The organism is Specibacter sp. RAF43 (genome assembly GCF_052114065.1).
Taxonomy (GTDB): domain Bacteria; phylum Actinomycetota; class Actinomycetes; order Actinomycetales; family Micrococcaceae; genus Specibacter.
The window spans coordinates 108,918-151,766 of record NZ_JBFREA010000012.1; the positions used below are offsets into that span (position 1 = coordinate 108,918).

39 protein-coding genes and 1 tRNA gene (1 of these 40 cut by a window edge) are annotated in these 42,849 nt (G+C 68.7%); 13 read left to right on the forward strand and 27 right to left on the reverse strand.

Features of this window, described 5'->3' with window-relative positions:
• From AB4Y80_RS08660 to AB4Y80_RS08680, 5 genes are all read right to left on the reverse strand, one after another.
• Nucleotides 1-299 carry the start of a Re/Si-specific NAD(P)(+) transhydrogenase subunit alpha gene (locus AB4Y80_RS08660; RefSeq protein WP_442213647.1) on the reverse strand. It extends 1,261 nt beyond the left edge of the window, so only the first 299 of its 1,560 coding nucleotides appear in the window; its start codon is at nucleotides 297-299; the stop codon falls past the left edge of the window.
• 110 nt (nucleotides 300-409) lie between these two features.
• Entirely contained in the window at nucleotides 410-1,531 is a 1,122-nt protein-coding gene (locus tag AB4Y80_RS08665) for a cytochrome b/b6 domain-containing protein (RefSeq protein ID WP_442213648.1), read from the reverse strand.
• Nucleotides 1,532-1,944: 413 nt separating this feature from the next.
• Entirely contained in the window at nucleotides 1,945-2,928 is a 984-nt protein-coding gene (locus AB4Y80_RS08670; protein ID WP_442213649.1) for an electron transfer flavoprotein subunit alpha/FixB family protein, read from the reverse strand.
• 11 nt (nucleotides 2,929-2,939) lie between these two features.
• The gene (locus tag AB4Y80_RS08675) at nucleotides 2,940-3,716 is read right to left on the reverse strand and encodes an electron transfer flavoprotein subunit beta/FixA family protein (protein WP_442213651.1); all 777 of its coding nucleotides are present in this window, start codon (nucleotides 3,714-3,716) and stop codon (nucleotides 2,940-2,942) included.
• A gap of 154 nt (nucleotides 3,717-3,870) precedes the next feature.
• The gene (locus tag AB4Y80_RS08680) at nucleotides 3,871-4,515 is read right to left on the reverse strand and encodes a TetR/AcrR family transcriptional regulator (RefSeq protein ID WP_442213652.1); all 645 of its coding nucleotides are present in this window, start codon (nucleotides 4,513-4,515) and stop codon (nucleotides 3,871-3,873) included.
• 127 nt (nucleotides 4,516-4,642) lie between these two features.
• Between AB4Y80_RS08680 and AB4Y80_RS08685 the strand changes: the two genes are divergently transcribed.
• The 3 genes from AB4Y80_RS08685 to AB4Y80_RS08695 are packed head-to-tail and all read left to right on the forward strand — an operon-like array spanning nucleotide 4,643 to nucleotide 7,706.
• Entirely contained in the window at nucleotides 4,643-5,422 is a 780-nt protein-coding gene (locus tag AB4Y80_RS08685) for an SDR family oxidoreductase (protein ID WP_442213692.1), read from the forward strand.
• 2 nt (nucleotides 5,423-5,424) lie between these two features.
• The gene (locus tag AB4Y80_RS08690) at nucleotides 5,425-6,630 is read left to right on the forward strand and encodes an acyl-CoA dehydrogenase family protein (protein ID WP_442213653.1); all 1,206 of its coding nucleotides are present in this window, start codon (nucleotides 5,425-5,427) and stop codon (nucleotides 6,628-6,630) included.
• Nucleotides 6,627-7,706, forward strand: a complete 1,080-nt coding sequence (locus AB4Y80_RS08695; RefSeq protein ID WP_442213654.1) for a phosphotransferase family protein — start codon at nucleotides 6,627-6,629, stop codon at nucleotides 7,704-7,706. Before AB4Y80_RS08690 ends, AB4Y80_RS08695 begins: the two co-directional genes overlap by 4 nt.
• Before the next feature lie 100 nt (nucleotides 7,707-7,806).
• On the opposite strand, the gene AB4Y80_RS08700 is transcribed toward AB4Y80_RS08695, so the two are convergent.
• Nucleotides 7,807-7,882 (reverse strand) — tRNA-Ala (locus AB4Y80_RS08700).
• Nucleotides 7,883-7,956: 74 nt separating this feature from the next.
• On the opposite strand from AB4Y80_RS08700, the gene AB4Y80_RS08705 reads away from it, so the two are divergent.
• Nucleotides 7,957-8,454, forward strand: a complete 498-nt coding sequence (locus tag AB4Y80_RS08705) for a VOC family protein (RefSeq protein ID WP_442213655.1) — start codon at nucleotides 7,957-7,959, stop codon at nucleotides 8,452-8,454.
• A gap of 30 nt (nucleotides 8,455-8,484) precedes the next feature.
• On the opposite strand, the gene AB4Y80_RS08710 is transcribed toward AB4Y80_RS08705, so the two are convergent.
• From AB4Y80_RS08710 to galU, 4 genes are all read right to left on the reverse strand, one after another.
• Complete coding sequence (locus AB4Y80_RS08710; RefSeq protein WP_442213656.1) at nucleotides 8,485-9,279, reverse strand: SDR family oxidoreductase; 795 nt, start codon at nucleotides 9,277-9,279, stop codon at nucleotides 8,485-8,487.
• Nucleotides 9,280-9,380: 101 nt separating this feature from the next.
• A complete protein-coding gene (locus tag AB4Y80_RS08715) occupies nucleotides 9,381-10,223 on the reverse strand; it encodes a hypothetical protein (RefSeq protein ID WP_442213657.1) in 843 nt (280 codons plus the stop codon).
• 169 nt (nucleotides 10,224-10,392) lie between these two features.
• A complete protein-coding gene (locus AB4Y80_RS08720; protein ID WP_442213658.1) occupies nucleotides 10,393-11,007 on the reverse strand; it encodes a GNAT family N-acetyltransferase in 615 nt (204 codons plus the stop codon).
• Nucleotides 11,008-11,011: 4 nt separating this feature from the next.
• Nucleotides 11,012-11,914 (reverse strand): UTP--glucose-1-phosphate uridylyltransferase GalU, encoded by a 903-nt coding sequence (gene galU / locus AB4Y80_RS08725; RefSeq protein WP_442213659.1) that lies wholly within the window; start codon nucleotides 11,912-11,914, stop codon nucleotides 11,012-11,014.
• Nucleotides 11,915-11,998: 84 nt separating this feature from the next.
• Here galU and AB4Y80_RS08730 point away from each other — a divergent pair, with 84 nt between their 5' ends.
• The 3 genes from AB4Y80_RS08730 (at nucleotide 11,999) to AB4Y80_RS08740 (ending at nucleotide 13,904) form a co-directional block, all read left to right on the forward strand.
• Nucleotides 11,999-12,601, forward strand: coding sequence for a 5-formyltetrahydrofolate cyclo-ligase (locus AB4Y80_RS08730; RefSeq protein ID WP_442213660.1), 603 nt, complete (start codon nucleotides 11,999-12,001; stop codon nucleotides 12,599-12,601).
• 116 nt (nucleotides 12,602-12,717) lie between these two features.
• Nucleotides 12,718-13,041 carry an FmdB family zinc ribbon protein gene (locus AB4Y80_RS08735; RefSeq protein WP_442213661.1) on the forward strand — a complete coding sequence of 108 codons (324 nt, stop codon included), beginning with the start codon at nucleotides 12,718-12,720 and terminating at the stop codon, nucleotides 13,039-13,041.
• A gap of 110 nt (nucleotides 13,042-13,151) precedes the next feature.
• The gene (locus tag AB4Y80_RS08740) at nucleotides 13,152-13,904 is read left to right on the forward strand and encodes an SAF domain-containing protein (protein WP_442213662.1); all 753 of its coding nucleotides are present in this window, start codon (nucleotides 13,152-13,154) and stop codon (nucleotides 13,902-13,904) included.
• Nucleotides 13,905-13,944: 40 nt separating this feature from the next.
• On the opposite strand, the gene AB4Y80_RS08745 is transcribed toward AB4Y80_RS08740, so the two are convergent.
• From AB4Y80_RS08745 to groES, 11 genes are all read right to left on the reverse strand, one after another.
• Entirely contained in the window at nucleotides 13,945-18,078 is a 4,134-nt protein-coding gene (locus AB4Y80_RS08745) for an AAA family ATPase (RefSeq protein WP_442213663.1), read from the reverse strand.
• 112 nt (nucleotides 18,079-18,190) lie between these two features.
• Nucleotides 18,191-19,780, reverse strand: coding sequence for a glutamine-hydrolyzing GMP synthase (gene guaA, locus AB4Y80_RS08750; protein WP_442213664.1), 1,590 nt, complete (start codon nucleotides 19,778-19,780; stop codon nucleotides 18,191-18,193).
• A 113-nt stretch (nucleotides 19,781-19,893) separates the two neighbouring features.
• Complete coding sequence (locus AB4Y80_RS08755; protein ID WP_442213665.1) at nucleotides 19,894-20,415, reverse strand: DUF3817 domain-containing protein; 522 nt, start codon at nucleotides 20,413-20,415, stop codon at nucleotides 19,894-19,896.
• Complete coding sequence (locus AB4Y80_RS08760; protein ID WP_442213667.1) at nucleotides 20,412-21,338, reverse strand: SURF1 family protein; 927 nt, start codon at nucleotides 21,336-21,338, stop codon at nucleotides 20,412-20,414. Before AB4Y80_RS08760 ends, AB4Y80_RS08755 begins: the two co-directional genes overlap by 4 nt.
• Nucleotides 21,339-21,389: 51 nt before the next feature.
• On the reverse strand, nucleotides 21,390-21,881 hold the full coding sequence (locus AB4Y80_RS08765) for a PTS sugar transporter subunit IIA (RefSeq protein ID WP_442213668.1): 492 nt from the start codon (nucleotides 21,879-21,881) through the stop codon (nucleotides 21,390-21,392).
• A gap of 50 nt (nucleotides 21,882-21,931) precedes the next feature.
• Nucleotides 21,932-23,671, reverse strand: coding sequence for a glycerol-3-phosphate dehydrogenase/oxidase (locus AB4Y80_RS08770; protein ID WP_442213669.1), 1,740 nt, complete (start codon nucleotides 23,669-23,671; stop codon nucleotides 21,932-21,934).
• A 181-nt stretch (nucleotides 23,672-23,852) separates the two neighbouring features.
• On the reverse strand, nucleotides 23,853-24,977 hold the full coding sequence (locus tag AB4Y80_RS08775; protein ID WP_442213671.1) for a GuaB3 family IMP dehydrogenase-related protein: 1,125 nt from the start codon (nucleotides 24,975-24,977) through the stop codon (nucleotides 23,853-23,855).
• 53 nt (nucleotides 24,978-25,030) lie between these two features.
• Nucleotides 25,031-26,104 (reverse strand): BtrH N-terminal domain-containing protein, encoded by a 1,074-nt coding sequence (locus tag AB4Y80_RS08780; protein ID WP_442213672.1) that lies wholly within the window; start codon nucleotides 26,102-26,104, stop codon nucleotides 25,031-25,033.
• An 83-nt stretch (nucleotides 26,105-26,187) separates the two neighbouring features.
• Nucleotides 26,188-27,702 (reverse strand): IMP dehydrogenase, encoded by a 1,515-nt coding sequence (gene guaB / locus AB4Y80_RS08785; protein ID WP_442213673.1) that lies wholly within the window; start codon nucleotides 27,700-27,702, stop codon nucleotides 26,188-26,190.
• Between the two features lie 282 nt (nucleotides 27,703-27,984).
• The gene (gene groL, locus AB4Y80_RS08790; RefSeq protein WP_442213674.1) at nucleotides 27,985-29,595 is read right to left on the reverse strand and encodes a chaperonin GroEL; all 1,611 of its coding nucleotides are present in this window, start codon (nucleotides 29,593-29,595) and stop codon (nucleotides 27,985-27,987) included.
• 73 nt (nucleotides 29,596-29,668) lie between these two features.
• Nucleotides 29,669-29,965, reverse strand: coding sequence for a co-chaperone GroES (gene groES / locus AB4Y80_RS08795; protein WP_442213675.1), 297 nt, complete (start codon nucleotides 29,963-29,965; stop codon nucleotides 29,669-29,671).
• 296 nt (nucleotides 29,966-30,261) lie between these two features.
• Between groES and AB4Y80_RS08800 the strand changes: the two genes are divergently transcribed.
• From AB4Y80_RS08800 to AB4Y80_RS08810, 3 genes are read left to right on the forward strand one after another with little or no spacing between them, the layout of a single operon-like run.
• Nucleotides 30,262-31,161, forward strand: coding sequence for an ABC transporter ATP-binding protein (locus AB4Y80_RS08800; protein WP_442213676.1), 900 nt, complete (start codon nucleotides 30,262-30,264; stop codon nucleotides 31,159-31,161).
• Nucleotides 31,158-31,970, forward strand: coding sequence for an ABC transporter permease (locus tag AB4Y80_RS08805; RefSeq protein WP_442213677.1), 813 nt, complete (start codon nucleotides 31,158-31,160; stop codon nucleotides 31,968-31,970). The genes AB4Y80_RS08800 and AB4Y80_RS08805 overlap by 4 nt, the downstream gene beginning before the upstream one ends.
• A 49-nt stretch (nucleotides 31,971-32,019) precedes the next feature.
• Complete coding sequence (locus tag AB4Y80_RS08810; RefSeq protein WP_442213678.1) at nucleotides 32,020-33,255, forward strand: THUMP-like domain-containing protein; 1,236 nt, start codon at nucleotides 32,020-32,022, stop codon at nucleotides 33,253-33,255.
• A gap of 18 nt (nucleotides 33,256-33,273) precedes the next feature.
• Here AB4Y80_RS08810 and AB4Y80_RS08815 read toward each other — a convergent pair whose 3' ends face one another.
• A complete protein-coding gene (locus tag AB4Y80_RS08815; protein WP_442213679.1) occupies nucleotides 33,274-34,086 on the reverse strand; it encodes a shikimate 5-dehydrogenase in 813 nt (270 codons plus the stop codon).
• Nucleotides 34,087-34,182: 96 nt separating this feature from the next.
• Between AB4Y80_RS08815 and AB4Y80_RS08820 the strand changes: the two genes are divergently transcribed.
• Nucleotides 34,183-35,325: a glutamate--cysteine ligase gene (locus AB4Y80_RS08820; protein WP_442213681.1), complete on the forward strand. Its 1,143-nt coding sequence runs from the start codon at nucleotides 34,183-34,185 to the stop codon at nucleotides 35,323-35,325.
• 26 nt (nucleotides 35,326-35,351) lie between these two features.
• Here the strand turns inward: AB4Y80_RS08820 and tsaD are convergent, their stop codons facing one another.
• The 5 genes from tsaD to alr form a co-directional block, all read right to left on the reverse strand.
• The gene (gene tsaD, locus AB4Y80_RS08825; protein WP_442213682.1) at nucleotides 35,352-36,443 is read right to left on the reverse strand and encodes a tRNA (adenosine(37)-N6)-threonylcarbamoyltransferase complex transferase subunit TsaD; all 1,092 of its coding nucleotides are present in this window, start codon (nucleotides 36,441-36,443) and stop codon (nucleotides 35,352-35,354) included.
• A complete protein-coding gene (gene rimI, locus AB4Y80_RS08830) occupies nucleotides 36,440-36,916 on the reverse strand; it encodes a ribosomal protein S18-alanine N-acetyltransferase (RefSeq protein ID WP_442213693.1) in 477 nt (158 codons plus the stop codon). Before rimI ends, tsaD begins: the two co-directional genes overlap by 4 nt.
• A gap of 71 nt (nucleotides 36,917-36,987) precedes the next feature.
• Entirely contained in the window at nucleotides 36,988-37,701 is a 714-nt protein-coding gene (tsaB, locus tag AB4Y80_RS08835) for a tRNA (adenosine(37)-N6)-threonylcarbamoyltransferase complex dimerization subunit type 1 TsaB (RefSeq protein WP_442213684.1), read from the reverse strand.
• A gap of 9 nt (nucleotides 37,702-37,710) precedes the next feature.
• On the reverse strand, nucleotides 37,711-38,349 hold the full coding sequence (gene tsaE / locus AB4Y80_RS08840) for a tRNA (adenosine(37)-N6)-threonylcarbamoyltransferase complex ATPase subunit type 1 TsaE (RefSeq protein WP_442213685.1): 639 nt from the start codon (nucleotides 38,347-38,349) through the stop codon (nucleotides 37,711-37,713).
• On the reverse strand, nucleotides 38,346-39,551 hold the full coding sequence (gene alr / locus AB4Y80_RS08845; protein WP_442213686.1) for an alanine racemase: 1,206 nt from the start codon (nucleotides 39,549-39,551) through the stop codon (nucleotides 38,346-38,348). The genes tsaE and alr overlap by 4 nt, the downstream gene beginning before the upstream one ends.
• A gap of 135 nt (nucleotides 39,552-39,686) precedes the next feature.
• Between alr and mshA the strand changes: the two genes are divergently transcribed.
• Both mshA and AB4Y80_RS08855 read left to right on the forward strand, forming a co-directional pair.
• Entirely contained in the window at nucleotides 39,687-40,949 is a 1,263-nt protein-coding gene (mshA, locus tag AB4Y80_RS08850; protein ID WP_442213687.1) for a D-inositol-3-phosphate glycosyltransferase, read from the forward strand.
• Nucleotides 40,950-41,015: 66 nt separating this feature from the next.
• A complete protein-coding gene (locus tag AB4Y80_RS08855; protein WP_442213688.1) occupies nucleotides 41,016-42,695 on the forward strand; it encodes a glycoside hydrolase family 13 protein in 1,680 nt (559 codons plus the stop codon).
• Nucleotides 42,696-42,849 lie beyond the last annotated feature (154 nt).

Consider the following 42,849-nt stretch of genomic DNA (forward strand, 5'->3'; position numbering starts at 1 on the left):
TCCGGCCGCAGGCCAGGGCTAAGCGACCCGATCAGCGTCGCCCCCTCGGCCAAGCGGCCGATCTCATCCTCCGTGGGCGGATTCACCCGCAGCACCACCTCAGAACCCCACGCCTCATCGGCACCCACAATCAGTGCACCGGCCTCGGCATAGGCCTCATCGCGGAACGACGCGGACTCCCCCGCCCCCTTCTCCACCACAACCTCATAACCCAGGCCCAACAGCTGCCCCACGGTGGCAGGCGTCGCCGCCACCCGCGTCTCGCGACCCAACTCGGCCACAATGCCAATACGTGTCACATTCACTCTCTTTCATTTAGGAACCGGTCCGGAAGTTCTTTAAACTCATAGTTCGAAGACGCTGGCGTCAACTTAAATCCTGGAGGCCACTCATGGCCTGAGAGGGACGATCAACGTCCCGTAACCTTGCCGGAGAGTCTTGCGATCGGGGCGAGCACCAAGGGGCGGGCTGCGATCCAGCCGCCGACGATGACGAGCAGCGAGACGACGAAGATCAAGAACCCGGCCCAGTTGACGACGTCCGTGCCGGCGTATATGTGGTTCAGGTTCCGCAGCGCACCGGTTGCGAACACCAATGACACATGCACCACAATGAACGCCGTGAAATACAGCATCACCGGGAAGTGGAGCGCCCTCGCCAACTCGACGGGGTAAACCTTGTTCAGTGTCTTCGCCCCCTTTGGCCACAGCTCCGACATCCGCACCCCCGTGATGGCAGCGAGCGGCGCAGCGACGAAGACCGTGAGGAAGTACATGAGCTGCTGTAGGCTGTTGTAATTTACCCAACCGTTTTCGGTGGGCCAGTCCAGCGACATGTACTGCACCACTGCCGAGAAGGCGTTGGGAAAAACGTCCCAGCTTGTCGGCACGATTCGCATCCAATGCCCCGTCATGAACAGCAACACAACGAAGATGACGCCATTGGCCAGCCACAGGATGTCCAGCCCCTGATGGAACCAGAGCGTCAGGCTGATCTTGCCCTTACCGTCCTTTGACCACTTCGGTGTCCAGAACGCGCCCGGCCGTTTCTCGTTGCGCACCTGCAGCCCCGAGCGGATGATCAGCACCATCAGGAACACGTTGAAGAAGTGCTGCCACTGTACCCAGGCAGGGAACCCAGCGATCGCCCCCGCGGGCAGGGGGTATTCGCCGGGGTAGGTGGCGAGGAAGTCCTGCATGAACGGCAGGTTCCGGAACCATGTTGCGGCGACCACCACGACCGTAGCGGCCCCCAGCACGGCGAACCCGCCGATGACGGCGAAGCCCAGCAACTGCTTGCGGGTGTAGGCGCCGAAACGCCCGGGTCCCTTGGCTGGGACAGGTGTCGGCGCGGGGCGGGCCTGCGCCGGAGGGGCCGCCGACGTGGTCGGGCGGGCGGACGTGCTGGGGCTTGCCGGCTTGGTGAGAACCGCTTGTGCCGCGCCATCGATGGCCGTGGGGGCGGTTGCCGTCACGGCCTGTGCCGTTTCGTCACCCGCCGCCGGCGCCGCACCCCCTGCTTCGGGAACCATGCCTGCGGGCTCGGCCGCCGCAGCCGACGTCGATTCGGCCGGGCCCCCGGGAACGACCGGCATATCCGCGGTGGGACTCTGACCGGCCGTATTCGCCCTGGCGCCCGGAGTTGAGGTGGCCGCGTGCGGCGGCGCGGCGGGGACCGATGCAGTGACGGGTACGTCCACGGCGCCGGCCGGCGGCCACGGCTCACCACCTGGAACCCGCGGCAACCCGCGACGAATCGATCGAGCCCCCTGGCCGGGTGCGGCGGTCGCAACCGGCTCCGCCCTGGACGATTGCTCAGGTGGGCCCGCGTCGGTGCCGGACGCACCCATGGCCACCCGCGCATCCCGAATGGGCGGCCAGGGTTCACCGCCGGGCCGGCGCGGGAGGCCCTGGCGTGTCGACCTCGCATACGTCGCCATCGTCCCTACACTTTCTTCGCGTCGAGGGCAGCCATCAACTGCGGCACAACAGTAAACAGGTCGCCGACGACACCGAAGTCCGCGATCTCGAAGATCGGGGCATCCGCGTCCTTGTTGATCGCCACGATTGTCTTCGCCGTCTGCATGCCGGCACGGTGTTGGATCGCCCCCGAAATTCCCAGCGCGACGTAGAGCTGCGGTGCCACGGAAACCCCGGTCTGCCCAACCTGATGTGACTGGGGGATATAACCCGCGTCAACCGCAGCGCGTGACGCGCCGACGGCCGCACCGAGGACGTCCGCGAGCTGCTCGACGAGCACGAACTTCTCCTCGGAACCGAGGCCGCGCCCGCCGGAGACGACCTTCGCCGCTCCGCGCAGCTCGGGACGGCTCGATGCCTGGACTACCTCGTCAAACGACAGGATGGATGCCGCGGGCTTGCCCGATGCCGTCACCGGCAGTGTCGTGACCGTGGGCACGCGCGCCCCCGCGCGCGCGTCGATGGAACCCTGTCGCACCGTGATCACGGGTGCACCCTGGGTCACTGCGGAGTCAACGTTGTAGGCGCCGCCGTAGACCGAGTGGTGGGCTACGATGCCTTCTGCATCCCGCGAGACGCCGATCGCGTCGACCGCAAGGCCGGATCGGGTACGGGCAGCAAACACGCCCGCGGCATCCCGGCCCGCGATCGAGTTCGAGATCAGCACTGCGTCGGGACGCACGGTGCTTGCGGCGGCGACCAGCGCATCGACCACAGGCATTGTGAGGATGCCCGGGTCAGCCGTCTCGGCAACGACCACGTGGGCGGCGCCCAGGGCGCCCGCGGCGTCCGCCGCAGCGGCCCCAGCGCCGGGCGTGGTCACCACCAGTGCGACGGGAGTGCCGACCTGGGCGGCGGCGCCGAGCAGGCCTGCCGCGCTGCCCGCGAGTCCGCCGGAAGGCGTGAGCTCGACAAGGACAAGGATGGAATCCGCTTCATATTCGGCCATGATTGTGCTCCTTACACCAGTCGGTTCTGCAAGAGGAAGTCGGCGAGCTTCTCGCCTGCATCGCCCTCGTCAACGATCTTCACGCCCGCGTCGCGGGCCTGCTTCTTTGCGATCCCAATGACGATCGAGCGCCCAGCCTCCGGGGCATCGGGATCGACGGCGAGTTCTGCCAGGGACAGAATCTCAATCGGCTTCTTCTTCGCCGCCATGATTCCCTTGAAGTTCGGGAACCGCGCCTCCGGCAGCGCCTCAGTGACCGACACCACGGCAGGCAGGGAAGCCCTTACCTGCATCGTGCCGTTCTCAGTTGCCCGGACGCCGGTTACGGCGTCCGGGGCGATCTCGATGGATGACAGCGACGTCGCGTGCGGCACACCGAGGAATTCGGCGACCATCGCCGCAAGTACGCCGCCGGTGCCGTCCGTAGACAAGTTTCCCGCGATCACAAGGTCGAACCCGGTGCGCTGGATCGCCGCGGCAAGTACCTCTGCGGTCAGCCCAAGGTCGGCTCCCCGGAGTGCCTCGTCGGCAACCTGCACAGCCGACGCCGCTCCCATGGCAAGGCCCTTGCGTAACGTCGCTACTGCGCTTTCCGGTGCCATCGAAAGCACTATGACCTCGGTGTCGGCGTTCCCATCTGCGAACGAGAGCGCCACTTCGAGCGAGCGTTCCCCGATCTCGTCGAAAACGACCTCACCCGCCGCGCGATCTGCGAGCCCGGTCTCGAGGTCGAGCGCGCGGTCCCCATAGGTGTCGGGGACCTCCTTCACCAGCACGATGATCTTCATTGACATCTCTTCTCGCCCCTTCTTCTTCGCGACCCCTGTCGCAATGTATCGACGCGGAGCCGGACGGACTCCTGGACTAGTTTGTTCTTGGTCAAATGTGTGCAGACTGCCGGAAGGCGCGGCGTGACCGGCCGGGGATGTCTGCGACGAATGGCTACGCCGATTGGGAGCCCTCCCGGCCGAGGGCCCGCTGCGTCAGAAGCACATACTCTTCGGCGAGAACGGCGGGTGACAGCTGGCCCCCAGGGCGGTACCACTGGGACACACCCGTGCACATGGTGATGACGGCGCGGCTGGCATCACGTGGGCTCTCCGTACGAAAGTATCCAACGCGAACACCTTCCTCGACGATCTCCTCGAGAACCCTTTGCTGACGGTCACGGGAGGCAATGTGTCGCGCGCGGGCTTCCGGCTCCAGCGCGCGTATCTCGCTCGCCGAAATGAACGCAAGTTCTCCGCGATACGCGTGGAACAGCACAAAGCACTCGATGATCGACCTGAATCTGGCCTCCACCGATTCGCCTGCCTCCTCGAGCGCGGCCATGCTCCGGCGATACAGATCCGCCATCGCGATCTCCATGAGGCTCACAAGCATTGCTTGCTTCGACGCGAAGTGGTGATACAGGCCGGGTACCGACAGCCCCGCCGCGGCGGCAAGCTGACGCGTTGTGGTCCCGTGGTACCCGTTTTCCACAAAGCAGGTCAGGGCCGTCTGCAGGATGGGCGGCACAAGTGAGTCGCCGTATTCCTTCCAGTGGGCCATGGTCCCCACTTCGTTGCCGGCCTTATCCATCACCATTGCGCGCTACTTCCATTCGTTCATTGCCCAGGGCCGGTTCAGATGCTGTCTTGACATCCGCCCCGGTTCGAACCAAGCTTACATTACCGAGCGCTCGCTCGGCTAGCCTCAATGAGGAAGGGCGATGATGCTCGGAGAACTAACCGCGCAGCGACTGTCGGGCAAAAATGCAATCGTGACCGGTGCCAGCCGCGGAATTGGGCTCGCGGTCACCGAGCGCCTGGTGGCGGAGGGGGCCAGGGTTGTGATCACCGCCCGTGAGCCGGACGCTCTCGCACAGGTGGCAGCGTCCTTCCCCGAGGGAACCGTGGTCGCAGTATCAGGCAAGGCCGACGATCCGCAACACCGTGCAGACGTGTTCGAGACCGTCGCCCGCGAGTTTGGCGGGCTTGACATCCTGGTCAACAATGCCGGCATCAACCCGACGTACGGACGCCTGATGGACCTCGAGCTGGGCAGCGCACGCAAGATTCTCGAGGTCAATCTGCTGGGCACCCTCGCCTGGGTGCAGGGCGCATTCCACCACCCAGAACTCCGGTTTGCAAACCGCCACGGTTCGGTTGTCAACCTCTCCTCCGTCACCGGACAGGTGCCGTCCGAAGGCATAGGCTGGTACGGGGTGAGCAAGGCGGCGATCGCCCACTTGACGCGAACGCTCAGCGTGGAACTCGGACCAGACATCAGGGTAAATGCAGTGGCTCCCGCAGTGGTCAAAACCAAATTCGCCAGAGCGCTCTATGAGGGTAAGGAAGACGAGGTCGCCGCGGACTACCCGCTCGCGCGGCTGGGAACCCCGGAGGACGTCGCCGCGGCGGTCGCCTTCCTCGCCTCCCCGGACGCATCATGGATCACGGGGCAGGTTCTTAATCTCGACGGCGGGCTGCTCAACGCAGGAGGGACGGCATGACAATGACCGAAATTGACGAGCTTCGACTGCGCACCCGTGCCTTCATCCGCGACGTCGTCATCCCCGCCGAACCGGCTCCCGGCGAACGGCTGGATCCGGCCGTCCGCGCGCGACTTCAAGCGGCAGCCAAGACCGCCGGCGTCTTCGCACCCCACGTCGACCGCAGGTTTGGCGGGCAGGGGCTGCCTATCGACCAGTGGTCCCCGATCTTCCAGGAGGCCGGCTACTCGCCGATCGGACCGAGCGCCCTCAATTGCATGGCACCGGATGAAGGCAACATGCACATGCTCGAGCTCATCGCCACGCCGGAACAGCAGGAGAGATACCTCGTGCCGCTCGCCGCGGGCGACATCCGTTCGTGCTTCGCGATGACCGAGCCACACCCCGGCGCCGGATCGGACCCTTCCGCCCTCATGACGGAAGCCCGGCGGGTTGACGGCGGATGGCGGATCTCAGGTCACAAGCGTTTCATCAGCGGCGCGGACGGTGCGGCGTTCACGATTGTGATGGCACGCAATGCGGCATCGGCCGGCGTTCCTGAAGGAGCGACCATGTTCCTCGTCGATTCCGCCAACCCCGGCGTGCGCATGGGGGAGCACATTCATACCATGGACCGGGCCATCGACGGCGGACACCCGCATGTCTACTTCGAGGACTGCCTGGTGGAAGACGCGGCCGTCCTCGGCCAGCCGGGCGAAGGCTTCCGCTACGCGCAGGTTCGCCTCGCACCGGCACGCTTGACCCATTGCATGCGGTGGCTGGGGCTCGCCCGCAGGGCACTGGACATCGCTCTGGACCGCGCCAATACCCGGGAACTTTTCGGCTCGGCCATGAAGGACCTGGGACTCGTGCAGGAACTGATCGCGCAGTCCGTCATCGACCTCGAAACATCCGACGCGATCATCACAAAAACCGCCAACCTCCTCGCCACGGATCCGAGAGCCGGATCGGCCATGTCCTCCATCGCGAAGGTGCACTGCTCCGATGCGATCTACCGAGTGATTGACCGCGCAATCCAAATCTGCGGCGGCGACGGCGTGTCCGACGGCCTTCCGCTCGCCCAGTATCTTAACGAGGTGCGGCCGTTCCGGATCTACGACGGCTCGAACGAGGCCCACAAGTGGGCCATCTCCCGTCGCGCGTCAAAAGGCAGGGCCAAGGCCGTGGCCGACGGCACCCCTCGTCTCGATCAAGCGGTGATTCGATGAGCACCGTCGCCGACGGCGTCGAGGTTGTGGAGTCACGCAAGGACGCCGCCGGACTTGCCTTGCCGCCACTTCTCGTCCTCGACGCAGTCCGCGAGTTCTTTGACGCGCACAGGCTCGGCCGGGGGCCACTGGAGGTCGAGCGCATCGGGGATGGCCAGTCGAATGTTACCTACCGCATCACTCGCGGCGACAAAACTTTCGTCCTGCGACGCGGACCCCGCCCGCCGCATCCCAAGTCCGCCCACAACATGGTGCGGGAAGCCCGGATACAGCGCCTGGTGCGCGCCGCCGGTGTCCCCGTGCCACGCATTGTCGCCGTCTGCGAGGACGATTCGACGCTCGACGTGCCGTTCTACGTTATGGAGTTCGTCGGCGGCGAGGTGATCACCAACCGAATTCCGCCACAGTTCGACGGCGCAGATCAGCGGCGCGCCACCGCGTTCGCCGCGATAGATGCGATGGTCGCCCTGCACCGGGTCGACGTGCGGTCTGGGGAGCTGGCAACCCTTGGCCGACCAGATGGTTACTTGGAGCGGCAGGTCAGGCTTTTTTCGTCTTTGTGGGACGGGAACACCCGGCGGGAACTGCCGGAAGTGGCCGTGATCGGGGCTTGGCTCGCCGCAAACAGACCAGAGAGTCAGATGGTTTCAGTCGTCCACGGCGATTTCCGCTTGGGCAACCTGATGTTCAACAGCAGCCCTCCCGTAACAGTTGCCGCGATCCTCGACTGGGAGATGGCCACCATCGGCGACCCTCTCGCGGATCTGGGCTACTTCGCCGCAACCTATGCGGAGCCCGGCACGGAACCTACTCCGATGGATCTGACGCCGGTCACCCGGGAACCGGGATATCCCTCGCGCGAGGAACTCCTCGCCCGATACGCGCGCCAGCTGCCGCTGGACCTGAGCCAGTTGCACTGGTATCAGGCACTCGCCCTGTGGAAGGCAGCGATCTTCTGCGAAGCCATGTACACGCGTTGGCACAACGGCGAACGCCCAGGCGATGACTTTGGGCCGACCCTCGAGGAGGGTGTGCCGGCCCTGCTTCGGGCCGCGTCCTCCTTCGCGCGAAACTGAGTGTCCGCGGAGGTGACCTCGCCCAATGGTGTGTTGATCCATCCCGGGGCAAACAAAAAGCCCTCCAAGCTGCGGGAAACCGCAGCCTGGAGGGCTTTCATGGTGGAGCTAAGGAGATTCGAACTCCTGACCTCTTCGATGCGAACGAAGCGCGCTACCAACTGCGCCATAGCCCCGTGATCATGGTGAGATGATCAGCTTTTCTAGGTTAACCCCATTGGCGCCCCGTGTCCAAACGGACACGGAACGGGTGGACGGCCAACGCGCCACCCGCCGGACCGTGGGCCTCTTTCTGGCGGCGAGCACCGCAACGTGGGACGATGCAAACATGCCCATCAATACCAGCGCCATCAACCACATCCGACTCACCGTGACCGACATCGACCGCTCCCGGGCCTTCTACGACGATCTCTTCGGCTGGCCCGTCGCCCTTGAAACACCCGCCGACGCCGACCCGGCAACCCGGGCGCACTATGCCTTCCTCTACGGTGGCATCATCTACAACATGGGCCACTCGCTCCTGGGCCTGCGCCCCGTCGCCACGGACACCTTTGATGAAAACCGAACCGGCCTGGACCACCTCTCCCTGACGCTGGCATCGCGGGCGGACCTCGACGCCGCCGTGACGCTCCTGGATGACCGCGGCATCGCCCACGGGGGCCTGAAGGACATTGGGAACGGCTTCATCGTCGAGTTCCGCGACCCGGACAACATCGCCCTGGAGCTGTTCGCACCCAAAGCCCGCTAGGGCAGGGCTCGACAGGGGCGATCCCCGCTCCTACCGGCTGGCCAGCCAGTCGCTGAACTCGATCGACCCGGCCACGTCATCAGGGACCAGGTTCTTCCCGGCGCGCAGGAACGTGCCAAAGGACCCCGGCAGCGGCATGGGCGTCACCACCCCGTGCCGGCCCGTCGCCGACTTCCACTGCTCCGCCAACGCCTTCATGGACCACACGGACGGCCCGCCGGCCCGCACGGCCACATGCCGGGGCGCATCCGGGGCCAGCCCGGCCGCGGCCTCGGACACCAACACGCGCGCCACGTCAACGGCGGCAATCGGCTGGAAGGAAACGCCCGTAAAGGCCGGAATCAGGCCCACCCTGGCCCCGGCGGAAAACACTCCGGCCACCAAATTGTGAAATTGCGTGGCATAGACGACGGTGGTCGGCATCGCCGAACTTTCATAACTGCGCGCCCGCGCCGCCTGCACCTGGTAGTACCCCATGGAGCACTCCGCGGCATTCACAATGGTCAGCAACACGCAGCGTGCAACGTCCGCCCGCCCGGCCGCGGCCAGCAACGCAACGGACGTGCTGGGCAGCGACTTCAGCGCCGCCCCGGTCCGGGCGTCCAGCGTCTCGATGACGGCGTCCACGCCGGCCAACGCGGCCGCCACCCCGTGGCCCGTGCGGAAATCAGCTTCACGATAGTCGGCGCCGTCCACCCGCCGGGGATCCTCGGCGGGCGGCACCTTCCGGCTGATGGAGCGCACGGAGTACCCCCGCTGCACGGCGTCCGCCACGACGGCTCTGCCTGCGATACCGGTTCCGCCGGCAACGGCAATCACGACCATCCCTAGACCCTACTCGGCTCTGCCGGACATGAAAACAATGGACACTACTACGGACGGGCATGGCAATGGCCGGCTCCCGGAGGACCCGGCCATCAACAAACCTACGCGCGACGACGCTGCAACACGTCGTCCAGGTTGCTCAGCGCATGCGGGGCCTTCCCCGCGCCCCTGGCGACACCGCCCGCCCGGTCCGGGCCGGGCCCGGCGGCCGCCGCGGCCGACGGGGACGCTGCGGAGGTCTCGGAATCCTCCACCGGGGCCGCGCCGGCCGGGGCCGCGCCGATGCCGGCCTGGTCGGCCCGAATGGAGGTGCCGGCGGATTTGGGCACCGCCGGGATCGCCAGGGGCGCGGCCGCGGCCGCGGCGGCCTTCGCGGCCGTCACGTACCCGGGCCGGGGCACCTCCACGGGCTCCCAGGTCTCGCCGTCAAGCTCGCCTTCGGCCAACGTCTGCGTGTGTGCCAGCTTGGCATCCGCGGTGCCCTTCGCGGCCACCCGCAAGGCGGCGTTGCGCAGCTCCTCGGCCGTCAGCGGCTTGGGCACCGGCGCGGGCTCGGCCCCCACGGCACCGTCAAACAATGTCGTCTCCCGGCGCGCCCCGGCGGATTGTGCGGCGGCCGCGGCGTTCGCCGCCGCCGTCGCGGCGGCAGCCGCCGCTCGACGGGCAGCGGTAAGGCGCAGGTTTTGGTCGCGCACGGCCAGCGACCGCAGCCCCGCCAGGACCGCGGCGAAGAGAACCAGCCCGGCCCAGGACAATGCGGTGGAGCCCATATGGAATACGGTCAGCGCGCCGGATATGGCCGCCGTGAGCAAGGCCAGCAGGCCCACGACCGCGAAAAAGGTGCGACCCCAGTGGACATGCAGCGGTGCAGGGCGGGTCACGGGCATGACGGACGGCGGTCCCGGCTCCACATGGGTGTGGGCGTCGGAAGTGATGCTTTCCATTGACGACTCCTGCAACTGCTGGATCTGGCGTGCCGGCTGCGGCGTGGCAGTCGTGACAACCACCGGTTGTGCGTCGGCGCTGCTGGGCGCTTCCACGATTCAACCCTAAAGGGGAAATATGTCCCTTCCGGCATTACTGCCGGTGTGTCGCAAGGTGATGACGGAATTGCTACCGTCCGGCCAGCCATCGGTTCAACAGCCCGCCCGGCACTTCCTCGGCCGTCAGTGCGAAACTGCGGTGGTCGGCCCACGCGCCGTTGATGTGCAGGTAACGCGGGCGCAGGCCCTCGTCCCGGAACTTCAGCTTTTCCACCACGCGCAGGCTGGGCGCGTTTTCCGGGCGGATGTTGATCTCCATCCGGTGCAACCCCAGGGTGCGGAAGCAGTGGTCGGTGGCCATGGCCACCGCCGTCGGGGCGATGCCGCGCCCGGCCCGGTCCTGGTCCACCCAATAGCCCAGCGTGGCCATCATGGCCGAACCCCACATGATGGAGGAAACGGTCAGTTGCCCCACGATGACGGGCCGGGACTGTGCGGGCACGCGCTCGGTGATGACAAACGGCAGCGCCGCGGCGGCCCGCGCCTGTTCCGTCAGTCCGCGGACCATGCCCCCGAAGCTGGGCAGCTCACCCTGCCCGACCGGGTTGCTCGCCTCCCACGGCTGCAGCCAGGCGGCATTGCGGGCGCGTACGCGCGTCCATTCGGTCTTGTCCCGCAGCCGGATGGGACGCAGGATCAGATCGCCGCACTCCAATGTCACCGGCCAGATGGCCTGGCCCCACACGGGGCTATTTCGACAATGTGGCGGCGAAGCCAGCAAGCCATTCGCGCAGGTCCGGACCGAGGTCCTCGCTTTCGCACGCGAGGGTCACCACGGCCTTCAGATAGCTGAGTTTGTCCCCGGTGTCATAACGGCGGCCGCGGAACACCACCCCGTACACGCCGCCGCCTTCCCCTTCCCGGGTGGCCAGCGTCTGCAGGGCATCCGTGAGCTGGATTTCATCGCCGCGGCCCGGCGGCGTGTTTTCCAGGACCTCAAATACGGCCGGGTGCAGCACGTAGCGGCCAATGACCGCAAGGTTGGACGGCGCGTCCGCCGCGTCCGGCTTTTCCACCAGGTGATTGACCCGGACGTAGTCCTCGCCCTCCACGACCGTCATGTCGGCGCAGCCGTAGGCGGAAATCTTGGACGGCTCAACCTCGATCAGCGCCACCACGGAACCCCCGGTGCGGGCCTGGACGTCGATCATGGTGGTCAGCAGTTCATCGCGTTCGTCAATGAGGTCATCACCGAGCAGCACGGCAAAGGGCTCATTGCCCACATGGGTCTTGGCGCGCAGCACCGCGTGTCCCAGCCCCTTGGGGTCGCCCTGGCGGACGTAGTGGATCTCGCCGAGGTCGGTGGCGTGCTGGATGGCCGCCAGCCGGTCAAGGTCGCCCTTGGCCTCGAGCAGCTGCTCGGTGACCGGGACGCGGTCAAAGTGGTCCTCCAGGGCGCGCTTGTTGCGCCCGGTAATCATCAGCACGTCCGTCAACCCGGCGCTGACCGCTTCCTGCACCACATACTGGATGGCAGGCTTGTCAACTACGGGCAGCATCTCCTTGGGCATGGCCTTGGTGGCCGGCAGGAAACGGGTCCCCAAGCCGGCCGCGGGAATTACGGCTTTACGTACGCGTGAAACTTCAGTCATGGTCCTAGGCTAACGGAGAACGCAAGGGTTAACCGGACACAGTTGCTAAATTGGGGCCACCAAAGGTCAAGGAACGGGTAGTCGATGAGTGAGTGCACCAAGGCGGAGTGGCGGGCCCGGCTGCGTGCCGCCCGCCTGTTGATTGACGACGCCGGCCGTCACCTGGCGGCCGCGGGGCTCGCCTCCGCGGGCCTCGCCTGGCTGCGGGAAATGAGCGGCGGAATGCCGGCAACCACCATCTGCGCCTACGTTTCCGGCCGCGCCGAACCGCCCACCGCGCCGCTTTTGGGCGCCCTGGCAGGGGCCGGGCACACCGTCCTTGTCCCCGTCTGCGAACCCGGCCACCAGCTCAGCTGGACTCCCTGGACCCCGGGGGTGGCCATGGCGCGCAGCGCGCTGGCTCCCGTGCAGGAACCGGTGGGGCCCCGGTACCGGTTCGCCGAGCTGGGCGCCGTCCACGGACTGATCTTGCCCGCCCTGGCGATTGATGCTGCGGGTGTCCGGCTGGGGCAGGGTGGCGGGTACTACGACCGCTTCCTCGCGGCGGTGGGTGAAGGCGCCGTCCCGACGGCCGGCGTCGTCTATGAGGCCGAGGCCGTGCCCGCCGGCGAGCTGCCGCACGATGTACTGGATCGGCGCGTCCAGTACATCCTCACCCCCGGCGGATACCGGCCGGCGGCGGAATAAGTTCCGTACCGGGGGCGTTATGCGCACCGGTGATAGAATTAGCACTCGGGACCCTGGACTGCTAAGCATTTGGGGGGCAGTCGCGGTCCTGACGCATGTATCCAGGAGGAGATTCAGTGCCCACTTACGCTTATGCCTGCAAGGACTGCGGCCACGCTTTCGACATCCAGCAGTCGTTCAGTGACGATTCCCTGACGACCTGTCCCGAGTGCCGGGGCGCATTGCGCAAGAAGTTCAACTCCGTGGGCGTGGTGTTCAAGGGTTCCGGTTTCTACCGCACCGATTCCCGGTCGGCGAGCAGCTCCGTGCCTGCGGTCCCGTCGGGGTCCGGCAAGGACGCCACAGGCTCGACCAACTCCACGAGTTCCGCGACCGAGACGGCCAAGAAGCCGGCCGGCACCGCCAGCCCCAGCAAGTCCCCGGCCAGCGTCGCCGGCTAAGCACTCCGCGGGCGGCATTCGCCCCTGCACAGGGCTCCCCCGGCATGACACCGTCCCCAATCCGCTGCCACCCCCGCTAGGGGCCCGGGCCGCCGCCGTACGCTGGCAGCATGAGAGCCTCCCGCACCCCGCCCCCGGCAGCGCCGTGGCGTGCCCCGAACTGGTCCGGCCGCCCGGCGCGGGACACCTCGGCGGGCAGGACCCGGCGCTGGCTGCTGCGTCGTCGCCGGCTCGTTGCCTCATTGCTGCTCTGCGCGGCTGCCGCACTGGCCGTCCAACAGCTCACACCCGCCAGCCCTGTCACCCGGACGGTGCTGGTGGCCGCGCGCGACCTCCCGGCCGGGGCCGCCCTCTCCGCCGCGGATCTTGTCCCCGCAGCCGTCAGCCCCACCATGGTCCCGGACGGCGCCCTGGCCCCCGAATCAGCGGCTGACGAATCAGCGGCCTACCCCGGCACCGCATCGTCGTGGCGTGGCCGGCAGGTCTCGGGCCCCGTGCGGCGCGGGGAGGTCGTGACGGACGCGTCCCTGCTGGGCGACGGCCTGCTGGTGGGCGCGCCGCCCGGCAGCCAGGCCGTTCCGCTGCGGCTGGCGGACCCCACCACCGTCCGCCTGCTGCATCAGGGACAGCTGGTCACGGTGGTGTTGGGCACCGGTGACGGCCTGGACGGGCCCACCGCCAGCCAAGTGCTGGCCACGGCCGTCCCGGTCCTGTGGACGCCGGCGCTGGCCGGGGCCTCGGCCGGGTTGCTTCCCAGCCAGGAAACGGATGGCCTGGTGGTCGTGGCCGCCGCGCCGGCGGCGGCCGTGCTGCTTGCCGGCGCCTCGGTGCGCGGCAAGGTCTTCCTGATCCTGGTCGGCTGAAGGCGAGCGGGCCAGGAAGGGGCCGCCCCAGCCGCGCCGTTTAGCCCCAGTGCGGCGGCTTGTTCTCGCGCAGCCAGGCGTCGTGGCCGCGGTCGTTGCGGTTGTCGCCCCAGGTGTGGGCGTCGTCGTGCGGTGCCACCTTGGGCAGCACGGCCGCGTCCTCCAATGCCGTTGCGGGCTTGTCCGCCCCGGCCGGCCGGCCGCTGCGGGTCTCCTGCGCGTTGTCGTCTTCCGGCTTGCTCACCGTCGTCACACTTTCTTCATTGCTTGATCTTGTTCTCACGGGCTCCGCAGCCCCGTCCGGCCCGTCCGGACCCTGCTGGGTGGAGTTGTGCCGGGGGTGGTGGGGATCCACCACGGTCTCCGAGGTATCCAGGGGCGTGCCCATCAGGGACGGCAGCTCGGGGTCGCCCGCCGAGGAGGGAAGGCCGAGATACCGGCCGATCTGGTCGGCGCAGCTGGAGGGGTCGGTGAAGACCTCGATGGTCCACAACGGGACGTAGCGCCAGCCCAGCCGCTCGAGCATCTGCGGGCGGAGCCGGCTGCGTTCGCGCACGCTCATCGCCTGGTACTTGGCGGTGCCGTCGGATTCGACCGCCACGGGGACGGGGATTTCGTGGTCCTCGCGCCCCAGCCAGGTCACGGGGTCGGGGGCGGCCACAATGTCCAGCGCCCCGTCGTAGTAGTGCCACACCCGGGCGCCGCGGGCCCGCAGCCGGTCGGCCAGATCGGCGACGAGGGGGTCCTCGCCGGCCTGCTGCCGGCTGTCCTTGGCCCGTGATGCCGCAGTCCCCAGCAGGGAGTGCCCGGCCATCTCGCGGTCCAGCAGCTCAAAGAAGTCGACGGCGCCGTAGCTGAGCCGCTTTTCGTCAAGGTCGTCCGGCCGGAAGCAGGTGATGATGTGGATGTGGTGCCGGGCGCGGGTCATGGCCAGGGCGAATTTGGCGCGGCCGTCCGGCTCGGACAGCGGGCCCAGCCCGTGCAGGGCGCGCCCGTGCGGCGTCCGGCCGTAACCGAGGGAGAAGATCACCCGGTCCCGGACCAGCCCGGCGGCACGGTCCACGGTCACCACCCGGAAGGATTCGGGCCCGGACTCGAAAAACCGTGCCAACAGCGGGTGGTTGGGCATTTGCAGACGGATGCCCTGGGCAACCCGCACCGCGTGCCGGTCGCTGGCGGTGATGACGGCCAGCGACTCGCGCGGGCGGACCCGGGCATGCTCGAAGACCATGTCCACCACGCGGTTGACCTCGGCCACCACGGATTCCACGCCGCCGCTGCCGGCGCCGGGGAGACCCTTGCCCTCGGGCAGGTAGTCGATGGTCAGGGCCTTATCCAGCCCGGTGACCGCACGCCCGTCCGGGAGGCGTTCCAACTGGGAATCGTAGAATCCGCGGCTCAGCTGCAGCACCAGGTCTTCATCGACGGCCCGGTAGCAGACGGTCAGTCGCTGGCGCGGGAGCACCCGGGACAGGGCGCCCAAGACGCTTTCGAGCGGATGCTGGTCGGCGGCGCGGTCCGCGGCGGCGCTGACGGCCACGGTGAAGCTGCGCGGGCAGGCCGTTTGCTCGTCGCCGAAGGCAATGACCTGCTCGGCCCGAGCCAGGGCGGGAAGCGCCGACTGCAGGGAGGTCGACTCGGCGTCGAGGATGACCACCGCGTCGAAGCGGAAGTTCTCCGGCACCACCGACGGTACCACCAGCGGGCTCGCGGTGAAGACGGGGGCCAGGTTTTTCAGCAGGTCCGGGGCCTGGGCACCCAGGGCGTCCAGGGACACGCGGCCGTCCTTGAGGAGGTTGCGCAGCATCTCCCCCTGGCGGTTGCGCCCGGCCACGGTTTCCCGCCACTGCTCGGCAAGCTTCCAGCGGATCCGGGCCGGGCCGGAGGCCACGTGCGCCTGGTCGGCCAGGCGAAACTCGGCCTCCAGGCGGCGGAGGTTCTCGCCGTCGGACATGGCCAGATAGTCATCGCCGCTGATCATGGCCTCCAGGGCGGACTGCCACCAGGCCAGCTCCAGCTCGGCCCGGGTCTCCGCCGGGCCCACCTCGCGCCGAGCCAGGTCATCGAGCAGCTCGCCCAGCCCGTGTTCGCGCATGCTTTCGAGCAGCAGGGTCCGTTCCGGCAGGGTTTCCAGCGTGGCCTTGTCCTGCACCAGTGCTTCCAGGCGCCCCACCAGTTCGCCGGCGTTGAAATTGGCCAGGTCGCCGCCGTCCACCGTGCGCTCCAGGGCGACGCCCAGGGTTTCCAGCTTCGCGGCCAGGTCCCGGTAGCTGCGGTTGAGCTCGGCCAGGCCGGACGGCACGGTGGGGTGGCGCTTGCTGGTCGCGGCCGCGGCCCACTGCGAACTTTGCTCATTGACCAGCACCAGGGAGGCGTGCAGGTCCGCGATGTGCACGCCGGGGCGCACAAAGTCCTTGGCGTTGCGCCGGTACCGTGCCCGTTGCAGCGCCGGCATGTCGATGCCCCGATCCCGGCGCCACGCGGACGTGGCCGTGGCGGCGATCATCTCGTCGATGGGCCAGTCAAAAACATCGGAATTGAACTTGTCCAGGCTTTCCCGGATCGCCACCAGCAGCTGCAGCTGGCCACCCCACTCGGCGAAGGAGTTGCCGTGCCGGATCTGGCCGAACTCGGCCACCTCGCGCATCTTGTGCGCGAAGGCCGGAACCTGCTCCAGCAGCACCTCCGCCAGGGCATATGCGGATTCGGTTTCCTTGCGGGTCACCAGGCGGGCGCCGTGCCAGGCGCTGCTGACCTCGGCCTGGCGGAATGCACCCAATTCGGCCGCGCGCTGCAGCCGCCCGGCCAGTTCCCCCCGGTCCTTGATGCTGTCCAGGACGCTGCGCTTGAGCCGGACGGTGGTGGCCGGGGCCGGATGGATGGAGGTCAATTCGGCCAGCGACTGCATGGCCTGATACGGCGAGCAGCCCCACCGTTCGCGCACGTTGTGCAAGCTGGCCACATGGTCCACCAGCTGGTGGCGGTGGCCCACCAGGGTCTTGTGCAGGCTGGCCAGCTGCGGCTGGACGGCCTTTTCATTGCGCGTGATGGAGCGGATCAGCTGGGACTTGAGCTGCTGCGGTCCCGTCTGGGCGCTCAGTTGCAGCAGCAGCGAGTCCAGGTCCATGTCCCCGAAGATCTGGGCCAGCTCGTTCAAGGTGCTGCGCCGCTCCCCCACCACCAGCACGCTCTTGCCGTCATGGACCAGCTGGGCGATCGCGTTGATGGCGGTCTGCGTCTGGCCGGTGCCGGGGGGCGTGGAGACCAGCACGGACTCCCCGGCCCGGATCAAGTCCAGCACGAACTGCTGCTGCGGATCGGCGTCGGCCACCAGGATCTCTTCCTCGGGCAGCCGCTCGTCCAGGGGCGTGAAGCGGGAAAAGTCCGGTTCCAGTTCCACCGGCAGGACGTCGTCGGCGCTGTGGCGCTGGAGCCTGCCCAGCAGTTCGGTGCCGGCCAGCAGGGCGGGGTCGCGCAGGTTGTCGGCCAGGAAGGCGAAGGTGGAGACCAGCAGGCCGTGCTCGACCACCGCGCCGTCGATGGGGGCCAGCAGCGTTCGCAGCTTGTCCAGCACCGGCACGGGGTCGAAGCGGGCGGTGCTGTAGGCCAGCCGGGCCAGCGCCCCGGCGTCGATGGCAATGCCGGCGTGGCTGTGCAGGTGCCGCACCAGGGCCGGGTTGATCCGGGCCTGCTCCATGAGCTGGAGTTCGTAGTCGTCCTGCCCGGCGCGCACGGTGAGGGCGACGGCGGCCAGCAGCACCGGCGCGCAGACGTCGCCGCTGTTGGGCCCGCCCACGGCGGACCAGTGGGCCGTCCCGGCGGCGAGGTAGCCGACGTCGATCCCGCGATCGGTGCTCAGTTCAAAAATCTTTGCCCGCAAGGCGGCGGCGGCACGCTTGGCCGCGGCATAGTCGTCCGGTTCGCGGATGAGGGTGGACAGGCGCGTCTTGCGCCCCGCCAGCAGCTGCGCCAGCCCCGAGGGATGGGCGTGGGTGAGGTCGATGCTCCCGGTCGCGGTCTTGACGAAGGCCATGGAGGTGTCCGGTCCCGCGTAGGAGTCCAATCCCGCAAGCCATGTTTGGAACTCCGCGGAGTTCTCATCGAGACTTGCAACTTCGGACACGGGAGCCTTCTTCTCTGCACTGGAGCGGAACGGTCTTGACCATACTGGCATGGCGTTAAGGCTATCCCGCCTAAGTTGCCTATGCCTGTTCGGCACACTGGAGGGCGGCAAATTAAGCCCGGAACCGGGCACTTTGGCGCCCCTCCAGCGACCTGGTGGGGGGTTACTCCCACTCAATCGTTCCCGGCGGCTTGGACGTGACGTCCAGGACAACCCGGTTGACGCCCTCCACCTCGTTGGTGATTCGGTTGGAGATGCGGGCCAGCAGATCGTAGGGCAGCCGTGACCAGTCGGCCGTCATGGCGTCCTCGCTGGAGACCGGGCGCAGCACGATTGGATGACCGTAGGTGCGCCCGTCGCCCATGACGCCCACGCTGCGGACGTCGGCGAGCAGGACCACCGGCATCTGCCACACCTCGTTGTCCAGGCCGGCGGCCGTCAGCTCGGCGCGGGCAATGGCGTCGGCCTTGCGCAGCAGCTCCAGGCGGTCGCGGGTGATCTCCCCGACGATGCGGATGCCAAGGCCCGGGCCGGGGAAGGGCTGGCGGCCGACGATCTCGGCCGGCAGGCCCAGCTGGGCGCCCACGGCGCGGACCTCGTCCTTGAACAGGGCGCGAAGCGGTTCCACGAGCTCGAAGCGCAGGTCTTCGGGGAGCCCGCCCACGTTGTGGTGGCTCTTGATGTTGGCCGCGCCCTCGCCGCCGCCGGATTCCACCACGTCCGGGTACAGGGTGCCCTGGACCAGGAACTTGATCTCCTCGCCTTCGGCGGCGGCCGCGGTCATGATGGCGCGCTCGGCCTCCTCGAAGGCGCGGATGAATTCGCGCCCGATGATCTTGCGCTTGGTCTCCGGATCCGAGACGCCGGCCAGGGCGTTCAGGAAGCGGTCCTGCTCATTGGCAACGTACAGTTTGGCGCCGGTGGCGGCCACAAAGTCGCGTTCGACCTGCTCCGCCTCGTCCTGGCGCAGCAGTCCGTGGTTGACGAACACGCAGGTGAGCTGGTCGCCGACGGCCCGCTGCACCAGGGCCGCGGCCACGGCGGAGTCCACGCCGCCGGAGAGGCCGCACAGCACCTTGGCGTCGCCGACCTGGGCGCGGATGCGCTCCACCTGCTCCTCGAGGATGTTCCCGGTGGTCCAGTTGCGTTCCAGCTTGGCGCCCTGGAACAGGAAGTTCTCCAGCACCTGCTGGCCGAATTCGGAATGCTTGACCTCGGGGTGCCACTGCACGCCGAAGAGGCATTTTTCCTCATGGGCGAACGCGGCGACGGGGGCGCCGGCCGAGGAGGCGAGCACCTCGAATCCGGCCGGGGCCGCCTGGACGCTGTCGCCGTGGCTCATCCAGGCGTTCTGCACGCCGGGGACGGCGGCGAGGATGGAGCGCCCCTCCCCCACCAGGGTCACCTTGGTGGCCCCGTATTCGCGCTGGCCGGTTTTGGCGACGGTGCCGCCGAGGGCTGCCGCCATGGCTTGGAAGCCGTAGCAAATCCCCAGGACCGGGATCCCGGCTTCAAAGAGGTCTGCGCCGACGTTGGGCGCACCCTCGGCGTAGACGCTGGAGGGTCCACCGGAGAGGATGATGGCAGCCGGGTCCTTGGCGAGCAGCTGCTCGGTGGTGAGGGTGTGCGGCACGATTTCCGAGTACACATTGGCCTCGCGCACACGGCGTGCGATCAGCTGGGCGTACTGGGCACCGTAATCCACAACCAGGACGGGCTTCTGGGAAGTCTGGGCCGTAGCGGGGTTAGTCACCGTTCAATCTTAACCCACCTTCACCGGCCGCCCACCCGCGTCCTTCGCCGGCGCCCGGATGCCCGGCGACCGGATGTCCGGGTGCCCGGCGCCCGGCGCCCGGGCCGCGAGGCCTAGTAGCGTTTCCCGGCTTTGGGGTTGGCCTCGACCTCGGCCAGCACTTCCTTGTGGATGCGCGCCTCGACAATGAAGGACAGGAACGGCACGACGCCGCCGAGCGCAATGAGCACGAGCCGGCCGAACCGCCAGCGCATGAGGGACCAGAGGCGGAAGTCCGCGATCAGGTACACCACGTACATCCAGCCGTGCACGATCAAGACCAGCGTGGAGATGTTCAGCCCGCCGGTGACCGCCATGACGCCGCCGTCGATGTTGACCAGGCCGAAGCCGTGGGAGGCGCCGGTGGCCGCATTGGTCCCGCCGGCCATAAGTACGCTGTGGAAGCCGTACCGCACCACCAGCTCCGCCGTGAGCAGCAGGAGCATGGTGCCGGTGGCGTAAGCGAGCACCTTGTAGAACGTCAGGGCGCTGTGAATCTGCGCCGGGGTGCCGCCAAAGCGGCGCTTGGCGCCGGCCTTGGCCGCTTCCGGCCTGCCGGCCCCGGTATTGGCGGCGGCGGGTTTGGGGTCGGTCACTTTTCTACCTCTTTACTGAAATCCGGGGTTGGGGCGGTGGTGTTCGGCGAGGCGCTGTCGGAGCCCGCGCCGGGGTCATCGGGGCCGGCGGGGTTGTCCGGGCCCGTGCCGGGGTTATCGGGGTCGTCTCCGGAATGGGCCAGGTCGAACAGTTCGTCCTGGTCGCGGCGGTAGTCGTCGGCCACCAGCCGCCCCCACAGGAAGACGGCGAAGCCGGCAAACACGACCCATTCGATCGAGTAGAAGATGTTCAGCCAGTTGACCTTGCTGTTTTGGTCGGTGGCCGTGATGGTGATGGGGAGAAGGTCCCCCGTTCCGGTCCCGGCGCCGCGCTCGACGCCGTTGGCCACCTCATGCGAGGACACGACAAAGGCGGCGTAGGTGGTGGTTTTCCACCGGTTGGTCAACTCGGCCGATGACAGTGCGCCCACCTGGTCCGGGGGCGGATCCTTCACCAGGACCGGCCCCTCGGAATTGAGCAGGCGGCCCTGGACCGTCAGTGTCCCGGCGGGCGGCGCCGTGGCGTGGGCGGGGTCGGCGATCCAGCCCCGCGCCACGGGGATGACAACCCGGTCGGTGGCCGCCGCTCCGGAGAGTTTGGGCGCGCCGTCCACCACAAACGCGGTGACAACCCAATAGCCGACGTTTCCGGCCTCCACCCGGGACCGGACGATGACCTGCTTGCCCGCATCAAAATGGCCGCTCATGGTGACCAGCTGGCCTTCGGCGTTGCCGAGCAGGGGCTGGCCCGGCTGCAGGGTGGCCAGCAGCGGCTGGACTTTCTCGGTCACGGCAGGCGGGGCGACGTCCTTGTGCAGGGAACGGGAAAATTGCCATTGGCTCAGCAGCACGAAAACGGCCGCGGCAGCCAGGGCAAACACCAGCGCGGCGATCCATCGTGGCTTCAGGGCAGTTTTCAGCACCCTCTAACGGTACTTCGTGTGCGTGTAGAACAACGAATGCGGCCCCGCACCTCAATGGTCAAAGAACACCAAAGAGGAGTTGATCAGCTCGGCGATGACCTCGGCGTCGTGGGCGCGGCGCAGGGATTCCCGGAAATTCTCCTTGAAGAGCGAGCGCGCCAAGGTGGCCAGCACCTCCAGGTGTTCCGAGAACGAGCTGGCCGGGGTGGCGATGAGCAGCACGACGGTGGCGGGGCCGTCCATGGCGCCAAAGTCCAGGCTGTGGCCGAACTTCGTGATGCCCACCGCGATGGAGGTCTGGGTGACGTAGTCGCTGCGCGCGTGCGGCATGCCGATCCCGCCCGGCAGGCCGGTGGCCATCTGGTGTTCGCGGGCGTTGACGTGGCGCAGGAACCCGTCAAGGTTGGACACCCGGCCCTGGTCAAAGAGCCTCGCGGCCAGCTGGGCGGCGGCATCCTGCTTGGAATCGGCCACCATTTCCAGGATGACCAGGCCGGGGTTGGTCAGCTCGGTTTCGTAGCGTGCCAGTGTGCCTGTGGTCATAAACACCTTTTTCGGGTCGGTCCAACAGTTTGCCGGCGGCTCGCGGCGGCTCAGATCAACGGGACGATTCCCGGCGCCCCGAGCCGGGCCGCGTCCGCCGATTCGTCGTCGGGCTGCTGCTGGCTGAGCCGTTCGGCTTCGACCCGGGCCAGGTAGTTGGCCACCTCGTTTTCCTTTTGTGTTTCGCTCCAGCCCAAAACGTCTCCCATCAAGGCGGCGGCGACCGGTGCGGCGGAGACGCCGCGGTCCCAGGCCTCGATGGAGATGCGGGTGCGGCGGGTCAGGACGTCGTTGAGGTGCAGGGCGCCCTCGTGCGTCGCGGAGTACACCACCTCGGCGCCCAGGTAGTCGTCGGCGCCGGGCAGCGGATCGGCGAGCGCCGGCGTCGCAATCATCAGGTCCAGGACCTCCTGCGCCAGGGAGCCGTAGCGGTTGAGCAGGTGCTCCACCCGGGCCACGTGGATGCCGGAGTCCTCGGCCATGCGGTTGCGCCGGTTCCAGGCCGCCTTGTACCCGTTGGCGCCCAGGAGCGGAATGGTCTCCGTGCAGCTCGGGGGCACCTTCTCATCGAGGGCGCGGGTGGCCTCGTCGACGGCGTCCTTGCCCATGACGCGGTAGGTGGTGAACTTGCCTCCGGCCACCACCACCAGCCCGGGCACCGGGTGGGCCACCACGTGTTCGCGGGACAGCTTGGCGGTGGAGTCGTTTTCACCGGCCAGCAGGGGGCGCAGGCCGGCGTAGACGCCCTCCACGTCCTCCCGGGTGAGCGGGCGCTTGAGCACCTTGTTCACGTGCTCGAGCACATAGTCGATGTCCTGGCTGGATGCTGCGGGGTGGGCCTTGTCGAGTTTCCAGTCCGTGTCCGTGGTGCCGATGATCCAGTGCCGGCCCCACGGAATGACGAACAACACGGACTTTTCCGTGCGCAGGATCAGCCCCACGGTGGACTGGAACCGGTCCCGCGGGACGACGAGGTGGATGCCCTTGGAGGCCCGGACCTTCAGCTGGCCGCGGTCGGTGACCATGGCCTGGGTTTCATCCGTCCATACCCCGGTGGCGTTGATGACCTGCTTGGCGCGGATTTCAAATTCCTCCCCGCTCTCCCGGTTGCGGACCCTCGCCCCAACCACCCGCTCCCCCTCGCGCAGGAAGTCGATGACCTGGGTCTGGTTGACCGTGTGGGCGCCATAGCTGGCGGCGGTGCGGATGAGGGTGGCGACCAGGCGGGCGTCGTCGACCTGGGCGTCGTAATAGCGGATGGAGCCGATCATGGCGTCATCCTTGAGGCTGGGGGCCGCCCGGAGGGTGCCCCGCCGGCTGAGGTGCTTGTGCAGGGGGACGCCGCGACTGTTGCCGCTGGTCAACCCCAGGGTGTCGTACAGCAGGATGCCGGCACCCACATAGGGGCGCTCAAAAAAACGCCGGGTCAGCGGGTACAGGAAGGGTACGGGGCGAACCAGGTGCGGGGCGATGCGCTGGATGAGGAGTCCGCGTTCCTGCAGCGCCTCCTGGACCAGGGCAAAGTCCAGCATTTCCAGGTAGCGCAGCCCGCCGTGGATGAGTTTTGACGAGCGCGACGACGTGCCGGCCGCCCAGTCATTGGCCTCCACCAAACCCACCGTCAGGCCGCGCGTGACGGCGTCCAGGGCCGCACCGGCGCCGACCACGCCGCCGCCCACGATCAGGATGTCGAGTTCCTTGCCCGGTTCCCTGGTGGCCCGTAGCGCAGCGAGCGATGCTTCCCGCGCTGCCGGCCCCAAATTGCCGCTGGGGTGGGTTGAAACAGACATTTCGGACCTCCTGGAGACACGATCTTCTGATATCAAAAACCATACGCGGTTGGCTGACCGAACGGCAGACCCCGCGCCCCAGGGTGACCGCGGCCGCCGGAACGAGGAACGCCCCGGTCCGCAACCAACCCGGGCGTTCCATTCGATTCAGGCCTATCGCATCAGGGCCCGCCCGCAGAGGCTACGGGGAAACCAGCACCTCGACGCGCTGGAACTCCTTCAGGTCCGAATACCCGGTGGTGGCCATCGAGCGGCGCAGCGCCCCGATCAGGTTGGACGAGCCGTCGGCGGTGTGGGCCGGGCCAAACAGCACCTCCTCGAGGGTGCCGACCGTGTCCATCTTCACCCGGTGGCCGCGCGGCAGCTCCGGGTGGTGCGCCTCGGCGCCCCAGTGCCAGCCCCGCCCCGGTGCCTCGGCCGCCCGGGACAGCGCGGCACCGAGCATGACGGCGTCGGCGCCCATGGCAATGGCCTTGACGATGTCGCCGCTGGAGCCCATGCCGCCGTCGGCGATCACGTGCACGTACCGTCCGCCGGACTCGTCCATGTAGTCGCGGCGGGCGGCGGCAACGTCGGAGATGGCGCTGGCCATGGGGGCCCGGATGCCCAGGGCGCGGCGGGTGGTGGTGGATGCGCCGCCGCCGAAGCCGACCAGCACGCCGGCGGCACCGGTGCGCATCAGGTGCAGCGCGGGCGTGTAGCCGGCTGCGCCGCCGACGATCACGGGCACGTCAAGTTCGTAGATGAACTGCTTGAGGTTCAGCGGCTCGGTGGTCTTGGAGACGTGCTCGGCGGAAACCGTGGTGCCCCGGATGACAAAAATGTCAACACCGGCGGCCACCACGGTCCGGTAGTGTTCCTGCGTGCGCTGCGGGGTCAGCGACCCGGCCACCGTGACGCCGGCGGCGCGGACCTCGGCCAGGCGGTGCGTGATCAATTCGGGCTGGATCGGCGCACTGTAGAGCTGCTGGAGGCGCAGCGTGGTCTCCGGTTCAATCACGGAGCCTTCCAGCAGGGCGATCTCATCGAGCACCGGCTGCGGGTCCTCATACCGGGTCCAGAGCCCCTCCAGGTCCAGGACACCCAGTCCGCCGAGCTTGCCGAGGGCAATGACGGTTTCCGGGGACATGACCGAGTCCATGGGGGCGCCAATGACGGGCATCTCAAACTGGTAGGCGTCAATCTGCCACTTGACGGACACGTCCCTGGGGTCGCGGGTCCTGCGGGAGGGAACGATCGCGATGTCATCAAGGGAGTACGCACGACGCCCACGCTTGCCACGGCCAATCTCAATCTCATAAGTCACGCCCCTAGCCTATCCCAGCCGCGGGCGCCGGCCATTTTCCGCCGCCGCCGGCACTACCGCCCGCGCACCGTCCGGGCCGCCTCGGATTCCAGCTCCGCGATGACCTCCACCGCGTTGGCCATGGCCGCAAAGTCGGGCGCAACGGCGGCCCCGGCGGCCCCGATGAGCCCGGCCAAATCGTCCCAGTGCGCGCCCAGGCGCCCATACTGTGCGGCCGCATCCATCCACCGCGCCCGTTCGGCGGCATCGCCCGCGCCGGCCGCCTGCGCCGCCTCCCGCAGGAAGCCGGCCTGCAGCGGGCGCAGGGCCCCGGGGCCGCTGTAGCGCCGCCCGGCCAGGAGCCCGTGCAGCATGCCCAGCCCCGCCTCGGCCCGGGCCGGATCGGCGAACAGCCTGGCCCAGCCGCGCTTCGTGGACGTGTCCGCCAGCCGGTGCGCCCAGGACGTCATCCCCGCAATGCCGAAATTCTTGGCGTACCCGGCCGGAATTCCCGGCGGGGCGGTCTGCGCCAACAAGGCGTCGGCCCCTTGCAGGACGGCGTCGCGCACCACGTCCCCCGTCAGCGCGGAGCCGTCGGTGGACTCCACCTGGGCCTGCCAGTGCTTGTCCGCCTTCCGCCCGGCCCGGGCCGCGGCCAGTGTGGGCGCGTCGACGCGCTCCAGGCGCCCGGCGCCGTCGTCCACCAAGTACGCGGCCCCGTCCCGACCCGCCACGGCGACGTCCACCGAGCCCATGTCCGCGAGGGGATCGGCCGCCACCCACGGCAGCCTGCCGCGCACGAGCCGGACGACGACGGACGCCCCGGTCTCCAGGGCTGCGTCCAGTCGGGCCTGGGCGAGCTGGGCGCTGCCCGTCTGCTGGACCGCGACGGCGGCGCCGCTGCGCCGGATCATATTGTCCACAAAGGGGCCGGGGTGGAACCGGGTCACGATGGAGGCGGTGGTGATGTCCTTGTATTCAAAGGTGAAGATCATGAAGCCGGCGCCGCCGCCGAGGCCAAAGAGCATGGGCTCGGTGAAGGGGCGTCCGGTGAACGGGTCCAGGATGGTGGACGCGGCCAGGACGCGGCGCCACAGCCCGCTGTCCCAATGGGAGAAATCGACGCGTGGATCGTAGGCGACGGGCATGGCTTGATTGTAGCCGGGCCCAACGACGCCGGGACGTCACCAATCGCGGCGAAAGGTGACGTCCCGGCGTCGTGCCACAACGGCTATTTGGAGAGGTAGTTCGGTGCCTCGACCGTCATCTGGATGTCATGCGGGTGCGATTCCTTCAGGCCGGCGGCGGTGATGCGGACGAACTTGCCGCGCGCCTTCAGCTCCGGGATGGTGGGGGCGCCAACATAGAACATGGTCTGGCGCAGGCCGCCGACCAGCTGGTAGGCCACGGACGCCAGCGGGCCGCGGTAGGCGACGCGGCCCTCGATGCCCTCCGGGATGAGCTTGTCGTCGCCGGAAACGTCGGCCTGGAAGTAGCGGTCCTTGGAGTAGGAGGTGTTCTTGCCGCGCGACTGCATGGCCCCGAGTGAGCCCATGCCGCGGTAGGTTTTGTACTGTTTGCCGTTGACGAACACCAGCTCCCCGGGGGATTCCTCGGTGCCGGCCAGCAGGGAGCCGAGCATGACGGTGTCGGCGCCGGCAACCAGCGCCTTGCCGATGTCCCCGGAGTACTGCAGGCCGCCGTCGGCGATCAGCGGGACGCCGGCCGGGATGGCGGCCTTGGCGGATTCGTAGATGGCGGTGATCTGGGGGACGCCCACGCCGGCAACGACGCGGGTGGTGCAGATGGAGCCGGGTCCGACGCCGACCTTGATGCCGTCGGCGCCGGCGTCGATCAGGGCCTGGGCGCCTTCCCGGGTGGCCGCCTGGCCGCCGATGATGTCAACGTGTTGGGCGGCCGGATCCGCCTTCAGCTTGGCGATCAAATCCAGCACGCCCTGGCTGTGGCCGTTCGCGGTGTCCACGAACAGTGCGTCCACGCCGGCGTCGACCAGGGTCATGGCCCGCTCGAAGCCGTCGCCGAAGAAGCCGATCGCGGCGCCGACCATCAGGCGGCCCTCGCCGTCCTTGGTGGCCAGCGGGTATTGCTCGGCCTTGGAGAAGTCCTTGACCGTGATCAGCCCGCGCAGGTAGCCGGCGTCGTCCACCAGCGGGAGCTTTTCGATCTTGTTCTTGGCCAGCAGGGAGGACGCTTCCTCGCGGCTGATGCCCACCCGTCCGGTGATCAACGGCATGCGGGTCATCAGGTCGCGGACAATGCGGTACGGGTAGTCGCTTTCCGGGATGAACACGGTGTCGCGGTTGGTCACAATGCCCACCAGGCGGCCCTCGGCGTCGACAACCGGCAGCCCGGAGACGCGGTAGCGGGAGCAGAGCGCGTCCAGCTCGGCAAGCGTGGCGTCCGGGCCCACGGTGACCGGGTTGGTGATCATGCCGGATTCGCTGCGCTTGACCAGGTCAACCTGCTCGGCCTGGTCCGGGATGGACAGGTTCCTGTGCACCACGCCCAAACCGCCCTGGCGGGCCATGGCGATGGCCATGCGGGCCTCGGTGACCGTGTCCATCGCGGCGGACAGCAACGGCGTCTGCACGGTGATGCGCTTGGAGACGCGGGAGCTGGTGTCGGCCTCGGACGGGATCACGTCCGTGTGCCCGGGCAGGAGCAGGACGTCATCGTAGGTAAGGCCAACAAAGGCGAAGGGGTCATGAATTTCGGGCTGTGACACTAAGGCTCCTGAAACAGGGTAGAACCGGCAGGGTGTGCAACCGATGGCCGGCACCGTCATTACGGGGCTGGTCTGTGCGTTGTTTCCATTCTAAACGACGCCGGACCCTGCCCTATTCCCCCCGACCGCCTCACCCCGGGGCTCGGCATTAAGCAAAAAAAGACGCCGCTCCCCGGTCCTGCCACCGGTCCAAGAGTGGCAAAAACGGGAAGCGGCGTCCGCAACGCCTGACCCGGCGCCCGGCGGCGGCTCGCGAGCGAGCCGTCACCGGGGGAGTCGGGATCAGTGCTGGTGACCGGCGGGCTCGTCGCTTTCGGCGGGCTTCTCCGTCACGAGGACCTCGGTAGTGAGGACCAGCGCGGCGATGGAGGCCGCGTTGCGCAGGGCGGAACGGGTGACCTTGACCGGGTCGATGACGCCGGCGTTGACCAGGTTCTCGTACTCGCCGGTGGCGGCGTTGAAGCCGAACCCGGCCTCAAGCTCGCCCACCTTGTGCACCACGACGTAGCCGTCGTGGCCGGCGTTCTGGGCGATCCAGCGCAGCGGCTGGGCCACGGCCTTGCGCACCAGGTCGATGGCGGTGGCCGCGTCGCCGGTCAGGGCGGTCACGGTGGCGTCATCGTCGAGGGCCTTGGCGGCCTGGACCAGTGCGGCACCGCCACCGGCCACAATGCCCTCTTCCAGGGCGGCACGCGTTGCGGACACGGCGTCCTCAATGCGGTGCTTCTTTTCCTTCAGCTCGACCTCGGTGGCTGCGCCAACCTTGATCACGCCGATGCCCCCGGCCAGCTTGGCCAGGCGTTCCTGCAGCTTTTCCTTGTCCCAGTCGGAGTCCGTGCGCTTGAGCTCGGCATGCAGCTGGGCCACGCGGTCGGAGATGTCCTCGGCCGTGCCGGCGCCGTCAACGATCGTGGTGGTGTCCTTGGTGACCGTGATGCGCCGGGCGGTGCCCAGCACCTCCAGGCCGACCTGGTCCAGGGACAGGCCGATCTCCGGGGAGACCACCTGGGCGCCGGTGAGGATGGCGATGTCCTGCAGCATGGCCTTGCGGCGGTCGCCGAAGCCCGGAGCCTTGACGGCAACCACGTTCAACGTCCCGCGCAGGCGGTTGACGATCAGCGTGGACAGGGCCTCGCCGTCGACATCCTCGGCAATGATGAACAGCGGCTTGTTGGCGGCCAGCGCCTTCTCCAGCAGCGGCAGGAATTCCTGGAGGTTGGAGATCTTGCCCTGGTTGATCAGAACCAGCGCGTCCTCCATCACCGCTTCCTGGCGTTCCGCGTCGGTGACGAAGTACGGGGACAGGTAGCCCTTGTCGAACTGCATGCCCTCGGTGAGGACCAGCTCGGTGGTGGTGGTGGAGGATTCCTCGATGGTGATCACCCCATCCTTGCCGACCTTGTTGAAGGCCTCGGCGAGCAGGTCGCCGATTTCCTGGCTCTGCGCCGAGATGGCGGCAACCTCGGCCACCTGTCCACCCTCCACGGGGCGGGCATTCTCGAGCAGGCGCTTGGCAATGGCTTCCACGGAAACCTGGATGCCGCGCTTGAGCTCGCCGGGGGCTGCGCCGGCGGCCACGTTGCGCAGGCCTTCCTTCACGAGCGCCTGGGCCAGGACGGTGGCCGTGGTGGTGCCGTCGCCGGCAACATCGTTGGTCTTCGTGGCCACTTCCTTGGCCAGCTGCGCGCCAAGGTTCTCATACGGGTCTTCCAGCTCCACCTCGCGGGCGATCGTGACGCCGTCGTTGGTGATGGTGGGAGCGCCCCACTTCTTATCCAGCACAACGTTGCGACCGCGCGGGCCGAGGGTCACCTTGACGGTGTCCGCCAGCCGGTCGATGCCGGCCTCGAGGGCCTTCCGTGCGCTGTCATTAAATGCAAGTTGCTTAGCCATGCGTTTGTCCTTTCACGCAAAGACCCCGCGCCCGTGAATCACTCTTTACCGGCGCGGGGCTTCACAACAGTGGTTACTTTACGACGATGGCCAGTACGTCGCGGGCCGAAAGCACCAGCAGCTCTTCGCCACCGGTCTTCACTTCGGTTCCACCGTACTTGGAGTAGAGGACGACGTCGCCGACGGCAACGTCGATCGGGACGCGGTTGCCGTTGTCATCAACGCGGCCGGGGCCCACTGCCACAACTTCGCCCTCCTGGGGCTTTTCCTTGGCCGTGTCCGGGATTACAAGACCGGAAGCGGTGGTCTGCTCTGCTTCGAGCTGACGAACAACAATACGATCCTCAAGAGGCTTAATAGAGACCGACACTCGGACCTCTCCTTCACATGAGTAAATTCTTTGGATGGCTCAAAAACCTTGCGGCCACGTTTGGGACACCAACCGTCGTCGCGGTGCCGGTGATGATCCCATGGCCAAAAGTTCTTGGTGTTAGCACCCTCGGGGTGAGAGTGCTAACTCTGACTCTATTGACTTGGTTAGCACTCGGTCAAGGCGAGTGCCAGCCAACGGTCATAAAAGGGGCGACGGCGGCGGTCCGGGCGGGCGCCCGGCGCGCCGCCGCGGCGGGATTGTGCCGGAGCCCGCCGGGGTGCCACGATGTGTGCATGGCAACTTCCCCGGCGTCCGTGCGCGTCCGCGAGCTGAGCAAGAACTACGGCGGCGCCCCCGCCGTGGACGGGATCAGCTTCGACATCCACGAGGGTGAAACCTTTGCCCTGCTGGGCCCCAACGGCGCGGGCAAGAGCACCACGATTGAAATCCTTGAGGGCTACCGGGACCGGACCGGCGGAGAGGTCAGCGTCCTGGGCGTGGACCCCCAGCACGGCGGGCTGGCGTGGAAGTCGCAGCTGGGGATCGTGCTCCAATCCAGCGGGGAAAGCGGCAATGTCAGCGTCCTTGAGCAGCTCACCCACTTTGCCGGCTACTATCCGAACCCGCGCAGCGTGGCCGGGGTGATAGAGGCCGTCGGCCTGGCCGCCCAAGCCAGGATGCGGATCGGCAAGCTCTCCGGCGGGCAGCGCCGGCGGGTCGATGTGGCCCTGGGGATCATCGGCCGGCCCAGGCTGTTGTTCCTCGATGAACCCACCACCGGCTTCGACCCGGAGGCCCGGCGCCAGTTCTGGGGCCTCATCGGGGAGCTCAAGGCCGAGGGCACCACCATCTTGCTGACCACGCACTACCTGGATGAGGCCGCCACCCTGGCGGACCGGGCTGGGGTGATCGTGGGCGGCAAACTGGTCGACATCGGCACCGTTGACGAGCTGGGCGGGGCCGCGGCCCGGGTGCCCGTCGTGCGGTGGCGCCAGGACGGCGTCGCCCGGTCCGAACGCACCAGCGCGCCGGCCGCCTTGGCCGCCCGGCTCTATGCCGAGGCCGGCGGCGAGGTGGACGGGCTGGAGATCACCCGGCCCAGCCTGGAGGATATTTACCTTGACCTGGTCGGCAACCACCCGGGCGCGGGCCTGCACGCCGCCTCCGCACCCGCCGGGGAGGACTACGCATGAGAACCCTCGAACTGGGGTGGTCGCGGATCGGCTACGAGCTGAAGGGGTATTTCCGCCAGGGCGACTCCGTGTTTTTCACGTTCCTGTTTCCGATCCTGATGCTCTCCGTGTTTGCCGTCGCCTTCAGCACCAGCGGCCCCATCGGCGCCGCCCCGGACGGCAGCGGGGGCATCAGCTTCGCCGCGTTCTACGTCCCCGGCATGGTGGCCGCGGGCATGCTCCTCAGCGGCGTGCAAAACCTGGGCGTGGACATTGCCGGTGAAAAGGGCGATGGGACGCTCAAGCGGCTCGGCGGGACACCCCTGCCTGTGTTTTCCTATTTCATCGGCAAGATCGGCATGGTGCTGGTCAGCGCGGTCCTGCAGGTGACCCTGCTCCTGCTCGTGGCCCGGTTCGCGTTCAACGTGGCGCTGCCCACCGAGCCGGGCCGCTGGGGCACGTTCGCCTGGGTGTTCCTGTTCGGGGTCATCACCAGCTGCGTGCTGGGGATCGCGCTGTCGGCGCTGCCGCGCACCGGCAAGAGCGCCACCGCCGTCGTCATTCCCATCGTGCTGCTGCTCCAGTTCATCTCCGGCGTGTACCTTGACTTCTCGCAGCTGCCGGGGTGGCTGCAGAACTTCGCCAGCATCTTCCCGCTGAAGTGGATGGCGCAGGGGATGCGGTCCGTGTTCCTGCCGGCGTCCTTTGAGGTCGTGGAACCCGGCGGCGCGTGGAACCTTGGCCTGGTGGCGCTGATCATGGGCGTGTGGCTGGTGGTCGGCCTGTTGCTGTGCCGGATGACGTTCCGCTGGATCCGCAAGGACACCTGAGCGGCAGCGGGACGCCGGGCGTGGGCCGGCCGCCGGTTACGCTTGTTCCATGGCCCACGACGCAATCTCTCCCCTGCTCACCGTTGAGGGATGGGAACTTTTGTCCTCCCTGGGCGCGTACCGGGAAGCCGATTCGCTCAAGCTCAATGAATCCCTGCGCAAGGCCGGGCACTCCCCCGAGCTCGTGGCGGCCGCGCTGACCCAGTCCCGGCTCCGGGCCAAGGCGGAGGCCAAGTTCGGGGAGTTCGCCCGGTCGATGCTGTTCACTCCCGCCGGGCTGGAGCAGGCCACCCGGCTGAACATCGCCGCCCTGCACGCCCAACGCTTTACGGCGGCCGGCATCACCGCGGTGGCCGACCTCGGCTGCGGCCTGGGCGCCGATGCGCTGGCCATGGCCAGCCTGGACATTCACGTCACCGCCGTGGAGATGGACGAGACCACCGCGGCGTGCGCCACCATGAACCTGATGCCGTTCCCGCACGCCACCGTTGTGTGCGGGCGCGCCGAGGACACGGACCTGAGCGGCGTTGGCGGCGTGTGGCTGGATCCGGCCCGGCGCAGCACCACCACCTCCGGCACCACCCGGTTGTTTGATCCGGAGGCGTTCTCCCCGCCGCTGTCCTTCGCGCAGCGGCTGGCGGATACCGGCCTGGCCGTGGGCGTGAAAATGGGCCCCGGCATCCCGCACGAATCCTTGCCCGGGAACTGCGAGGCGCAATGGGTTTCGGTGGACGGGGACGTCGTGGAGGCCGGCCTGTACTTCAACGCCCTGGCCCGCCCCGGCGTGCGCCGCGCGGCACTGGTCACCGGCCGGCGCGGCGCGGCCGAGCTCACCAGCGCCGTCGACTACGTCCCGGGCGGCCAGGACGTGGAGATCGGCGCCGTCGCCGGCTACCTGTACGAGCCCGACGGCGCCGTCATCCGGGCCGGCCTGGTGGCCGAGCTGGCCCGGCGCCTCGGCGGGCACCTGCTCGATGAACACATCGCCTACATTTGTGCCGACACGCCCGTTCCGACCCCGTTCGCCCGGGCGTACAAGGTCCTGGAGGTCAGGCCGTTCAACGTCAAGGCGCTGAAAAGTTGGGTGAAGGCAAACCGCATCGGCGTCCTGGACATCAAAAAGCGCGGCGTGTCCGTCACTCCCGAGGAGCTGCGCCGGCAGCTGCTGACCGGCTCCGGCAAGGGCCCGAACAAGGCCACGCTGGTCCTGACCCGGATCGGGGACGAAAGGGTCGCCGTCGTGGTCGAACCCCACGGGCGCCTGGACGGCCCGCGCGCGCTCTAGCCGGTCCCGGCACCGCGACTACCGCCTGGAAAACTCGGAGGCCTCGCGCACCAGCTCCGGGCTGGGCCGCACGCCGGTGTAGAGCACAAACTGTTCCTCGGCCTGAAGCGCAATGACCTCGGCACCGGTGATGACCTGTTTTCCGGCCGCGCGCGCCGCCCGGATCAGCGGGGTCTCGGCAGGCTGTGCGACGACGTCGAACACCACATGGGCGGCCCGCACCGTTGCGTCGGCGAAGGACTGGGCCGCTTCATCGGCCCCGGCCATGCCCAGCGGGGTGGCGTTGATGAGCAGGTCCGCGGCCAGGCCGGCCACCGCCGGCCGCCAGGCAAAGCCGTACAGCCCGGCCAGGGCCCGCCCGGCGGCCTCATTGCGGGCCACGATCCAAACGCCGGTCAGTCCGGCATCCCGCAGGGCCGCGGCGACCGCCTTCGCCATGCCGCCGGAGCCGCGCAGCAGCACGGTGGCCCCGGCGGGGATCCGGTGCGCGGCCAGGAGCCGGGCGACCGCCAGGTAGTCGGTGTTGTAGGCGGTCAGGACACCGGCGTCGTTGACAATCGTGTTGACCGAATCAATGGCGGCGGCGGAGGCGTCCATCACATCCACCATGGTGATGACATCTTCCTTGTACGGCATGGACACGGCGGCCCCGCGAATCCCCAGCCCGCGAATGCCCGCCACGGCCTGCCCCAAATCGACGGGCGCAAACGCCTTGTACACATAGTTCAGGCCCAGGGCGTCATAAAGATAGTTGTGGAAGCGGGTGCCGATGTTGCTGGGCCGGGCCGCCAGTGAAATGCACAACGTCATATCTTTGTTCAAAATAGGCACCATCCCATTGTGCCCGGGTCCTGCACTAGAATCAGAATGCTTCCGGCACCCGTCCCGCAAGTGCCACGGTATTCATGCTTGAGAGGGAACGCCTTAGTGAAAATTGACTTCGCCGCATCGGAGCAGTCAACCCTGGGGTTGGAGTGGGAAATCGCCCTGGTTGACGCGCAGGGCGGCGAACTCGCCCCCCGGGCCAATGACGTGCTGACCAACGTCAGCGGCAGCCATCCGGAGGTCATGAACAACGGTGAGCACCCCCACATCAAGGGTGAGCTGCTGCTCAACACCGTCGAGTTGGTCACGGGCATCTGCCACACCGTCTCGGAAGGCACCGCGGATCTGCGCCGGAACCTGAACATCCTGCGCGAGGCCGCCCACCCGCTGGGCCTGGACCTGCTCAGCGCCGGAACCCATCCGTTCAGCCCCCCGGGCGACCAGGCCGTGACGGACAAGGCCCGGTACGCCAAGCTCATCGATCGCACCCGGTGGTGGGGCAGCCAGATGCTCATTTACGGCGTGCACGTCCACGTCGGCCTGGACCATGTGGCCAAGGCCATGCCCGTGCTGGACGGGCTGGTCAACTACTTCCCGCACTTCCAGGCGCTCTCCGCCTCCTCGCCGTTTTGGAACGGGGAGGACACCGGCTACGCGTCCCAGCGGGCGCTCATGTTCCAGCAGCTGCCCACGGCCGGGCTGCCGTTCCACTTTGCCGACTGGGCCGGGTACGAGGCCTATGTGGAGGACATGTTCACCACCGGGGTCATCGACACGACCAGCGAGATCCGGTGGGACGTGCGCCCGGTGGCCCCACTTGGCACCATCGAGATGCGCATCTGCGACGGCATGTCCACGCTGGAGGAAATCGGCGCCATCGCCGCACTGACCCAGTGCCTGGTGGATGATTTCTCCACCACCTTGGACAACGGCGGCGCCATCCCCACCATGCCGCCCTGGCACATCCAGGAAAACAAGTGGCGTGCCGCCCGGTACGGACTGGACGCCATCATCATCCTGGACGCCGCCGGCAGGGAACGGCCGGTCACCGTGGACATCGTGGAACTGCTGAACAAGATGGAGCCCGTGGCCGCCCGGCTCGGCTGCGCGAATGAGCTCGCCGATGTGGAAAAGATCATCGCCAAGGGGGCCGGCTACCAGCGCCAGCGCGCCGTGGCCGACGCCCACGAGGGCGATCTGCACGCCGTCGTCCGGGGCCTGGTCGCCGAAATGGCCGCCAACTAGACGCCCGGCCCCGCCCGGTTGAGGATCTAGAGGCTGATGCTGCTCACCGGCATGGACGAGTCCGGGGCGAACGCCAGGTCGCTCGGGGCCACGCCATTCATGACCAGCTGGGCGCCCAGGGCCGCCACCATGGCACCGTTGTCCGTGCACAGGGACATCGCCGGCACCAGCAGCGTGATCCCGGCCGCCGCGGTGCGCTGGGCGGCCAGTTCGCGCAGCCGCGAGTTCGCCGCGACTCCCCCGCCAAGCAGCAGGGTGGTCAGGCCGTGCTCGCGGCAGGCCAGCACCGCCTTGGCCGTGATGACGTCCAGCACGGCTTCCTGGAACGACGCCGCCACGTCGGCCACGGGGACCTCCTCGCCGGCCGCCTCAAACGCCTCGACACAGCGGGCCACGGCCGTTTTCAGCCCGGAGAAGGAGAAGTCGTAGCGGTGGGGGCCGGGGGCCTCGGCGGTGCCCATGTACTTGGGCGCCGTCAGTCCCCGCGGGAAACGGATCGCCTTGGCGCTGCCCGCCCTGGCCAGGGCGTCGATGGCCGGGCCGCCCGGGTAGCTGAGCCCAAGCAGGCGGGCCACCTTGTCAAAGGCTTCCCCCGCGGCGTCGTCGATGGTGGCGCCCAGCAGCACCACGTCCTCGGCGATGCTGCGCACCCTCAGGATCTCCGTGTGCCCGCCGGAGACCAGCAGGGCGCCCAGGTTTTCCGGCAGCGCCCCGGCGGTGGACCGGGCGGCGATGGAAGGATCGAGCAGCCCCACCCCGACGTGGGCGACCAGGTGGTTGATGGCGTACAGCGGCTTGCCCGTGGCCAGTGCCAGTGCCTTGGCGGCGCTGACCCCCACCATGAGCGCGCCGGCCAGGCCGGGCCCGCTCGTGACCGCGATGGCGTCGACGTCGGCCAGGCTCACGCCGGCGTCCGAGAGGGCCTTCTCCAGCGTGGGCACCAGCGCGTCCAGGTGGGCGCGGGAGGCGATCTCCGGGATCACCCCGCCAAAGCGGACGTGTTCGGCCATGGAGGAGGACACCGTGTTGGTGAGCAGCTCCGTGCCGCGGACCAGGCCGACGCCGGTCTCGTCGCAGGAGGACTCGATGCCCAGGATCAGGGGTTCCGCCGACGTCATGGGTGGTCCTTCCGGTGGTGGTGCGTGAGGGGGTCGGAGAGTGTCAGGCGCATGACCAGCCCGTCGGCCCCGTCCCGGTAGTACCGGCGCCGCGTGTGGATGTGTTCAAAGCCGAACCGCGCATAAAGCTCCTGCGCCCGCGGGTTGACGGCGCTGACCTCCAGCATGACGGCCCGGGCGCCGCGCCGCCGCGCCTCCGCCAGGAGTTCGGCCAGCATGGCCCGGGCGATGCCGCGGCCCCCGAATTCGGGCTCCACGCCAATGGTTTGGATGYCCCCGATGGGCGGCACGCACATGAGTCCGGCGTAGCCGACAATCCTCTTGACTTCGGCGGATCCTCCCACTTCCGCGACGATGTACCGCCGGGTCTTCGGCTGCGCGAGCTCATCGACGAACATGTGGCGGGGCCAGCAGTCGATGCCGAAGAGGCGCACGTCCATGGCGGCAATCGCATCGATGTCCGCCGACACCATGTCCCGGAGCACGGCCGGCGCCGGACCCTCAGCAGGGGGCGCCGCCGACGGCTCCTCCCCGGCGCGGGGGGTCACAGGGCACGCTTTCGCGGCCCCGGCACCTTGGCGTCCGATTCCCGCAGGTACAGCGGGGTGGAGGCGAGCAGTTCCGCCCCGTCCCGGAGCTTGCGCGCGGCCATCCGGCCCAGGGACAGCGCCGTGGGCTGGGCATGGGCAAAGGCGGGATCCACGACACAGCCGCCGGCGGCCAGTTCCTGGGCATACAGGCCGGCGCCGGCCCCGTACACGGGCACATTGCGGAGCGCGACGGCCGGGCCCACCGCTGGTCCGGCCAGCAGGGCGCCGTCGGCGTCGTAGCGGGCCGAGTAAATTTCCTTGCGGCGCGCGTCGGTCGCGATCACAAACTCGCCGTCGGGCGCGGCCCGGGGGGCGCCGTCGGGCGCGGCGAAGAGCACGTCCCAGGCCAGCGCGTCCAGGCTCATGAGCCCGTGCAGCGGCACCTGCCAGGCGAAGCTGAGGGTGCGGGCCAGGGCGATCCCGGAGCGCAGGCCGGTGAACGGGCCGGGCCCCACGCCCACCACAATGGCGTCCAGGGCCGGGCCCTGCGTCACGGCGTCGGCGAACAGGGCACGCACGCCGGGTGCCAGCACCTCGGCGTGGCTGCGGGTGTCCGCCGTGGCAAAATCGGCGTACACCGTGAGCGGCCCGTCGGGGCCGGCGCCGGGGTCGAATTCCAGCAGCGCGGCGCTGGCCACGGCGGAGGTGTCAATGGTGAGGATGCGCACGTCTTTAGCCTATTCCACCGGGTCCGAGACGGCTGCGAGCGCGGCAAAGTCCACGCCGTCCCAGCGCGGACCGATGGCGCGCAGGCGCAGGAGGCGCGGTTCGTCGTCGTCGCCGTCGCCGAATGGCTCGCCGTCAAAGGTCCCGTCCACGGTGCCATCGATGGTGCCGTCGCCGCTCGACGCCGGGGCGGCGGCCGGGCCGGCCGCTCCCGCGGGCGCCTGCACCGGCCGCGACGGGCCGCCGGTGGCGCGGACCAGGTCGATTTCCAGGCGGCTGGCGGCCAGGTGCTCCACCCGGTCGGCACCCCATTCGACGACGGTCACGGAGGAGTCCATCGTGTTTTCCAGGTCGATGTCGTCAATCTCCGCCGCCGAGCCCAGCCGGTAGGCGTCCACATGGACCAGGTCGGGGCCGCCCGGGTTGGGGCCAGCGGGCAGGTTGGGGTGGATGCGGACCAGCACAAACGTGGGGGAAATGATGCCCGGGCGCACCCCCAGGCTCGCTCCCAGGCCCTGGGTGAAGGTGGTCTTGCCGGCGCCCAGCTCGCCGGTGAGGACGATCAGGTCCCCGGCCCGCAGGTAGGCGGCCAGGTTCCGGGCGAGCTGGCGGGTCTGCTCGGCGGTGGTGGTGGCGAACTCCCACATCATGCGTCGGCGCCTTCGGGGCGCGGCTCGCTGCCGGACCCGCCGTTGACATAGGTGCGCGGAACGCGCGGGCTGATCCGGGTCACCACCTCGTAGTTGATGGTTCCGGCGGCCGCGGCCCAATCATCGACGGTGGGGCCGCCGTCGGCGCCGTTGCCAAAGAGCACGGCGGCGGTGCCGGGGTCCGCGCCGCGGTTGCCGGCATCGGGCCCCAGGTCAACCACCATCTGGTCCATGGCGATGCGCCCCATGACCGGATAGGTGACCCCGTTGATCCGGACGGGGCCGCCGGTGGCGATGCGGGGGATGCCGTCGGCATAGCCCAGCGGGACCAGGCCCAGCGTGGTCGGGCGGTCCGTGATGAAGTTCAGCCCGTAGGAGACGCCCTGTCCGGCGGGGACGTCCTTGCACAGGGCCAGCTGTGTTTGCAGGGTCATGGCCGGGTGCAGGCCGAGGTCCGCGGAGGTCTGGTCGGCAAAGGGGGAGAGCCCGTAGATGCCCAGTCCGACGCGCACCAGGTCAAAGTGCGAATCCGGGCGCGAGAGCGTGGCGGGGGTGTTGGCGATGTGCCGCACCTCCAGGTCGGCCCCGGCGTCCTCGGCGACGGCCACGGCCTCGCGGAAGAGTTGGAGCTGGCGGTCGGTTTCCGGCCGGTCGGGCTCGTCGGCGACGGCCAGGTGGCTGAAGACGCCCACCACGCGCAGCAGGCCCTGGTCCTGATAGGCGATGGCGTCTGCCACGAGGGCGTCCCACCGGTCCATGGCGCAGCCGTTGCGGCCCAGCCCGGTGTCGATCTTCAGGTGCACGCGGGCGGGGCGTTCCTCGGCGCGCGCGGCGGCGGCGATGTATTCCAGCTCCCAGCCCGAGCAGCCGATGTCGATGCCGTGGGCAACGGCCGCGGCGAAGTCCGAGGAGGGGGTGTGCAGCCATGCCAGCAGCGGGGTGTCGATGCCGGCGCGGCGCAGCACCAGGGCCTCGCTGATGTGGGCGGTGCCCAGCCACTCGGCACCGGCCGCCACGGCCGCCCGGGCCACCGGGACCGCCCCGTGCCCGTAGGCGTCGGCCTTCACCACGGCCATGAGCCGGGCGGGTGCGGCGATGGCGCGCAGCGCGGCGACGTTCTTGCCGATGGCGGCGAGGTCAATGATGGCTTGCCGTTCAGGGGTCGAAACCCGGCTGGGAACGGTGGCTGCAGTGGAAGTCACCCCTTCATTTTAGGCCCGGAGCGGAGCCGTCCGGCGCAGGCGCCAGCCCGGGCGGGAAGGCGGGTGGGTGTGGCTGGTGCCGGCGGTGGAAAGATATATACAGTTACACGCAGCGCTTATGCGGAAGGAGTCACCGTGCACCAGGTTCGACGCGTGGCCATGCTGTCCCTGCACACCTCCCCCCTGGAGCAGCCCGGCGGCGGCGATGCGGGGGGCATGAACGTCTATGTCCGCGCGCTGGCCCTGGAGCTGGCGGCCGCCGGCATGCTGGTGGACATCTACACCCGGCGCACCTCGGCCGACCAGGCCGACACCGTCGCGCTGGCCCCGGCGGTCATGGTGCACCACATCACCGCCGGGCCGTTTGCCAAGGTCTCCAAGGAAGCCCTGCCGGAGCTCATCAACGAAATGGCCGACGCCGTCTCCGCCCACATCACGGCCCTCGCCGCCGACGGCACCGCGGTGCCGGTCAACGTCATCCATTCGCACTATTGGGTCTCCGGCATGGCCGGGATCCTGGTGGCCAAGACGCTCGAGGTGCCCCTCGTCCACACCATGCACACCATGGCCCGGGTGAAGAACAACCACCTGTTGCCCGGCCAGAGTGCCGAGCCCGGCATCAGGGCGGACGGCGAACAGCACATCGTGGCCGCCGCCACCCGTCTGATCGCCAACACCACGGCCGAGGCCGCCGAGCTGGAACGCCACTATGACGGCTGCGAGCAACGCATCGACGTCGTCTCCCCCGGCGTTGATTTGAAGGTTTTCAAGCCCGCCTTCCGGGACCGCTCCCGCCGCGAGCTGGGGGTGGGGGCCGGGGACTTCCATGTGGTCTTTGCCGGCCGGATCCAGCGGCTCAAGGGTCCCCACGTCCTGGTCAAGGCCGCCGCCTGCCTGCGCCGGCACCGCCCGGAGATCCCGCTCCGCCTGAGCTTCCTGGGCGCCCGCAGCGGCCGCGACAAATACGATCTGGCCCAGCTGATCACCGACGCCGGCCTGGACGGGGTGGCCACCGTGATGCCGCCGGTCGGGTCGCTGGAACTGGCCCACTGGTATCGCAGCGCGGACGTGGTTGCCATGCCGTCCGCGAGCGAATCGTTCGGCCTGGTGGCCCTGGAGGCCCAGGCGTGCGGGACCCCCGTCATCGCCACAAACGTCGGCGGGCTGCCCCGGGCCATCAGCGACGGCCGCACGGGCCTGCTGGTGGAGGGCCGGTCCGGCCGCGTGTGGGCCGACGCCATCGCCTCACTGTACGACTTTCCGGACACCCGCATCGACATGGGCCGGGCGGCCTCCGTGTTTGCCGAATCCTACGGCTGGGAAGACACGGCCGCCCAGACCATGGCCAGCTACGACCTGTCCGTGACCTACCAGTACGTGGCCCCGCCGGGATGCTGAGGCGCCCGCGGTGCGGCGCAGCCGAGCGTTGATACCGTCACCTTGAAGACGAGAGGACCTTTCCCCATGACACGTCCCGCAGTTTCGGACCCCAACCCCACCTGGTGGCGCCAGGCCGCGGTCTACCAGATCTATCCGCGCAGCTTCGCCGACACCACCGGCGACGGGCTGGGCGACCTGCCCGGCGTCACGGCCCACATGAACTACCTCTCCGCCCTGGGCATCGACGCCATCTGGCTGAGCCCGTTTTACCCCTCGGCGCTGGCGGACGGCGGGTACGACGTCGACGACTACCGTGACGTCGACCCCCGCCTGGGCACGCTGGCCGACTTTGACGCCCTCGTGGCCGCCGCGCACGACGCCGGCATCCGCGTCATCGTGGACATTGTGCCCAACCACAGCTCCGACCGGCACGCCTGGTTCCAGGCCGCGCTGGCGGCCGCGCCCGGATCCCCGGAACGGGCCCGGTACCACTTCCTGGACGGGCTGGGCGCGGATGGCGAGCTGCCGCCGTCGGACTGGATTTCCCACTTTGGCGGGGGCGCCTGGACGCGGGTGATTGAACAGCGCGGGCCGAACGCCGGCCGGCCGGGCCAGTGGTACCTGCACCTGTTTGCCAAGGAACAGCCCGACTTCAATTGGGACAACCCGGAGGTGCGCGAGGACTTCCACACCACCTTGCGCTTCTGGGCCGACCGCGGCGTGGACGGGTTCCGCGTGGATGTGGCCCACGCCCTGGCGAAGGACATGGCGCTGCCGCTGCGCTCCAAGACGATCCTGGACATCGAGGTCGATGACGGCACGGACCCCTTGTTCGACAGGGACGCCGTGCACGACATCTTTGCCGGCTGGCGGCGGGTGCTCAACGAATACGACCCGCCCAAGGCCGCCGTCGCCGAGGCCTGGGTGCCGTTCACCAACCGCCGGCTGAAGTACGCCCGCCCGACGGAATTGGGCCAGGCGTTCAACTTTGACCTGCTCCAGGCCCCGTTCGACGCCGTGGAGTTCCGGGCGATTGCCGAAAAGTGCCTCGTGGAGGCGGACGCATCCGGCGCGTCCTCCACGTGGGTGTTCTCCAACCACGACGTCGTCCGCCACCCGTCCCGCTATGCGGTGGACGGCGTCAGCACCCGGGAGGAGATGGAGGCGTGGCTGATGTCCGGGGGCACCGTGCCCCCCGCCGACCTGGAACGGGGCCTGCGCCGGGCCCGGGCGGCAACACTGTTCATGCTCGGCCTGCCCGGGTCGGCCTACCTGTTCCAGGGCGAGGAATTGGGCCTGTTCGAGGTCGCCGACCTGCCCGAGGACGCCCTGGCGGACCCCACCTGGTTCCGCAGCAATCACCGTGTCAAGGGCCGGGACGGCTGCCGGGTGCCGCTGCCGTGGGATGCGACGGCGGCGAACTTCGGGTTTGGCGGCCCGCCCTGGCTGCCGCAGCCGGACTGGTTCGCGCACAAGGCCGCCAGCGTCCAGGACGGCGCGGCCGGGTCCACGCTGGAGATGTACCGGGCGGCGCTGAGCTGGCGGCGCAAGCTGCAGGCGGAGGAGTCCCTGGCGTGGGTCAGCGAGCCGGCGGCGACCGTCAGCCGCTACCGCCGCCCCAACGGCTGGGAGGTCATCACCAACTTTGGCAAGGCCCCGGCGGCGCTGCCGTCCGACGTCGTGCTGGCCAAGGTGGTGCTCAGCTCCGGGGAACCCGCCGCGTCCCTCATCCCCGGCGAAACAACCTACTGGCTCGCCCCTTAACGCAACTGACCCGCAAAAGATGTCGAAAACAAGGCGATTTTCGCGATTTTTCGGCTCTTCTGACGTATCCGTGGGTTAGTTTCGGCCTGGGAGGGCGGGTTTGTGGCCTCCCAGGCTGAGCATGGCTAGGGCGATGAGGGCTTCGGGTTTCTTG

Bases quoted from the DNA above. Each gene is read 5' to 3' on its own strand.
- AB4Y80_RS08665 (WP_442213648.1), bottom strand. From the start codon at position 1,531: ATGGTTCCCGAAGCAGGGGGTGCGGCGCCGGCGGCGGGTGACGAAACG.
- AB4Y80_RS08670 (WP_442213649.1), bottom strand. From the start codon at position 2,928: ATGGCCGAATATGAAGCGGATTCCATCCTTGTCCTTGTCGAGCTCACG.
- AB4Y80_RS08675 (WP_442213651.1), bottom strand. From the start codon at position 3,716: ATGAAGATCATCGTGCTGGTGAAGGAGGTCCCCGACACCTATGGGGAC.
- AB4Y80_RS08680 (WP_442213652.1), bottom strand. From the start codon at position 4,515: ATGGTGATGGATAAGGCCGGCAACGAAGTGGGGACCATGGCCCACTGG.
- AB4Y80_RS08685 (WP_442213692.1), top strand. From the start codon at position 4,643: ATGCTCGGAGAACTAACCGCGCAGCGACTGTCGGGCAAAAATGCAATC.
- AB4Y80_RS08690 (WP_442213653.1), top strand. From the start codon at position 5,425: ATGACCGAAATTGACGAGCTTCGACTGCGCACCCGTGCCTTCATCCGC.
- AB4Y80_RS08695 (WP_442213654.1), top strand. From the start codon at position 6,627: ATGAGCACCGTCGCCGACGGCGTCGAGGTTGTGGAGTCACGCAAGGAC.
- AB4Y80_RS08710 (WP_442213656.1), bottom strand. From the start codon at position 9,279: ATGGTCGTGATTGCCGTTGCCGGCGGAACCGGTATCGCAGGCAGAGCC.
- AB4Y80_RS08715 (WP_442213657.1), bottom strand. From the start codon at position 10,223: ATGGAAAGCATCACTTCCGACGCCCACACCCATGTGGAGCCGGGACCG.
- galU (WP_442213659.1), bottom strand. From the start codon at position 11,914: ATGACTGAAGTTTCACGCGTACGTAAAGCCGTAATTCCCGCGGCCGGC.
- AB4Y80_RS08730 (WP_442213660.1), top strand. From the start codon at position 11,999: ATGAGTGAGTGCACCAAGGCGGAGTGGCGGGCCCGGCTGCGTGCCGCC.
- AB4Y80_RS08740 (WP_442213662.1), top strand. From the start codon at position 13,152: ATGAGAGCCTCCCGCACCCCGCCCCCGGCAGCGCCGTGGCGTGCCCCG.
- AB4Y80_RS08745 (WP_442213663.1), bottom strand. From the start codon at position 18,078: ATGCCAGTATGGTCAAGACCGTTCCGCTCCAGTGCAGAGAAGAAGGCT.
- AB4Y80_RS08765 (WP_442213668.1), bottom strand. From the start codon at position 21,881: ATGACCACAGGCACACTGGCACGCTACGAAACCGAGCTGACCAACCCC.
- AB4Y80_RS08770 (WP_442213669.1), bottom strand. From the start codon at position 23,671: ATGTCTGTTTCAACCCACCCCAGCGGCAATTTGGGGCCGGCAGCGCGG.
- AB4Y80_RS08780 (WP_442213672.1), bottom strand. From the start codon at position 26,104: ATGCCCGTCGCCTACGATCCACGCGTCGATTTCTCCCATTGGGACAGC.
- groL (WP_442213674.1), bottom strand. From the start codon at position 29,595: ATGGCTAAGCAACTTGCATTTAATGACAGCGCACGGAAGGCCCTCGAG.
- AB4Y80_RS08800 (WP_442213676.1), top strand. From the start codon at position 30,262: ATGGCAACTTCCCCGGCGTCCGTGCGCGTCCGCGAGCTGAGCAAGAAC.
- AB4Y80_RS08805 (WP_442213677.1), top strand. From the start codon at position 31,158: ATGAGAACCCTCGAACTGGGGTGGTCGCGGATCGGCTACGAGCTGAAG.
- AB4Y80_RS08810 (WP_442213678.1), top strand. From the start codon at position 32,020: ATGGCCCACGACGCAATCTCTCCCCTGCTCACCGTTGAGGGATGGGAA.
- tsaD (WP_442213682.1), bottom strand. From the start codon at position 36,443: ATGACGTCGGCGGAACCCCTGATCCTGGGCATCGAGTCCTCCTGCGAC.
- tsaE (WP_442213685.1), bottom strand. From the start codon at position 38,349: ATGATGTGGGAGTTCGCCACCACCACCGCCGAGCAGACCCGCCAGCTC.
- AB4Y80_RS08855 (WP_442213688.1), top strand. From the start codon at position 41,016: ATGACACGTCCCGCAGTTTCGGACCCCAACCCCACCTGGTGGCGCCAG.